Raw genomic sequence first — 54,831 nt, 5'->3', positions numbered from 1 at the left:
ACCCTGTCCGTGCACGTGTGTCCCGGGCTTCGCGCGGACCGTCCGCCCACCGGCTCGACGACCCGCACACCCGGCTCGATGAGGAGTTGGTCCCACACCATGACCGCGCAGCTCAGCGTCCAGAAGCTCGCCGAGACCCGCAGGGCCACGCTCGACGAGGCGCTCGACGCCATCCGCACCCGCGCCTACTGGTCGCCCCACCCCGAGCACCCGAAGGCGTACGGCGAGACGGGCCCCGCCGACGGGCTCGCCGCGTTCGAGGCGCTGCGGGGCAGCCGATTCGAGCTCGGCCAGCCCGGCACGGACGGCTGGACGGGCGCCGAGACATCGCCGTACGGCCCGGCGCTCGGCGTCGAGTACCCGCACTCCGACGTGGACGAGCTGCTGCCCGCCATGCGGGCGGGCATGCGCGCGTGGCGCGAAGCCGGGCCCGAGACGCGCGCCCTGGTCTGCCTGGAGATCCTCGCGCGCATCTCCGCCCGTACGCACGAGTTCGCGCATGCGGTGATGCACACGAGCGGCCAGGCCTTCGTGATGGCGCTGCAGGCCGGCGGGGCCAACGCGCAGGACAGGGGCCTCGAAGCGGTGGCGTACGCGTACGCGGAGCAGACGCGCACGCCGGCGGCGGCGCCCTGGTCGAAGCCGCAGGGCAAGCGCGACCCGCTGGAGATGCGCAAGACGTTCACGGCGGTGCCGCGCGGCATCGCGCTGCTCGTCGGCTGCAACACGTTCCCGACGTGGAACGGCTACCCGGGCCTGTTCGCCTCCCTGGCCACGGGCAACCCCGTGCTGGTCAAGCCGCACCCCCGCGCGGTGCTGCCGCTGGCGATGACGGTGCGCGTGGCGCGCGAGGTGCTCGCGGAGGCCGGTTTCGACGCGAACCTGGTCGCGCTCGCCGTGGACCGCCCGGGCGAGGGCCTGGCCAAGGTGCTGGCGCTGCGCCCGGAGGTCCGCATCATCGACTACACGGGCTCGACGGCCTTCGGCGACTGGCTGGAGGAGCACGCGCGGCAGGCGCAGGTCTACACGGAGAAGGCCGGCGTGAACACCGTCGTCGTGGACTCCACGGACGACTACCGGGGCATGCTCGGCAACCTGGCGTTCTCGCTCTCCCTCTACAGCGGCCAGATGTGCACCACCCCGCAGAACCTGCTCATCCCGCGCGACGGCATCGGGACCGACGCGGGCCACAAGACGTACGACGAGGTCGTGGCCGACATCGCGGGGGCTGTGGACAAGCTTCTCGGCGACGACGCGCGAGCGAGCGCGCTGCTCGGCGCGCTCGTCAACCCGGACGTCAAGGCGCGCCTGGAGGCGGCCGCCGAGCTCGGCGAGGTGGCGCTCGCCTCGCGCGAGGTGGTCCACCCGGAGTTCCCTGACGCCGTGGTGCGCACGCCGCTGATCGTCAAGGCCGACGGATCGCACAAGGACGGGCAGGACACGGGCGAGGTGCCCTACCTCGCGGAGTGCTTCGGTCCCGTGTCGTTCGCGGTCGCCGTCGACTCCACGGGCGACGCGGTCGAGCTGCTGCGGCGCACGGTGCGCGAGAAGGGCGCCATGACGGTCGGCGCGTACACGACGTCCGCCGACGTGGAGGCCGCCGTGGAGGACGTCTGCCTGGAGGAGTCGGCGCAGCTGTCGCTGAACCTGACGGGCGGCGTGTACGTGAACCAGACGGCGGCGTTCTCCGACTTCCACGGTTCGGGCGGCAATCCGGCGGCGAACGCGGCGCTGTGCGACGCGGCGTTCGTGGCGAACCGCTTCCGTACGGTCGAGGTGCGCCGCCCGGTCTGACGCGGCGCCCGCGGCGGTGGCCCCGGCGCTCAGCCGGCCGGGGCCACCGGGATGTGCGCGTACCGCTGGATCCAGGCGTGCATGGCGATCGCGGCAGCCGCCCCGGCGTTGATCGAGCGCGTCGAGCCGAACTGCGCGATGGAGCACACCATCGCCGCGTGGGCGCGCGCCTCCTCGGTGAGCCCCGGGCCCTCCTGGCCGAACAGGAGGACGCAGCGTCGGGGAAGTTCGGTGTGCTCAAGGGGCACGGCGCCCGGCAGGTTGTCGATGCCGATGACCGGCAGGTCCTCGGCATCGGCCCACGAGGTCAGCTCGGCCGTGCCGGCGTGGTGGCGCACATGCTGGTAGCGGTCGGTGACCATGGCGCCGCGCCGGTTCCAGCGGCGCCGCCCGACGATATGGATCTCGCGGGCCAGGAAGGCGTTGGCCGTGCGGACCACGGAGCCGATGTTGAAGTCGTGGTTCCAGTTCTCCACGGCCACGTGGAAGTCGTGCCGGCGCGTGTCCAGGTCGGCGACGATCGCCTCGCGCCGCCAGTAGCGGAACCGGTCGGCCACATTGCGCCGGTCGCCTGCCGCGAGCAGCGCGGGGTCGTAGCGGTCGTCCGCCGGCCAGGGCCCGGGGTGGGGCCCCACGCCGACCTCGGGGCCGAACCCCTCGTCGTACTGCGCCGGCTCCCCGGCCGTCGCACCGCTGGCCTGCGCGCCACCGGTCGGCGTGTCACTGCTCATCCGATGAGGGTACGGCTCTCCTCGGTGCTGTCCCGCCGCTGGCCCGGCAGGGGGGCCGCCCGCCGCAGCACCCGGGCCCGCCCCCGGGCGACCCTGCCGCCCAGCCACAGCAGGAACCCCGTCGGGAGGAACACCGCGTCCGCGGTGATCATGGCGAGGGAGAAGAACGGGAGCCCCAGCAGGACGGCGATGCCCGCGTGCTCGATCATCATGCCCACCAGCAGGACGTTCTTGACGCGCCTGTTGACCAGCGTGAACGGGAAGGCGACCTGCACCATCACCGTCCCGTAGGAGAACAGCAGCACGAACAGGCTGCTGGCGGCGAGCAGCCCGGACAGGTGCGGCCACGGCGTGAAGTAGTCGAGCTTCAGCGGGTAGTACAGCGCGGTGCCGTCCTCCCAGCGCGTGCCCTGGATCTTGTACCAGCCGGCGGTGGCATAGACGAAGCAGACCTCCGCGGCGATCACGAGGAGGGCCGCGTTGTGGAAGAGGTTCGCGAAGACGTCGAGGAGCGAGCGCTCCTGGCCACCGGGCGCGTACCGGTTCGCCGCCCACCACAGGCCGTGCGCCGCCCAGCCGCCCCAGAGCAGGACCTGCATCCACAGCTGGATGTCGACGCGGCCGGTCACCGCGCCGGCGACGAGGAACGCGCCCATGACCGCCCACAGGGCGGGTCCGACCCGGTCCGCCCGGCCGGCGCGCGCCGGCGCGGCCGCACGGCGCGCGTCCAGCGACCAGACCTGGCCGCACCGCGTGAACACCAGGTAGATCGCCATCAGGTGGATGACGTTGTCGCCGCCGTCGCCGAGGAAGACGGAGCGGTTCTGCAGGGACAGCACGCCGAACATGAAGAGGAACGACATCGTCCTGGTTCGCCAGCCGAGCATCAGCAGCAGGCTGGAGATGACCGCGACGGCGTAGACGATCTCGAACCAGACGGCGCTGTCCGACCACATCAGCCCGCTGAAGGCGCCGTTCCCGGCGATCAGCTGCTTGGCCAGACCCCAGCTCCAGGGCGCGTCGGGTCCGTACATCTCGTTCCTGTGCGGCAATTCGCGCAGCAGGAAGGCGAACCAGGTGCCGGCGAAGCCGATGCGGATGAGGGCGCTCTGGTACCGGCCGAACGAGGTGGCCGTGACGCGCTGGAGGGCGCGCGCGATCCGCTCCAGCGGGTCGCGCTCGCGGTCGGGGCGGCGCGGCGCGGCCGGGGCAGGGGCCGGGGGCGGCATGGGCGTCGGGGTGCTCACTTCGCGGCCCCCTCGGTCCCGCTCGCGGCGACGACGGACTTGTCCACACCGCCGGGCACGTCGGACGGCCCGACCGTCCACCACGGGAAGGTGCGGTAGGAGGTGCGGGTGTCGGTGCTCTCCTCGGCGTACGGCGGCGGCGCGACGTTCATGGTCGCGGACCGTACCTGGATGCCGGCCATCGCCTCCCCCGGGTGGTCCCGGCCGAGCCGCAGCACGACGAGGCGGCGCATGTACGCCTCGGAGAGCTTGCCCCTCGTGCCGATCGGCCGCTCCTTGGAGTCGTGCGTCTGCGTGAAGTAGTCCCAGGCGCGGCGGAGCTCGTTCTGCTGGGTGTGGCTGGGCAGCGGGTTGTGCCGGATCGCGGCGGCGTCCTGCGCCGACAGGTCGGTCCAGGGGCCTGTGGACATCCGTCCGGAGGCGTCCTTGATCCGGGCCCGCGCCTGGACGTGCACGTTCTGCTGCAACGGGTTGGGCGCGAACAGCTTCCAGTTCTGCTCGAACTCGGGGTTCACCCACCGGTTGATCAGCTGCGAGTGCTGCTTGGAGACCGTGTTGGCGGGGGCCACGTAGAAGAAGACCATCGCCAGGTGGACGCAGACGACGGCGAGCACGGCGACGATCCCGGCGCCGGCGACCCACCGGTAGCGGCGGGACAGGCCGGCTATCCCCGCCCCGGGCGGCCGCGGCCCCCCGGCCGCTCCGTCCTGTGCGGCCGCGCCGCCGGGACCGGAGTCCGCGCCGCCGGCGTCCGGAGCCACGGGGGCAGGGCCGCAGGCGCCGGGATGCCCAGCGCCTGGGCGGCCCGCCTCCCAAGCCGGGGCGCCGGTGCCAGGACCGCCCGAGCCGGAGGCCCCGCCTCCCGAGTCGGCGCCCGCACCGACGGGACCGGAAGACTGGCCCCCGGCGTCCGCCGCCACAGGGCCCGGGTCCCAGGCACCGGGATGCCCGATGCCAGAACCGTCCGTCTCCGGAGCGGAGGCGCCAGTGCCCAGGTCGCCAGGGCCGGTGGCCGGGTCGCCGGGGCCGGAAGCAGCATCCCCGGCGTCCGGAGGCACCGGGCCAGGGCCCCAGGCACCGGGGCGCCCGGTGCCGAGGCGGGTCGGGCCCGGCGCGGGAGCGTCCCACGGATGCGGCGCGCCGGGCCCCGTTCCCTCGGGCCCCACGGGCCCGCCCGCGCCCGTCCCCCTGTCCCCGTGCGAATCCATCCCGCCCCGATCCGTGTCGCTCCCGCGAGCCAGTTATCCACAGGGTTGACACCCTACGGGCCGTCGACCGACCATTGAAGTCCGGGAACCGAACGATCGGTCGGTAGGGAGTCGTGATGACGGCAGTGGCGGGTGGGGCGAGCGCGGCCGAGGGCGCCGGGAGCGGCGAGGACGCCTTCCTGGCGGCGTTCGACGCCGCCGTGGCGGCCGAGGAGCGCATCGAGCCGCGGGACTGGATGCCGGACGCCTACCGCGCGACGCTGGTACGGCAGATGGCTCAGCACGCGCACTCGGAGATCATCGGCATGCAGCCGGAGGCCAACTGGATCACCCGTGCCCCCTCACTGCGGCGCAAGGCGATCCTGATGGCCAAGGTGCAGGACGAGGCGGGGCACGGCCTGTACCTCTACAGCGCCACGGAGACGCTCGGCACGGGCAGGGACGAGCTGCTCGACAAGCTGCACGCGGGCCGCCAGAAGTACTCGTCGATCTTCAACTACCCGACACTGACCTGGGCGGACGTCGGCGCGATCGGCTGGCTCGTGGACGGTGCCGCGATCACGAACCAGGTCCCGCTGTGCCGCTGCTCCTACGGCCCCTACGCCCGCGCGATGATCCGCATCTGCAAGGAGGAGTCCTTCCACCAGCGCCAGGGGTTCGAGCTGCTGCTCGCGTTGAGCGAGGGCACCCCCGAGCAGCACGCGATGGCGCAGGACGCGGTGGACCGCTGGTGGTGGCCGTCGCTCATGATGTTCGGCCCGCCGGACGGCGAATCCGCCCATTCGGCCCAGTCCACCGCCTGGAAGATCAAGCGGTTCTCCAACGACGAGCTGCGGCAGCGGTTCGTGGACATCTGCGTCCCGCAGGCCGAGGCGCTCGGCCTCACGCTCCCCGACCCGGACCTCAGGTGGAACGAGGACAAGGGCGGACACGACTTCGGCGCGATCGACTGGTCGGAGTTCCAGGCGGTGCTCAAGGGCAACGGCCCGTGCAACGAGGAGCGGATAACGCAGCGCCGCCGCGCCCATGAGGACGGCGCGTGGGTGCGGGACGCGGCGGCGGCGTACGCGGCGAAGCAGGCGGCGGGTTCTGACGAGAAGGCGGTAGCGGCATGAGCGAGCAGACGGAGTGGCCCCTGTGGGAGGTGTTCGTGCGCTCGCGGCGCGGCCTGTCCCACACGCATGCGGGCAGTCTGCACGCGCCGGACGCGGAGCTGGCCCTGCGCAATGCGCGCGACCTCTACACCCGGCGCGGTGAGGGCGTGTCCCTCTGGGTCGTGCCCTCCGCCGCGATCACGGCCTCCTCGCCCGACGAGAAGGACCCGTTCTTCGCCCCGGCCGCCGACAAGCCCTACCGGCACCCGACGTTCTACGAGATCCCCGAGGGGGTGAAGCACCTGTGAGCGCCGCACTGGCCCTCGCCGACGACGCGCTGGTGCTCTCGCACCGGCTGGGGGAGTGGGCGGGCCACGCGCCCGTCCTTGAGGAGGAGGTCGCGCTCGCCAACATCGCGCTCGACCTGCTCGGCCAGGCAAGGTCGCTGTACTCCCTCGTCGGCGACGAGGACGAGCTGGCCTACCTCCGTGAGGAACGGGCCTTCCGCAACGTGCAGTTGGTGGAGCAGCCAGACGGCGACTTCGCGCACACGATCGCCCGCCAGCTCTACTTCTCCGCCTACCAGCTCCCCCTCTACCGTGCGCTGGCCGCCACGGACAGCGCCCTGGCACCGCTCGCGGCCAAGGCCGCCAAGGAGGTCGAGTACCACCTGGACCACGCCCGGTTGTGGACGCTCAGGCTGGGCGACGGCACGGACGAGAGCCATACGCGCATGCAGCGTGCCTGCACGGCGCTGTGGAAGTTCACCGGCGAGCTGTTCCAGCCCGTCGAGGGACTCGACGCCGATCCGGCGGCCCTGGAGGCCGAGTGGCTGGTGGACATAGGGGAGGTGCTGGAGCGCGCCACGCTGACGCTGCCCGACGGGCCGAGGCGGGGCGGCTGGGCGGCGGGCGCCGGGCGGCAGGGCCTGCACACCGAGCCGTTCGGCCGGATGCTCGCCGAGATGCAGCACCTGCACCGCAGCCACCCGGGTGCGACATGGTGACGGGCGCGCGCTCCGCGCCGCCGCCCACGCCGCGAACGCCGCCCGGCGCCGGCGAGACGGCGCTGGAGCGCGAGCTGCGCCGGCTGGCCGGCGCCGTGCCCGACCCCGAGCTGCCGGTCGTGACGCTCGCCGAGCTCGGCGTGCTGCGTGACGTGCGGGTGGAGTACGCGGGCGACGGGCACCGGGCGGTCCGGGTCGAGCTCACGCCGACGTACACGGGCTGCCCCGCGATAGAGACGATGGCCACCGACATAGAGCAGGTGCTGCACACGCACGGCGAGCGTGACGTCTCGGTGGTCACGGTGCTTTCGCCGCCCTGGTCGACCGACGACATCAGCGCGGAAGGGCGGCGCAAGCTCGACGAGTCGGGCATCGCGCCGCCCCGGCCGCGCGGCGCGGACGGCGCGGTGGCGCTCTCCCTCACGATCCGCTGCCCGCACTGCGGGTCCACGGCCACCGAGTTGCTGAGCAGGTTCTCCTCCACCGCGTGCAAGGCGCTGCGCCGCTGCACGGCGTGCGGAGAGCCGTTCGACCACTTCAAGGAGTTGTAGATGTTCCATCCGCTCCGGGTCAGCGAGGTCGAACGCCTCACGGACGACGCGGTCGCCCTCACCTTCGAGGTGCCGCCCGAGCTGCGCGGGTCCTTCCTGCACACGCCCGGCCAGCACATCGCGCTGCGCAGGACGGGCGAGGACGGCGAGGAGGTCAGGCGCACGTACTCGATCTGCGCGCCCGCAGGTGCGGAGCCGCTGCTGCGGGTCGGGGTGCGGCTGGTGGAGGGCGGCGCGTTCTCCCCGTACGCGTTCAAGGGCCTGGCCGTGGGCGACACGGTCGAGGTGATGGAGCCGACGGGCCGGTTCGTGCTGGAGCCCAGGCCGGGGCGGTTCGCGGCGGTCGTCGGCGGCAGCGGGATCACGCCGGTGCTCTCGATCGCCTCGACGCTCCTCGCGCGCGAGCCCAAGGCCCGGTTCTGCCTGGTGCGCAGTGACCGTACGGTCGCGTCGACGATGTTCCTGGACGACGTGGCCGACCTGAAGGACCGCTACCCCGACCGCTTCCAGCTGGTCACCGTAGTGTCGCGGGAGGAGCAGCAGGCGGGCCTGCCGGCGGGCAGGCTGGACCGCGAGCGGCTCACCAGGCTGCTGCCCTCGCTGCTGCCCGTGGCGGATGTCGACGGCTGGTTCCTGTGCGGGCCGCTCGGCCTCGTGGCGGGCGCCGACCGTGCGCTGCGCGGGCTCGGCGTCGACCGTAGCCGCATCCACCAGGAGATCTTCCACGTGGACGCGGTGAGCGAGGCGATACCCGCACCGGCGCCCCCGGCGGCGGGCTCCACGCTCACGGCCACGCTCGCGGGCCGGTCCGGCAGCTGGCCGGTCCAGGCGGGCGAGCCGCTGCTCGAGACGGTGCTCAGGGCGCGCGCGGACGCGCCGTACGCGTGCAGGGGCGGTGTCTGCGGCACGTGCAGGGCGTTCCTCGTCTCGGGCGAGGTCACCATGGACCGCAACTTCGCGCTGGAGCCGGAGGAGACGGAGGCCGGCTACGTGCTGGCATGCCAGTCACACGCGGTGACGCCGCAGGTGGAGCTCGACTTCGACAGGTGAGGCGCCGGCAGGGCGGCCGGCACCCGGCGATCGGCTCGCCGGCGGTCCGCGCAAGGGGACGACGCCCGGCGGCCGATGACCGTGCGGACTCGGTCCGCGGCGGCGCGCCCGAGCGGGCTCGCGGGCGCGGGCTACAGGACGGTGGCGGAGCCGTTGTCGCTGACCAGGGGGCGTCCGGCGCCGTCCCAGGCCATCATGCCGCCGTCGACGTTGACCGCGTCCACGCCCTGCTGCACGAGGTACTGGGTGACCTGCGCCGACCGGCCGCCCGACCTGCACACCACGTAGGCGGTGCGGCCGTCGGACACGGCCTCGGAGACCTCGCCGAAGCGGTCGACGAACGCGCTCATCGGCACGTGCAGCGCGCCTTCGGCGTGGCCGGCGGACCACTCGTCGTCCTCCCTGACGTCGATCAGGAGGGCGTCGGCGGGCAGCGAGCCGACGTCGACGGAGGGCAGCGCGGCAAAGCTCATGGTCATGCTCTCTTCTAGGTTCGGGCCTGTCCTCCCGAACCTACTGCACGAGCTCGCCGAGCTCGGCCTCACGCTCGGCGACCTGCGCGAGCAGCTGCTCGGCGACCTCTTCCAGCAGCCGGTCGGGGTCGTCGGGCGCCATTCGCAGCATGGCGCCGATGGCGGACTCCTCCAGGTCCTTCGCCAGCAGCGTGAGCAGCTCCTTGCGCTGCGAGAGCCATTCGAGCCGCGCGTAGAGCTGCTCGCTCTCGGTGAGCGGCGTGGGCTTCGGGGCCGGCCCCGCCTCCCACTCCGCGGCGAGCTCCTTCAGCAGCGCCTCGTCGCCGCGCCCGTACGCGCCGTTCACGCGCGCGATGAACTCCTCGCGGCGGGCCCGCTCGTCCTCCTCCTGCGCGAGGTCGGGGTGCGCCTTGCGGGCGAGCTCGCGGTAGAGCTTGCGCGCCTCGTCGCTCGGCCGCACGCGGCGCGGCGGTCGTACGGGCTGCTCGGTGAGCATCGCGGCGGCCTCGGGGGAGAGCCCGTCGGAGTCGAGCCAGTCGTGGAACAGCTCCTCGACGCCCGGCATCGGCTGGACCATGCCGCGCGCCTCCTGCGCCTTGCGCAGGTCCTCGGGGTCGCCGCTGCGCCGCGCCCTGGCCTCGGCGATCAGGGCGTCGAGCTCGTCGAGGCGGGCGTACATGGGGCCGAGCCGCTGGTGGTGCAGTCGCGAGAAGTTCTCGACCTCGATCCTGAACGTCTCAAGGGCGATCTCGAACTCGATGAGGGCGTGCTCGGCCGCCCGCACGGCACGCTCGAGCCGGGCGCTCTGGGGTTCGTGGGCTTCAGGGGGTACGTCCTGCGTCACCCGGCCAGCCTAGTGGCCCCGGCCGCCGCCCCGCCCCGCACCGTGTCCGCGATACGGTCCCGCCATGTCCCGTTCAGCCGAAGCCGAACCGACGCCCGCCTCCCCCGTCACGCCTGACGACCTGGACCATGCCGTCAGGCTCGCCGTCGACGTGCTTCGCACGGCGCCCGCGGAGGCGTGGGACGGCAAGGCCGGTTCGCTGGAGTGGGACTGCTGGGAGACCGTCGAGCACCTCGCCGACGACCTGTTCTTCTACGCCGCCCAACTCGGCCCGAGGCAACCGCCGCTGGACACCCACGTCCCCTTCGACATGCGGAAGAAGCGGCCTGGCGGGCCCACGAACATGGTCTTCGCGGACCGTGACGCGGGCCCGGGCGGCCTGATGCAGGTGCTGGAGGCGAGCGCCGCGCTGCTGGTCGCCATGGTGCGGACGACACCGGACGAGACCCGCGCCTACCACGTGTTCGGGGTTTCGGACCCCGAGGGCTTCGCGGCGATGGGCGTGGTGGAGACGCTGGTGCACACGCACGACCTGGCGGACGGGCTCGGGCTCTCCTGGACGCCGCCCGCCGGCCTCTGCGCCCGGACGCTCGCCCGGCTGTTCCCCGACGCCCCGGCGACGACGGACCCCTGGCCGACCCTGCTGTGGGCGACCGGGCGCGCCGAACTCCCCGGGCACCCCCGCCTCACCACATGGCGCTGGGACGGCACACCCCGGGCGTAGACCCTGGCGGGGCCGGCTCCGACAACAGACTGCTACTAGCAGCTGCCCTTCGGGATCCCCATGTGTGATTCCGCCCACCTCAGCAGCTCGTTGAGCGCGGGCTCCATCGCCGCGCCGCTCTCCGTGAGCCGGTAGGCGACCCTCAGCGGCGGGCCATCGTCCACCTCGCGCACGACCAGCCCGGCCGAGCCGAGCTCGCTCAGCCGGTCGGAGAGCATGCGCTCGCTGATGCCCGGAATGGCCCTCCTGAGCTCGGAGAAGTGCACCGGGTGCGCCAGGAGTACGGAGATGATCGGGCCCGTCCAGCGCTTTCCGAGCAGCTCGAAGACGCGAGTGATCCCCGCGTCCACCTGTTTGCACGCGTCTTCGCTGTGCTGCGCCATGCCTCACAGCCTAGTGGGAGCACTGACCTTCCTGTCGGGGATGAAAAAAAGTAAGGAACTGTGTTATCCATAGGTAGGGACGGAAGGTTCAACGCTCAACCATAACTTCCGCCGCACCGCCCTACCCCGTCATGCCCTGATCCATTGGAGAGCTCCCCATGGCCACGCTTCTGCACATCGACTCGTCCCTCTTCCCCGAGGGCTCGGCGTCGCGTGAGGTCACCGCCAAGTTCGTCGAGGCCTGGAAGGAGCAGCACCCGGCCGGCACCGTGGTCTACCGGGACCTGGCCGCACAGCCGCTCCCGCACCTCGACGCCGCCGCTGCCGCCGCGGGCAAGGACCACTCCCTGCGCGCGGAGCTCGCCGCCGAGCTGGAGGCCGCGGACGCCATCCTCATCGGCGCCCCGATGTACAACTTCACCATCCCGTCGAGCCTGAAGGCCTGGCTCGACCACGCGATCATCGCGGGCCACAACGCCACTCCCGACTCCGCCGTCGGCAAGAAGCCCTTCACGATCGTGGCCAGCCGCGGCGGCTCCTACGCGCCCGGCACCCCGCGCGAGGACTTCGAGTTCGTGCAGAACTACCTGCGCAAGGTCCTGGAGGGCATGTTCGGGGCCACCGACATCGAGTTCATCGTGCCCGAGCTGACCCTGGCCCCCGTCAAGGAGGAGATGGCCGCGCTGCGCCCGCTGGCCGCCAAGTCCCGCGAGCAGGCGCACGAGCAGGCCGCCACCAAGGCCAAGGACCTCGCCACCCGCCTGGCGGCCTGACCACCCGCCCCACGCGAGCGCAGGGGTGGCACCCGGCCGCCCCTGCCTCCCCCTGGCCACCCGGGCCCCCGGGCCCCCTGACTCCCTGACCCCCTGGCCGCCGTCATCCCCCGCCGATAGCGTGTCTGTCCATGAGACGCGTATGGGGACCGCCGGCACTGCTCCTGGTCTGCGGCCTGGTCGTATCGGCCGGGCTGTACGTCAGCGGATCCACGGCCGTGTCGCTCGCGTTCCTGCTGTTCTTCATCCTCTACGCGGGCGTCAGCTCCCCTCTCTTCTTCCCGAGGTCGACGGACGCGGCGGAAGCCGAGCGCCGCGCCGCTGCCGACGGCCGCCCGGTCGTCTTCTGGCGCCCCGGCTGCACGTACTGCATCCGCCTGCGCATGCGACTCGGCCACCGCGCCGGGCAGTTGCACTGGGTGAACATCTGGTCCGACCCGGAAGCGGCGGCGGCCGTACGGGCCGTCAACGAGGGCAACGAGACGGTGCCGACGGTCTTCGTCGCGAACAGCCCCCACACCAACCCCGACCCGGCATGGGTACGCGAACAGCTCGCCCGCCCCGCGTACGCGGCTGAGACCGAGCGGGAGGAGCGCCCGTAACCGCTGCCGTTGTCAGTGCCCCGGCCTACTGTGTGGACAACGCCAGGTCCGTGACCGTGACGACAAGCAGGACGACAAACGGGAGTTCACTTGACAACGCTGCCCGATCGGCCGAACACCGCGCTGCTCGTCATCGACGTCCAGCAGGGGGTGATGGCAGGCACTCACGACCGCGATGGCGTGGTCGCGAACATCAACACGCTGGTGGGCAAGGCCCGCGCCGAGAACGTGACCGTGGTGTGGGTGCAGCATTCCGACGACGACCTCGAGCGGGGCAGTGAGCCCTGGCAGTACGTGCGGGAGCTGGTGCGCCAGGACGCCGAGCCCCTCGTCCACAAGAACTACGGTGACTCGTTCGAGGACACCGAGTTGGAAGGGCTGCTCGCCGAGCGCGGCGTCGGCCGGCTCGTCGTGACGGGCGCCGCGACGGACGCGTGCATCCGCTCGACGCTGCACGGAGCCTTCGCCCGCGGGTACGACGTGACCCTGGTCGGCGACGCGCACACGACGGGGGACCTCACCGAGTACGGCGCGCCCACCCCGGAACAGGTGATCGCACACACCAACCTCTACTGGCAGTGGCAGGAAGCACCCGGCCGCCGGGCAGGGACCGTCGACACGGCGAAGGTGGCGTTCGCGGCGGACGCCGGCTGACCCGTGCCCTGGCCCGGCGTCCCCCGCCGGGCGCAGGGCGCCGGGCCGCGCGGCGGGCGTGTCACAGCGTGCTGATCAGCTCATCGAGCATGCCGTCGACACGGCCCACAACCACCGAGAGGTGTCCCTCGCCTTCTTCGAGGTGGGCCACGGCACCGGGGATGTTCGCCGCGAGCCACTGGCCGTAGGAGAACGGCACCATCAGGTCTTCCGTTCCCTGCCAGACGAAGGCGGGCACCGTGATTTCGTCGAGTGCGAATCCCCAGGGCTTGACGAACGCGAGGTCGTCGTCGACCCAACCGTCCACACCGGTCCGCAGCCCCTCCGAGAAGTTGGCCGCCAGGTCATCGCCGAGTTCCCGCGTCAGGACCGCCTTGTCGATCGCGGGCAGCAGGCTCTCCAGGCCGGCGATCAGTCCCGCCGTGTCGGTGTCGCGCAGTCCGGCCGCCTCGTTCTCCAGCCACGGCCGCAGGGTCGCCTCGCCCTCCAGGGACAGCTCCACCTCCTCGACGTTCTGCTCTCCCATTCCCGCCATGTAGTCCAGATCCGGCACTCCGTACGGTGCGACACCGGCGATGGCGGTCACGCCTGCCACCCTGTCCGGCAGGCGTGCCGCCGTGGCCAGGGCGTGCGGCCCACCGCCCGACCACCCGGCGACCAGACAGCGCGGGGCTCCGAGATGGTCGAGAACCGCTCGCACATCCCCGGCCGCGTCCACGATCTCCCGGCCGGCCGCGCGCGTGGACCCGCCGTACCCGGCCCGCGAGAAGGTCACGAGGCGCAGGCCCCGCTCATGGGCAGCGTGCTGCAGGAAGCGGAACGGCGTCACGGCGCCGGGTGTGCCGTGGTGGAAGACCAGCGGCACTCCCCCCTCGGGCCCGCTCACGGCCATGTCGAGCTGCCGGCCGTCGGGCATCGCGATTGTCGTCATACCTGGAACTATGCACGGCTCCGGTCGTCCGCCGCGATCCGGCCCCGGCATCAAGGAGCCTCAGGGGCCTGCGGGCGGCGCGTCCCTTCGTGTCCCTTCGTCGGGGACGGTCGCCGGCCGCCGGCCGCCTGGGAGTCTGCCCGTACCGCTTCTTGAAGCCGCGGGTGAAGTGACTGCTGTCCGAGAAGTGCCGGCGTGCAGTTGCCGCCGTGCGCGCTCCAGCCGTCCGCGGCGGACGTACGCCGTCGACTACTGCGGCCTCGAACTCGAAGCCGCCTGACCGCACCCTCAACGGGCCGCATGTACCGCGACATCGGGGCCCTCCCGAGGGACACCTGGATGCGCGCGCTGGGGACGCTGTGGCGCATCAGCTGACGCGCAGGGAAAAGCGCGGCTCAGTGCAGCGCACCCAGTACGGGGCCGACGACCGTCACGCGGGCGTGCGTCGGTCGCCCCGCTCGTGCTGACGCCGTGACACCCGGTACCGTCATGCGGCACAAGCACGCGCGAAGGGGAGGGCAGTTCGTTGCCGACAGCGGACGACCGTACGGGCGGCGCGGCCTATCGACCGCCGATCGACCTGGGTACCGACCGTGCCCACCCGGCGCGCATCTACGACGTGTTCCTCGGTGGCAAGACGAACTACGCCGCCGACCGCGCGATGGCCGACGCGGTCGCCGAGAAGATGCCCACGGTGAAGACGGCCGCCGTGGCCAACCGGCAGTTCGTGCTGCGCGCCGTGCGGCACCTCGCCGAGGAGGCCGGCATCCGCCAGTTCCTCGACATCGGCACCGGCATCCCGACCTCGCCCAACCTGCACGAGGCCGCCCAGGAGATCGCGCCTGAGGCCCGCGTCGTCTACGTCGACAACGACCCCATCGTCCTGGCGCACTCCCGCGCCCTGCACGTCAGCAACCCGGCCGGCCGTACGACCTACCTCCAGGCCGACTTCACCGACCCCGACACCATCCTCGACGCGCCAGAGCTCCACGACACGATCGACCTCACCCAGCCGGTCGCGCTGACGATGGGCCTCCTGCTGCACTGGATCGACCCGAAGGACGAGCCGCACGCGGTCGTCCGCCGCCTGGTCGCCGCCCTCCCCCTCGGCAGCTACCTGATGCTGAGCGTCTTCGCGCGCGAGCTCGCGGGCCGGTCCGCATCCCTGCACGACGACTTCGCCGCCGAAGGCACCGCCCTGCGCTCCCTCGGCCGCGACGAGACGCTCGCGTTCTTCGACGGCACCGAGCTCGTGGAGCCGGGCCTCGTCCCGCCGCACCGGTGGCGGCCCGACACCGTCGTCACCGACATCGGGACCCCGGCCGGCGGCGGCCTCGACGACACCGCCGCACCGGTCTGGGCGGGAGTCGCCGTGAAGCGCGCCGTAACCGTCCCTTCACCGCGCGCGGACGACTCCCGGCGCGACTGAACTCAGCCGAACAGACCGCCGGTCAGGGCTTCGATGCGATGGAATGGCCTGCATGGCCGATCGACCCTTCATACGTATCGGGAAGCGCTGCCTCGGATTGATACGCCGTCACCGGACCGCCTGCGGAGCGGCGGTGGGGACGGTCCTCGTCATCATGGGGATCCTGGTGGTACTCGGACCGATGTCATGGTGGGTGGCCGGCGGCACCGTTCGGGATCTTCACGGCAAGGACCGGGCAGACGCGCTGAACGCCGTGCGTCAGACGGTTCTGGCCGCCGTGGCCGGGGTGTCCGTACTGCTCGGGTTGGGATACACCGCTCGTACCTATCAGCTCTCACGGCGCGGGCAGGTCACGGAGCGGTTCAGCAGATCCGTCGGGCAGTTGTCGTCCGGCAAGCCCGAGGAACGGCTGGGCGGCATATACGGGCTCGAGCACGTCATGGCGGAGTCCGCCCAGGACCATGCCACAGTGGTAGGAGTTCTGTCGGCTTTCGTCCACACCAACGCCCGCAGGCCCGGTACGCCTCCGCTGCCGAGCGGCTCAAGGGACGCCGTGCCGCCACGAGCCGTACCGGCATGGGGCACTGAACCCCCGGCCGACATCAAAGCCGCCGTGGAGGTTCTCGCCCGGCGCCCCCAACGGGAGGAGGCCGGACGTATCGACCTGCGCTCCACCGAGCTGGCCGGCCTGCCGCTTCGCAGCTTCGACTTCCACGCCCGACCCCGCCTCTCTCGGGCGCTCCTGACCTGGGCGGACCTGAGCCGCGCCGATCTGCGCGGCGCTGACCTCAGCGGGGCCATACTCACCGGCGCCGACCTGCGCCATTCGTTTCTTGCGCGGTCATGCCTCGACAACGCGCTGATGGCCGAGGCTGATCTGCGCGGCGCCCTTCTCGGCGAGGCCACGCTCCTCGGCACCGACCTCAGTGGCGCCGATCTGCGGGACGCCGAAGGGCTCACTGCCCGGCAGCTGGCTGCAGCCGTCATCGACGAGGAGACCCGACTACCCAGCGGCTTGGCGAGTGATCCCTGGGTCACGGCCCGCCTCGTGGCGTGCCGCGCCTGGCGGACCCAAGGCCAACGGGACGCGCACACGCCACCACCGCCGACGCCTTTCGCGGGGTAGAGGGACCGCACTGCTCGGCTTGTCCGCCCGGCTTCAGCGGCCGGACGTTCGATGCTGATGGCCTGCGGCAGCGCGGTTCCGGGATGGATGCACGAGATGACGGCGATTCTTGGAATCGACCAGCGTGGATCTTGTTCCTCAGTTGATTCGGACTTCAAGCATCTGAGGACATAGCGGATCGCTCGGGCTTCATATCTTGACTGTCTCGGGCTTGCGGGCCGCTCTTCGTTGCGGCCAGGATCGACAGCATGATCAAGGGTGTGATGTTCGACTTTTCCGGGACCCTCTTCCGGATCGAATCGGCCGCTGAGTGGCTGCGCGCGGTGGTGGCGGACGCTGGTCTGGCTGTTCCTGATGACGAACTTGACGCGTGCGTCGGCGAGCTGGAGGAGTTCGGGGCCCAGCCCGGCGGAGTGTCGCCCAGCCAAATTCCGCCTCATCTGGAGGGATTGTGGCGGGAGCGCGATCTGACCGCCGAACGACACCGGGCGGCATTCACGGCCATGGCCCGGGAAGCGGGACTGCCAGCGGCTGACCTGGCCGAAGCCCTGTATGAGCGTTCTCAGGTGTCCGGGGCATGGCAGCCCTATCCCGACGCCGAGGCGACCCTCCGCGCTTTGTGTGGGCGAGGCATCCCGGTCGCTGTCGTCAGCAACATTGGCTGGGACATGCGCCCTGTCTTCCGTGACCACGGTGTCGACGACCTCGTGGAAGCCTACTTCCTCTCATTCGAGTGCGGGGTGAAGAAGCCCGACTCCCGGATCTTCCAGATGGCGTGCGACAAGCTCGGAGTGGCGCCCGGCGATGCACTCATGGTGGGAGACGAGCCCATTGCGGACACCGGTGCTGCCGCGCTGGGGTGCCAGGTTCACTTGGTTGATCCCTTGCCGGTGAACCGGCGTCCCGGGGCACTGACCGAGGTGCTTCAATTTCTTTGACGCGGCAGATCCGGGTCGATTTCGGTGATGTTGAGGGCCCGGCGGCTGTAGGCCGCCGGGCCTGTTGATCGGTGAGGGTCAGCCGGGCTCTGCCGCGAAGTAGGTGCGGAGGGCAGGGGTGATCCCGGGGTCGAGGTCGCTGATGGTGATGTTGTCGATCCAGCGGTGCGGGATCTGGCCGTAGTGGCAGATGCTGTCGGGTTGGCTGGTGCTGACCGCGAAGAGGGAGGTCGGGCGGTCGTGTCGTCGGTGTCGATGAGGCCGAGAAATCCGGTGACCTCAGCGTCCGAGTAGCCGAAGCCCTGCGCGAGGATTCGGTGCAGGCCGTCGACGACAGTCTCCCCGAGCCAGGCCAGCCCGGTCGGAAGCCTCCAAGATCGCGTCATCTCGGCTTCTAGGTTTCCGACGTGGACGGTAGAGATCTGCCGTGCCGTTCGGTCAGTGCCGCGACCGCGAGGTCGGTGATGTGGTCGCTGTGGCCGCGGGTGACCAGTTCCTGGACGTTTGGAGCATGAGCATGTCAGTCACGGGGGTCCTCCGCAGCGGGACGACGTCGGTGCGGTGGTGGGGCATCGTTGGCCGGGCGGCTTCCGGGGTGGGCAACAGAGGGACGATGGTGATCGGTTGCTGGCAGTGCGGGCAGTTCCGAGTCGCGGTCGGCTCCAACGGGTCGCGGACCGGGGCGGGCGGCCGCGAGTGCGCACGGACCGACGGTGGCTGCGGGAGCTCGATCCGGGCCGGCGGCGCGGGTAGCGGCGCCTGGCCGAGGCGGCGGGCCCGTGCCTCGTCCAGGGCCTGGTCGCGGCGGTGCTCGGACTCGCGGCGGCAGACCAGCGAGCAGCAGACGGTGCGGACGATCTTCCCGGCCTGGAACGGGTTGTCGCAGACGGGGCAGGTCCTGGTCTCCAGATGGGCATCGCTGCGGCGCGACGCGGTGCGGCACTCGGCCGAGCAGTAGATCCGCTTGCGGCTCAGGCCGGTGGTGAACTCCTCGCCGCACTGCGGGCAGAGCCGTTGCACGGGCAAGTGGAACCAACCCGAGCAGGTTTGCCCCACAAGCAGATCACCCCCGAGGAGAATCAAATATCCCCATCAGAGATGGGGTACCAGCCCCCGTGGTCTCGGCGACGCCGGCGGCACACGCTCGCGTGAGGCCCTGACGGCTTCGGCACAAGCAATCACTGGCATCGTGTCGACCATGGGTGAACTGGTTGAGCGCGTCGATGAACATGACCAGGTGTTGGGCATCGTTGATCGAGACGAAGCCATTCGTCAGGGCTGGATGCATCGGATCGCTACGATCGTGTGTCGCAACGCAGACGGACGGTTTCTTGTGCATCGCCGCCAGGACGACGACTCGCGCTTCCCTGGTCAGTACAACTGGATGCTCGGCGGCGCCGCTGACGTCGGCGAGTCGTATGAGGCGGCGGCAGCCCGGGAACTATCGGAGGAACTGGGGGTCGACGCGACCCCGCGTTTCGTGCTCAAATTCTTGTGCGCCGGAGCAATCAGTCCCTACTGGCTCGGACTTCACGAAGTTGTCATCACGGCACCCATCCGGCCAAACCCCCAGGAAGTCGCCTGGCACGCATGGGTCACCAAGTCGGAGCTCGAGTCCCTGGTACCGCAGCAGAAGTTCGTCCCAGACGCCCGCGAGGCCTTCCATCGATACCGCCCCCTGGGCCCGGCAGACGCCCCTTGAGCCGGCTTCGTCATCGAGACTGTCTACGGAGTGGTTCAGCGCATCGATGACAGCTGCCGACGGCCTCCGCTGACGGTGGCAGACGTCATCGAGTCCCTCAATCGCTCTGGTCTCGTATCCGCTGCGGCAGCGTTACGCCCTGAGCTGACCGGCCCGTCAGGCGGCACCGCGGTGGGCGGCCTCATCCGGATCTCCGATCGGGCGAGTCAAGCCGTCGTCGTCGCCCAGCGGGACCTCGTCCAGAGAACCGCGTGCGATCACAGCACCAGTGCATTGATCACACTGGTACTGGCCTCCGGGCATGAGCGTCATCGTCTCGGCGGGTCCGCTGGTGTCGCAACCGGCCGCGCACGTCACCTCGGTATTCGGATCGTCGTCCGCCATGACTCGACAGTCGGCCGACCGACGCCCGCGCTGCGAGGGGGCACGGCGGGGCGTGCGGGTGCAGCGCGGCTGCACGCCGCCCCCGCGCCCTCACGTGGCACGGCACCTGCGTTCCGTCCCCACAGGCCGATGCGGCCGATGCTTTAGGGATGGCGGCACGTATCCGCCTGGTTCAGCGGCCGGACGCGTACGCCACGAACTGCGCCCAAGCTCCGGGCCCGAAGCGCAGGTGGCCACCGACCACGTCCTTGGAGTCCCGCACGTGCACGGTCTGCGGCGCAGCCGCTATCTCGACACAGTCGGAGTTCACATCGTTGCTGCTGTAACTGCTCTTGAACCACACCAACTGACTGTCGTCCGCAAGGTTGCACGCGGCTCTCATGTCTCCTCCAGCACCTTCTCAATGAACGCGAGCGACTCCCGTGGAGTGAAAGCCTGCGACCGGATGCTTCCATACTGCATCTCAAGGAACTGGACTTCCTTCGGCTCCGAGACCAGGCGCGTGATCTGCAACCCCTCGATGTAGCCCAATGTGCTGCCGTTGCGGAGCTTGAAGATGCGAAATCCTCCTGTCAGGCCTGAGTTCTCCTCGCGGCCGGTCGGCATCACCTGGATCTCGACGTTGCGGAACTCCCCGACCTCCAGCAACCGTTCGAGCTGCTGCCGCTGCACCGAGCGCCCACCGATCGGGCGGCGCAAGGTCACCTCTTCTTGGACGAAGCTGAAAACGGGCGAGCCCGGCGAAACCGGCGTCCCGTCGATGATCGTCTGCCGCGCCATCCGGGCGGCAACTCCGCGGTCGATGACATCCTCTGCGTAGAGAGGGCGCCTGGTACCGAACAAGGCCCGCGCATACTCCGGCGTCTGTAGCAGACCGTGAATCACGGATTCGGTGTAAGCCGCCAACTGGACGGCCTCCGCCTCCAACCTGGCAAGGTCACGGACCTTCTTCGGGTAGCGCGCCTCCGCCACGTCGACCTTCATCGCCGTGATGATGCCGCCCGCGTCGAGGGCCTCGTCCGCCTTGTCCAGGAACTCCGGGCGCGGCACGCGTCGTCCGCGCTCGACGGACGACACCTGCTCCTCGCCGTACCCGATGGCCGCGCCCAACTCGGTCTGGGTGAGCCCGGCGCGTTCGCGCCAGGACTTGAGCTGGCGGCCGACCGCCTTGAGCACCGCCCCCGAGTCGTCGTCGAATTCCACGTGTTGTGCCTCCGTTCACAGCACCCGCGCACCCGGACAGAAGCGCCGCGTACCGGCGCACCGTTGTTCACCGTAAGCACACGCATGCACACCGAGTGACGCGATAGCCGGAATTCACCCACCCCGTTTCCGGTTCATCGAGCCTCGGAGCCCGAGCTCCGAGGCTCGAACGCCGACACCTCGCTGAACTGGGCAGATGCGACAACCCAGCGCCCTGTGATGCGAGCTCCGAGCTTCGAGCGCTGCCTTGAAGGATCGGTTGGGTTCTCATTCCTACCCGCCCACCCGACCTTGCCAGTTGACGTTTCGTGATGGATTTGCCACGAAGCGTTACGGCGGTTTAGCTTGCCCACAGACATGAATCAGCCCCAACCGGTGCGCCAAACACCGGCAGGGGCCTACCACCGAGATCCCAAGCAAAGGAACGATCCCCATGGATGCCGCCCAGTTTAGAGACGCGCCGAACCCCGCGCACTCCACCGCGTACCCGATGGCCAACCCGGGCTACGGCAAGCGGGCGACGACCACCGGCAGCACGGCCACTCCCACCGTCCACGACTACGCGCACCTGCCGCCCCGCGAGGCGGCCATCGCCGCGTTCATCGACCGGCTGCCCGACGGCACCGACATGTCCGTGAAGGGCCTGGCCAGGATCACGCCGTACGGGCAGTGCGCCCTGCGGACCGCGCTCAACGCCCTTCAACGCGCTGGGCATCTGCGCCGGGGCCGCGAGCACCTCCTCCTGCCGACCGGCGCCCGCTGGGTCACCCGTACGTGGTTCTCCCGCACGGCACGCGACGACGCGTGGTGGTCCGCGTTCATCTCCGGGTCCCTTCCTGAGGAAGGCGGCGCCCTGCCGGAGTGCGACGGCACGGTGACGCCCGACCCCACGCCCGACGACGCGCCACCGCCCCGGCCGCCCGCGCCCAGCCCCGCGACCGCGCGGCCCGCGCGCTCCCCCGCCTACCGCGTCCTCGCCGGCCTCGGCCGACGGAACCCCGCCGTCTCCCTCTCGGCGCGCGACTGCGACGCCCTGGAGGACCTGGCCGCCCGGTGGTTCGAGCGGGGCGCCACCGAGGAGATGCTCGTGCGGGCGCTGACCGACGGGCTGCCGTCCGACATCCACCACGCCGCCGGGCTCGTGCGTCGGCGCCTCACCGACAAGCTGCCGCCGGAACCCGAGCCGGAGGACGAACCCGTGCCCGATCCGGCGGGCCGGGGCGGCGCCGCGCACCCCGACCGCCGCCCGCTGCGCATGCTGGAGTGCTCGGAATGCCGTGCGCCCGGACGTCCCGAGGCCCTGCCCGACGGGAAGTGCGGGCCCTGCCGGGGCGAGGAACCGCCCGCCCGCAGGCCGGGCGCGCTCGCGCCCGAGCGGGTAAGCGCCCACGCGGCGCAGGCCCGGGCCGGCGCGCGCGCCGCGTCAGTCGTCGACCGTGAACCAGCAGATGTCCCCGGTGTCCGGCAGATGCCCGAGCTCGTCGACGGCTGACTTGATCCTGGAGAGCGTCTCGTCCCTGCTCGTGCCCCACGCCTTGAACGGCCGACCGGGATCGTCCGTCAGGTCGCCCGCCTCGGCGCCCTGGTCCAGCAGGTCGCCGACGATGCGCAGGAGCAGACTCGTCTGCTCAGGGAAGGGCCGGCCCTTGCCGAGCAGCGTTCCGACCGCTCCGGCGATCACCGAGAACCCCAGCCAGTCGTCGTTGACGTACTCGGCCAGGTAGTCGAGTTCTTCTGTGTACTGCGCGTCGGTGGGCATGCTCATGTCCTCAGTGTTGCGGGATGTGGAGTCGCTTCATGTTCAGGTCCTCCACACCGTTCGTGTCGATGGTGGGCCCGCCCGACTTGCTGAAGGGCCGGTACGTGACGGTGGACGGGGGGTCGTCGGACAGCCGCCAGGTCTCGATGTCTCCCTTCGGGGTGGACTTGATGGTGGGCTCACCGAGACGTTGGCGCAGTTCGATGCGTGCCTGCTGGACCTGCTCGTCCGTCACCATGCGCACGCCCTTGCTGTCCTCCTCGCCGATGAGGTTGCCGTCGTCGTCCGTCATGATGTCGCGGACCGCCGAGGACTTCTCCTCGTACGTCTTGGGCAACTCGCCGGGGGGTTCCTCGCGCGCCCCGGTCTCGGTGAGCTCGTCCGAGAGGGCGTCGTCGACCTCGGTGACCTCCGCGTCGACGGTCTCGATCTCGGGGACGGCCTCGGCTGCGGCCTCCAGTTCCGTGCTGACGTCCGCGATGACGGCGGTGTCGATCTCCGCGACCGCCGCGTCCGCCGCCACCTCGACACCGCCCAGGATCCCCGCGGCCTCCGCACCGTCCAGCGCGGCCGCACCCGCATCAGAACCGCCCCCGGTGAACGGGGTGAGGAGAATGCCGACGACCGTCGTGAGACCGATCGCGATGCCCGCCCCGGCAAGCTTGTGCTCGGTGCTGCTGTGCGCCTCGTCGATCGCATGTGCGAACTTGTCACAGGCCGAGGCGAGCTTCCCGCACGCCTCATGCGCGGCGGACAGCGGCGCCTTGCGCGCGTTCCCGCCGTCCTGCCAGATCGTGGCCCAGAACGCGGCCATGGCGTGCACGGACTCGTCCGAATTGTTGTCCGTCAGCGACTGCACCTGCGTGTGCAGCGTGTGCCCGATCCCCTGGAACGCCGTCTCCGCCGTCCGGTACGCCGACGCCGCATCCCGCAACTTGTCCTGATGCCCGTTCGGCCAGTACTTCGCGATCACCGACGGTACCGACGAATGCCCGGGACCCACCGCCGAATCCGGATCCGGATACATCACATCCGTGAACACCGGCGGCGAGGGATACAGCTTCGGGGCGCCCTTGCCCTTCTTCTTCACGTTCGAGTGGTGATCGGCCTTGAGGTAGTTGTTGGCCGTCGTCACCAGGGCCTCCGACGCCTGCCCGATCGCCCGGATCCCCGCCGACAAGGTATGGAACAGCGCCTTCGCGGCCGGATCGTACTTGCGGGCGAACTTGTGCCCGTAGTCGTCGTTCCCCGCCATCCCCGCCGCGTTCTGCAACGCCGAGTTCAGCGTCGACGCCGCCTTGTCCAGATTCGTCTGACCCGTGGCGAACTTCCCCGCCACCGAGTTCAGATCATCCGGATACAGATCGATCGGCTGATCGCCACCACCGCTGCCGGGGTGCGTCACCGCCCGTACCGCCCCGAAGCGCAGGTCGCCTCAGGCGAGACGCCGACGTCGCTGACTTGGCCTTCACCACGCTGCATGGCCACGTTCCCCCGTCGTTCGATGACGACGTAAAGCGTCACATCAACGCGCCCCGCAGGCAAGGCACTCAGCGCTCCCACAGTGCTGCCGCAGTCGCGTGGCGGCGAGCCGGCGGGTCACTCCCCGACCACGCCGTCGATCGCCTCGCGCAGCAGGTCCGCGTGGCCCACGTGGCGGGCGTACTCCTCGATCACGTGCTCAAGGACGAAGCGGACGTCGGTGCCGCCGAACATCGGGTTCGGCACGAGGCGCGCCGGGTCGGCCGTCACCCGCGCGAACACCTGCCGCGACTCCTCGCACGCCCTCAGGTAGTCCTCGTGGACGTCCGTGGCCGGCGTGGGGTCCGACTCGGCGTACCACTCGTCACCCGCCTCGGTGACGTAGGTCATATAGGGGAAGAACCGAGGGGGTGTGCCCGCAAGCACTCCCTGGAACCAGGCCCGCTCGACGCCCTGCAGGTGGCGCATGAGGCCCAGCAGGGTCAACGCCGACGAAGGCAGCGGACGTTGCCGTAGCCGTTGCTCCGACAGCCCCTCGCACTTCCACAGGAACGTGGCACGGTGGTAGTCGAGGTTCGAGGCGATCACCTCCAGCCAGGGGCCGGAAACCACCCGCTCGGGCCGAACGATCTTCCGCACCACGATGTCGTCCACGGGGGCTCTCCTCCTGCGCCGGCGGCTCTGACCCACCGGGGACCGCCGCGCACGGCGGAACTCATCGCTCGGCCGGCCGGACATGGCCCACGTCACAATGTGGCGACTTTCACGCGCGGGCGGCCAGGGGGCCAGGAGGCCCGGCAACGAGAAACGGGCCCCGCAGGACTTTCGTCACTGCCTGGGGCCCGTTTCTTCGGTACCGCTCTGGTGCGCGAGGGGGGAGTTGAACCCCCACGCCCTTTCGGGCACTGGAACCTGAATCCAGCGCGTCTGCCTATTCCGCCACCCGCGCATTGGGTGTGTCACCCGCGTTTTTGCTGCTGCGACCGCTTGCGACACCAGAAGATTAGCACGGTGAGGAGGGTGGCTTCACCCTCGTTTCCGCAGGGCCGTCCGGGCGCGGCGCGCGACGGTACAGCGGCCGGACGGGGACGGTACAGGGGTCGGACAGGGAACGAACAGGGTCCAGGACCGCTCCTCCGGACAGGGCGCCGGGTGCGGGACACTGTCCGAGGGCCACCTCTACGATCCGTGTGAGAGGTGACACCCATCGACCGGGCAGACAAGGGGAACCAGCCGATTTCCCGACGCGTGGATACGATCAGTAAGCAGTACGAGAAGCAGCACGGCAAGCAGTGCGAGCGGAACGTCCCGCCCGGCGGGGGTCCCCGGTGCCGCGGGCGCCGCCGGCGCGTCCGGTACGGGCCGCACGCGAGCGGCCGCCTCGGGTACAACCGGGACAAGGCCGACCACGTCCGGTACAACCGGTACGAGGGCGGCCGCGTCCGGTACAACCAGTACGGCAGTCAGTACGGCAGTGACGGGTACGGCACGACCGGCCGGGCGACCGGCCCGAACAGCGGCAACGACTACGGAGGAGGTGCCTCATGGGAGTCCTGAAGAAGTTCGAGCAGCGCCTCGAAGGTCTGGTCAACGGCACCTTCGCGAAGGTTTTCAAGTCCGAGGTCCAGCCCGTCGAGATCGCGGGCGCCCTGCAGCGCGAGTGCGACAACAACGCGACGATCTGGAACCGCGAGCGGACCGTCGTGCCCAACGACTTCATCGTCGAGCTCAGCACCCCCGACCACGAGCGGCTCAGCCCCTACTCCGGGCAGCTCGGCGACGAACTGGCGGGGCTCGTCAGGGACTACGCCAAGCAGCAGCGCTACACCTTCATGGGCCCGATCAGGGTGCACCTGGAGCGGGCCGACGACCTCGACACCGGCCTTTACCGGGTGCGCAGCCGCACGCTCGCGTCGAGCACGTCGCAGCAGCAGCCGGGACACCAGCCCGCGCAGCCGCAGCCCGGCCACCAGCCCCCGCCGGGGCACCAGCCCCCCTCCGGCCCGCAGGCCGGGAGCCGCGCCCCCGGCTACGGCTACCCGCCGCGTGCCGTGCCGCCCATGCCGAGCACCCCGCCCCCCGGCGGCCGCGGCGGCTACGGCTACCCGCCGGCGCCCGCGCCGAGTGCGATGTCCCACACCCAGACGCGGCGCTGGATCGAGATCAACGGCACACGCCACCAGATCTCGGGCTCCACCCTGGTACTCGGCCGCTCCACCGACGCCGACGTGCGCATCGACGACCCCGGCGTGTCCCGCAGGCACTGCGAGATCAGGACCGGAACGCCCCCGACGATCCAGGATCTCGGATCCACCAACGGCATCGTGGTGGACGGGCAGCACACGACCCGCGCTACGCTCCGCGACGGCTCGCGGATCGTCGTGGGCAGTACCACCATCGTTTACCGGCAAGCCGAAGGGTGAAGCGGGGGCAATGTCAGAGCTGACCCTGACGGTCATGCGGCTGGGTTTCCTGGCCGTTCTGTGGCTGTTCGTCATCGTGGCCGTCCAGGTCATCCGCAGCGACCTGTTCGGTACGCGCGTCACGCAGCGCGGCTCGCGCCGCGGCGGTGCGGGCGACACGCGCTCGCAGCCGGCCCGGCAGGGCGGCGCGCCGCCGCACCAGCGGCAGCAGCAACAGCAGGGGGGCGGCAGGCAGCGCCGCGGGGCGCCGACCAAGCTGGTCGTCTCCGAGGGCACCCTGACGGGCACCACCGTCGCGCTGCACGGCCAGACGATCACGCTGGGCCGCGCGCACGATTCCACGATCGTGCTGGACGACGACTACGCGTCCAGCCGGCATGCCAGGATCTACCCGGACCGTGACGGCCAGTGGATCGTCGAGGATCTCGGGTCCACCAACGGCACGTATCTCGACCGGACCCGACTGACCACCCCGATTCCGATTCCGCTGGGCGCTCCGATCCGCATCGGCAAGACCGTCATCGAGCTGCGGAAGTAGTCACGACAATGATCGAGCGGAGCGAGCGAGCCGCGGCGGCCTGGGCAGCGGGCCCGTGCGTGCTCCCGACCGGAGGGTGGGCAGTGTGGCTCGAGACCGGCTGGCCCCGGATGCAGCGGGCGGCCCGGATGCAGCGGGCGGCCCGACCGGAGGCGTGCGCATGACACTCACGCTGCGCTTCGCCGCCGGATCGCACAAGGGCATGATCCGCGAGGGCAACGAGGATTCCGGCTACGCGGGCCCCCGGCTGCTGGCCATCGCCGACGGCATGGGCGGCCAGGCCGCGGGCGAGGTCGCGTCCTCCGAGGTCATCTCCTCGCTCGTGCAGCTCGACGACGACGTGCCGGGCTCCGACATCCTCACGTCGCTCGGCGTCGCGGTCCAGCGCGCCAACGACCAGCTGCGCGTCATGGTCGAGGAGGACCCCCAGCTCGAAGGCATGGGGACGACGCTGACCGCGCTGCTGTGGACGGGCCGGCGGCTCGGCCTCGTGCACGTCGGCGACTCGCGCGCGTACCTGCTGCGAGACGGCGCCCTCACGCAGATCACGCAGGACCACACCTGGGTGCAGCGGCTCGTCGACGAGGGCCGGATCACCGAGGAAGAGGCCACGACGCACCCGCAGCGCTCGCTGCTGATGCGCGCCCTCGGCAGCGCCGAGCACGTCGAGCCCGACCTGTCGATCCGCGAGGTGCGCGCGGGTGACCGCTACCTGATCTGCTCGGACGGCCTGTCCGCCGTCGTCTCGCACCAGACGATCGAAGAGGCGCTCGCCGACTACCAGGGCCCGCAGGAGACCGTGCAGCGGCTGATCGAGCTCGCGCTGCGCGGCGGCGGCCCCGACAACATCACCTGCATCGTCGCCGACGTCTTCGACCAGGACATGGGCGACACCTTCGCCGGGCGCCTCAGCGACACGCCCGTCATCGTGGGCGCCGTGGCCGAGAACCAGCACCTGAGCCAGCACGACGCCACGGGCATGCAGACCGCCGCGGGCCGCGCCGCGGGACTCGGCAGACAGGCGCAGCCGCCCGGTGGCTCGTTCGGCCCGCCCGGAAGCGGCGGCGGGTACGGCGGCGCCGACCCGGAGGCCGGCTACGACGGATACAGCGACGAATACGGCATGGAAGCCGGCGGCAGGCGGCGCGCGGGCCGCCGCTGGCTCAAGGCCTCGCTGTACACGGCGCTCGCGGTGGTCGTCGTCGGTGGCGCCCTGTACGGCGGCTACCGCTGGACGCAGACCCAGTACTACGTGGGCGCCAACAAGCAGCATGTCGCGCTGTACCGGGGCATCAGCCAGAAGCTGGCGTGGATCTCGCTGTCGCACGTGAAGAACGACCACCCCGAGATCGAACTCAAGTACCTCCCCGACTACCAGCGCAAGCAGGTCCAGGACACGATCACGGAAGGCGGCCTGGCCACCGCGCGCACCAAGATCCAGCAGTTGTCCACGCAGGCCTCGGCGTGCAAGAAGAACGAGCAGCGCAAGCAGGCCGCCCAGCAGAAGGAGCAGCAGGCGAGCAAGCCCCCGGCGCCGGGCAAGTCCGGCAAGCCGTCGGGCAGCCCGTCGCCGAGCGCCCTCAAGGGCGTCGCGGGGGGCGCGGCCACGGGCGGGCAGACCGCCACGCAGATCGCCGCTCACTTCACCGTCAACCAGTCGAACAGCACTCCGACTCCGGGCCCCACCCTCTCGGAGGAGGAGCAGAAGCTGGTCTCCAACTGCGAGCAGCAGTAACGGGCCGCAGGGGGGCCTCTCCACCACCATGAGCATCTCCAACACCACCACCATCGGCGCCATCGACGCGCCCAGCAGGCGCAACACCGAGTTGCTGCTGCTCGTCTTCGCCGTCGCCATCGCCGTCTTCGCGTACCTGAACGTCGGGCTCGCGCTCGACGGCAAGGTGCCGTCGGGAGTGCTCGGTTACGCGCTCGGCCTGGCCGCGCTCGCCGGCGTCGCGCACCTCGTGGTGCGCAAGTTCGCCCGGTACGCGGACCCGCTGCTGCTGCCGCTCGCCACGCTGCTCAACGGCATCGGGCTCGTCTTCATCTGGCGCCTCGACCAGTCGCAGCGGCTGATCAGCCTGGCGCATCTCGCCTACGGCCACTTCACGCCGTCGGCGCCCAAGCAGATGCTGTACTCGGCGATCGGCGTGGCCCTGTTCGTCGCCGTGCTGCTGCTGCTCAAGGACCACCGCGTCCTGCAGCGGTACACCTACGTGTCCATGTTCGTGGCGCTGGTCCTGCTGATCGCCCCGGTCTTCTTCCCGGCCCAGTTCGGCGCCCGCATCTGGATCCGGATCCCGGGCTTCGGCTCGCTCCAGCCGGGGGAGTTCGCGAAGATCATCATCGCGATCTTCTTCTCCGGCTACCTCATGGTCAAGCGCGACGCGCTGGCGCTCGCGAGCCGCCGCTTCATGGGCATCTACCTGCCGCGCGGGCGCGACCTCGGCCCGATCCTGGTGATCTGGGCGCTGTCCATCCTGATCCTGGTCTTCGAGACCGACCTCGGCACGTCGCTGCTGTTCTTCGGCCTGTTCGTCGTGATGCTGTACGTCGCGACGGAACGCACCAGCTGGATCGTCTTCGGCCTGCTGATGTCGGCGGTCGGCGCGGTCGGCGTCGCGAGCTTCGAGCCGCACGTGCAGGCCCGTGTCACGGCGTGGCTCGACCCCTTCGGCTGCTACAAGACGAGCGGCTCGTGCCAGCAGATCGGCGACGCCCTGATGTCGTTCGGCTCGGGCGGCACGCTCGGCACCGGCCTCGGCCAGGGCAATTCCGACCTCATCGGCTTCGCCGCCAACGCGGACTTCATCCTCTCCACGGTCGGCGAGGAACTCGGCCTCGCGGGCACGATGGCGATCCTGCTGTGCTACGGGCTGATCGTGGAGCGCGGCATCCGCACGGCGCTCGCGGCCCGCGACCCGTTCGGCAAGCTCCTCGCGGTCGGCCTCTCCAGCGGCTTCGCGATCCAGGTCTTCGTGGTCGCGGGCGGCGTGATGGGCCTCATCCCCCTGACGGGCATGACGCTTCCGTTCATGGCCTACGGTGGCTCGTCCGTCCTCGCGAACTGGGCGCTCATCGGGATCCTGATCAGAATCAGCGACACCGCGCGCCGCCCGGCACCGGCCCCCGCACCCTCACCCGACGCCGAGATGACCCAGGTGGTCCGACCGTGAACAAGCCCCTGCGCCGCATCGCGATCTTCTGCGGCATCCTCGTCCTCGCCCTGCTGGTACGCGAGAACTGGCTCGGGTACGTCAAGGCCGACGACCTCAACACGAACGCGTTCAACAAGCGGCCGGCCATCGAGCGCTACAGCCACCCGCCGGGCAACATCGTCGTCGACGGCAAGCCGATCACCGGAGCGGTGAAGACCGACAGCCCGTACTACAAGTACAAGCAGACCTGGAAGAACGGCGCCATGTGGGCGCCGGTCACCGGGTACGGCTCGCAGGTCTACGGCTCCACACAGCTGGAGAACATCGACGACGGCATCCTCAGCGGCACCGACCCGCGCCTGTTCTTCGACCACACGGTGTCGATGTTCACCGGCAAGCAGCAGAAGGGCGGCGACGTCGTCACCACCCTGAACGCGGACGCCCAGAAGGCCGCCTACGACGGCCTCAAGGGCAAGAAGGGCGCGGCCGTCGCGATCGACCCGTCCACGGGCAAGATCCTCGCCATGGCCTCCACGCCGAGCTACGACCCGTCGACCTTCGCGGCCGGCTCCACGAGCGACGAGAAGGCGTGGAAGTCGCTGCACGGCGACAAGGACGAGCCCATGCTCAACCGGGCGCTGCGCCAGACGTACCCGCCGGGCTCCACGTTCAAGCTGGTCACGTCGGCCGCGGCGCTGGAGACGGGCAAGGTCTCGGACATCGACGCGAAGACGGACTCGCCGCTGCCGTACATCATGCCGGGCACCACCAGGCCGCTGAAGAACGAGGGCAACCTGCCCTGCAAGGACGCCACGCTGCGCCTGGCGCTCACGGTGTCCTGCAACAGCGTCTTCGGCCACCTCGGCGTCCAGATCGGCGACGACGCCATGGTCAAGGAGGCGAAGAAGTTCGGCTTCAACGCCGAGCAGTTCGTGCCGGTGCGCTCGGCCGCCTCCGAGTTCCCGACGAACATCAACAAGTCGCAGGTCGCGCTGTCCTCCATCGGCCAGTTCGACACCCGCGCCACCCCGCTGCAGATGGCCATGGTCGCGTCGGCCATCGCCAACGACGGCAAGCTGATGAAGCCGTACATGGTGGACGAGCTGCGCTCGCCCGGCCTCGACGTGATCGACAAGACGCAGCCCAAGCAGATGAGCCAGCCGCTCACCCCGGAGAACGCGCAGAAGCTGCAGTCGATGATGGAGTCCGTCGTCAACGACCCGCAGGGCACGGGCCACAACGCGAAGATCGGCGGCGCGACCGTCGGCGGCAAGACGGGTACCGCCCAGCACGGCGAGAACAACAGCGGCCTGCCGTACGCCTGGTTCGTCTCGTACGCCAAGGTCCACAACAGCTCGCCCGTCGCGGTCGCCGTCGTCGTCGAGGACGGCAACGCCAACCGCGACGACATCTCCGGTGGCGGTCTCGCGGCCCCGATCGCGAAGGACGTCATGAAGGCCGTGATCAACAGTGAGAAGTGACACGGCGCACAGTTCGCGCCCGAACGCGCACGCCACGATACGGAGGAGGCAGGGAAGCTCCGTACCGGTCGTGTATCAGGTCACACGCTCCGGCGAACCGGACGGAGTGGGCCCGGTAGCCTTTGCGCGGACAGCACACCGCCGGACCACACGCAGGTGCGGTCGGTACTGACGGAGAGGGCCGGAAGACATGGATGAGCCGCGTCGCCTCGGCGGCCGGTACGAGCTGGGCTCGGTGCTCGGCCGTGGTGGCATGGCCGAGGTGCATCTCGCGCATGACACCAGGCTCGGCCGGACCGTCGCCGTGAAGACGCTCCGCGCGGACCTCGCGCGCGACCCGTCCTTCCAGGCCCGGTTTCGCCGGGAGGCCCAGTCCGCCGCCTCGCTCAACCACCCGGCGATCGTCGCGGTCTACGACACGGGCGAGGACTACGTCGACGGCGTGTCGCTCCCGTACATCGTCATGGAGTACGTCGACGGCTCCACGCTGCGTGAGCTGCTGCACTCGGGCCGCAAGCTGCTGCCCGAGCGGACGCTGGAGATGACGATCGGCATCCTCCAGGCCCTCGAGTACTCGCACCGCAGCGGGATCGTCCACCGCGACATCAAGCCGGCGAACGTCATGCTGACGCGCACCGGCCAGGTCAAGGTCATGGACTTCGGCATCGCGCGCGCCATGGGCGACTCGGGCATGACCATGACGCAGACCGCCGCCGTCATCGGCACCGCGCAGTACCTCTCGCCCGAGCAGGCCAAGGGTGAGCAGGTCGACGCGCGCTCCGACCTGTACTCCACGGGCTGCCTGCTCTACGAGCTGCTGACCGTGCGCCCCCCGTTCGTGGGCGACTCGCCGGTGGCGGTCGCGTACCAGCACGTACGGGAGGAGCCGCAGCCGCCCAGCGTCTTCGACCCGGAGATCACGCCCGACATGGACGCGATCGTCCTCAAGGCGCTGGTCAAGGACCCGGACTACCGCTACCAGTCCGCGGACGAGATGCGCGCGGACATCGAGGCCTGCCTCGACGGCCAGCCCGTCGCCGCGACGGCCGCGCTCGGCGCGGTCGGCTACGGCGGCGGCTACGGCCCCGAGGACCAGCCCACGACGGCGCTGCGCCAGCACGACCAGGGCGGCCAGACGTCGATGCTGCCGCCGATGAACCCCGACGACGGCGGGTTCGGCGGCTACGACGAGCAGCGGGCCGGCGGCGGCAGGCGGCGCCAGCAGAAGAAGTCCAACACCGGCACGATCCTGATAGTGATCGCGGCGATCTGCGTGCTGGTCGGCGCCATCCTGATCGGCAAGTCGCTGTTCAGCGGCAATTCGAGCGACCAGCAGACCGCTGTGCCGTCGCTCGTCGGGCACACGATGGCGCAGGCGAGGACGCTCGCGTCGAACGCCGACGTCAAGGTCTCCCAGTCCGGCACCGGCCACTGCGACCAGCCGAAGGGCTCCATCTGCAGCCAGAACCCGGCGAACGGGCAGATGGACGTCGGCGGCACGGTCAGCGTCGTCGTCTCGGCGGGCGCGGCCAAGATCGACGTGCCGGACGAGACGGGCCAGGACCAGGACGCGGCCACGCAGGACCTCGAGTCCAAGGGCTTCAAGGTCGACGTGAAGACGGTCGAGTCCGACCAGACCGAGGGCACGGTCACGGGCCAGGACCCGGCGGGCGGCTCGAAGGCCCAGAAGGGCGCGACGATCACTCTGAAGGTCGCGAAGGCGGCGCAGGTGACCGTGCCGCCGGTCAACGGCCAGCAGTTCGACGCCGCCCGTGACCAGCTCCAGAAGCTCGGCTTCGTCGTCGACCGCCAGGACGTCGACTCCGACCAGCCCGCGAACACGGTCGTCGACCAGAACCCCAAGGGCAACGAGAAGGCGGCCAAGGGCAGCCACGTCAAGCTCCAGGTCTCCAAGGGCCCGGCGCAGGCGCAGGTCGCGGTGCCGAACATCGCCGCGGGAACGAAGCTGGCCGACGCGGAGAACGCCATCAAGGGCGCGGGCCTCACCCCGCAGGTGGCGGACGGCAGCCCGAACGACCCGAACAACTCGTACGTCGCAAGCATCAACCCGGGTGCCGGCACCATGGTCGACCAGGGCAGCGTCGTCACGCTGACCACGGTCGGCCCGCCGGCCGGTGGCGGCAACGGCGGGAAGAACGGCGGCAACGGCGGCCTCAGCAGCTGGTGGCCAGGGCACTGACGGCGGCACGAGCACGCGCGGGCAGAGAGAAGCTCCCGCACCCACGCAAGATCGGGTGCGGGAGCTTCGTCGTTCAGCGCAGCTCGGGCGGCGGCGTGCGGTTCTTGTCGACCTTCTGCGTGCGCACCAGCTGCGACCAGACGATGTAGCGGTAGTCCGAGGTGTACATCGGCGTGCACGTCGTCAGCGTCAGGTAGCGGCCCGGCTTGGTCTTGCCGGACTCCTTGGGGATCTGCTTGATCACGTTGACGTTGTACTTCGACGTGGACGGAAGGATCTTGTAGACCTTGTAGACGTACCAGACGTCCCGCGTCTCCACCACGATCGGGTCGCCGACCTTGACCTTGTGGATGTTGTGGAACTTGGCGCCGTGCCCGTCGCGGTGCGCGGCCAGCGTGACGTTGCCCGTCTTGTCCCACGGCAGCGCCGACTTGATCGGCTTCGTGTAGTAGCCCGCGACGCCCTGGTTGAGTACGGGGACGCCGGTGCCCTTCTTGATGAGGACCTCGCCGTTCTTCATCGACGGCACGTGCAGGAAGCCGATGCCGTCCTTCGTGTCGAACGACGGCGCCTTGCCGTCCTGGCCGGCGGGCGGGGCCTGTGCCCAGTGCTTGCGCACCTGGTCGGCCTGCTTGTGTGCCTCCCTGTCGGCTGTCACGTTCGTCCACCACAGCGAGTAGACGACGAACAGGCCCAGCACCAGGCCTGCCGTGATGAGCAGTTCACCGATGACGGCGAACGTGCCGGCGACCGGCCCGCGTTTCGGTCTCGGGCGCCGCCCGGCCGTCCGGTCGAGACCCTCCTGCTCGGTCGTGGCTGCCACCCCTGTTCCTCGCCCCGTTCCCGTCGTTCCCGCCGCGTGTGCTTCGATCCGCCGCGCGGTCAGCTTTTCTGCAGAGCCGCGGGAAGCCCCTGGCTGCGCGGCTGTTCGCTGACCATCTTGCCCCAGACGATCAGCCGGTAGGTGCTCGTGAACTCCGGTGTGCACGTCGTCAGCGTGATGTACCGGCCCGGCTTGGTGAACCCTGAGCCCTGCGGGATCGGCGAGATCACGCTCACGTTGGCGGGCGAGGTCTGCGGGAGTGTCCGCGTCATCCGGTACGTGTAGTACTCGTCCTGCGTCTCGACGACGACCTCGTCCCCGGGCTTCAGCTTGTTGATGTAGCGGAACGGCTCGCCGTGCGTGTTGCGGTGACCCGCGAGGGCGAAGTTGCCCGTCTTGTCCTCGGGCATGGCCGACTTGAGCGAGCCCTCCGAGTAGTGCCCCACCATCCCGTGGTCGAGCACCTTCGCCTTGCTGACGCCCTGCGCGATGGGCGCGACCACGTCCAGCTTCGGAATGTGGATGATCGCGAACCCCTGGCCGGGCTCGAAGGCGCCGGCCGCGGGGCCCTTGTGGTCCTTCCAGGTGTTCTGGATCTTGCTCGCCTCGTTGCTGGAGTAGTTGTCGGCGCGGACGTTGGTCCACCACAGTTGGTAGGTCACGAACAGCAGCATCAGCACGCCGAAGCTGATGAACAGCTCACCCACGGCCCGGCTGATGACGACGCCGGGGCTGTCCTTGAGCGCACGGGCGGCCTGCCGCGCCTCTATGCGCGTGAGGGGGCGTCCTGGCGGCCGCGCCGCCGCGTCGGCCGCGTTCGCCGCATTCGCCGCGCCGGGCGCGGGCTGCGGGGGACGCTTGCCGCCGCGTCCGCCGGACCTGGCCGCCGCGGCTCTGCGCCGCTCGGCCCGGCCTCCGGCGACGGGCGCGGCGGCGGAGGACGTGGCCGTCTCGTCGGCGGCCACGGCCCGCCGTACGTCGCTGGTGCGCAGCCCGACGGTCTCCTGGTCGGTAGGGAGCTGCGCCGCCGGCGGTGCCTGCCCGGTGTCCGAGGGCGCGGGCGGCGCGGGGGGCGTCTTCGGCAGGTAGGCGGTGGCCGCCTCGTCCTGCGACGCCTGAGGAGCAGGCGCACCCTCGGTCGTCCTGGGCGAGGCTGCGGTGGCCGGGTCTGCCGGCCCCGCGAGCGGGCGACTGTCGCCGGGCGCTTGCCGAGGTCCCTGGGGCCGGGGCTGAGGCGGCGACGCGGTGTCCACCGGCGGCCGCGGCGCGGGCTGCGGCGCCGGGTGGGGCGTCGTCGGCTCCGGCGGCCGGGGAGTCCTGGGCAGGAAGGCCGTCGGCGCCTCGCCCCACGGCTGGGGGCCGGGTGGCTGTACCGGCGGCTCCTGCGGGCTCTGGGGCCTGCCCGCGTGCCGTGCGGGCACGGGCCCTGCCGCGGCCACGGGAGGCGCCCCCGCGGGCCCCGCGGCCGGCGCGGGCGCCTGGCGCGCGTGCTTGCCCACCGGGCGCGTCGCGGGCCCCGCCGAGGGCGCCACATCGGGCGCCGCCCCGCCGGGCGTTCCGGGCCGGGCGGGCGGTATCGGCCCGGCCTCGCCGGCCGGCGCTCCGTGCCCCGCCGCTCGCGGACCGGGGGCCGGGCCGTCCTGGCCGGGCGCCTGGGCCGCCGGCCCGGGGGCCGGGGGCGTGCGGGCGGCGCGTGCCTCCTCCGGGAGCGGGTCCGTCAGCGGGTCGGCGAGGGCGCCCACCGCCGCCTCGAACGCGTCCTCGGCGCTCCCGGGACCCCGGGCGCCCTCGGCGCCCCCCGCGCTCTCGTGCTCGGGCCGGAGCGCGGTCACGCGACGGCTGCCTTCCCCACCACCGGCGCGAGACCGGCCGACCGCGCCACCGCGCCGGCGTCGCCGCACCGGGTGAGCCAGTTGGCCAGCATCAGGTGGCCGTGTTCCGTGAGCACCGACTCCGGGTGGAACTGCACGCCCTCGACGGGCCGTTCGCGGTGGCGCAGCCCCATGACGATGCCGTCGGGCGTGCGGGCGGTGACCTCAAGGTCCCGGGGGATCGTCGCCGGCTCGGCCGCGAGCGAGTGGTAGCGCGTCGCGGTGAACGGCGAGGGCAGCCCCGTGAAGACGCCCGCACCCTCGTGGAGCACCAGCGACGTCTTGCCGTGCAGCAGCTCGGGCGCCCTGTCGACGACTCCGCCGTACGCGACGGCGATCGACTGCATGCCGAGGCAGACGCCGAACAGCGGCAGGTCGGTGGCCGCGCAGTGCCGCACCATCTCGACGCAGACGCCCGCCTGTTCCGGCGTGCCGGGCCCGGGGGAGAGCAGGACGCCGTCGAAGCCGGCCTCCCCGCCCTCGGCGCGGCCGAGTGCGTGGGCCGTCGTGACCTCGTCGTTGCGCAGGACCTCGCACTCGGCGCCCAGTTGGTACAGGTACTGCACGAGGTTGAAGACGAAGCTGTCGTAGTTGTCGACGACGAGAACGCGCGCGCTCATCCCGCCGCACCTCCGGATCCGCCGTCGACGGTCACGTCGTTGAAGGGCAACAGCGGCTCAGCCCACGGGAAGACGTACTGGAAGAGCAGATACACGACGATCAGGGCGAGGACGATCGAAATGGCCGCACGCGCCCACGTGTTGCCGGGCAGATGCCGCCAGAACCAGCCGTACATGCCGTGCTCGCCGCCCCTTCGGTCCCTGCCGTCCCGGGCAGTTGCGCCCGTGCTCCACTCGCACCCCAGACTAATCGGCGGCGGCGGCCCGTGCGCGGTGCATGGCTGAGCTGCCGGGGGTGATCGCGTTTGTGCTTCGTCACAGTGGCCCGGACGGCTTCGCGCCCGTGTTCGGACGGCTCTGCGGGCGGCCCTACGGGCGGCTCACAGTCCGCGCACAGCCTCGTCAGTGCTTGGGCCGCGCGTAGTGCAGGCCGGTCGTGCCCGTGTAGCCGGGCAGGGTGGTGCGCCCGTCGTCGTGGACGTCCCAGCCGAGGCCGTACGCCTGTACGTACAGCAGGTAGTTCTGGATGGACGGAGTGGCGTCGATCGCCTTGCGCAGCTTCGCCGGGTCTCCCACCGCGGTGATCCGGTACGGCGGCGAGTAGACGCGCCCCTGGAGGATCAGGGTGTTGCCGACGCAGCGCACCGCGCTCGTGGCGATGAGCCGCTGGTCCATGACGCGGATGCCGCGTGCGCCGCCGTGCCACAGCGCGTTGACGACGGCTTGCAGGTCCTGCTGGTGGATCACGAGGTCGTTCGGCTGGGGCTGCGGGTAGCCGGGGGCCGCGGTCGCGTCCGGCGGGGCGTCGTCCAGGGTGACGGTGACGGCGTCACCGGACAGCGGGCGCGTGCCGGCGCGGTCCTCCAGCGCGCGCAGCCGCTTGTCCTCGGCGGCGCCGGCGCCGTCGTCGCGCTTCGCGAGCGCGTCGACGTCACGGCGTACGGCGGCGGCCGACCTGTCGAGGTCCGCGTTGTTGCCGCTGCGCTCCTGGATGAGGTCGGAGAGTTTGAGCAGGGACGCGTCCGTGCGGATGTCCGTACCCTTGGCCGCGTTGGAACTGGCCACGAAGATCAGGCCTGCCAGCGCGAACACGGCGAGCGTGAGCAGTCTCACGGGCCGCGGCCGGCGCGTGCGCGCGGGGTGCGGGCCGCGATCGCCGGGGGCGCGGGGGCCGGGTTCGTAATTGCTCAACGTACCCTTATCTCCTCGGGCGGCACGGAAGCACTACGCTAACGGAGCGCCCGGCCGGGTCGCGCGTCCCCCCGGTGTCCACGGGCGCCGGCCGTTCAGTCCCCTGCGCGGTCACGCAGCACATCGACAGGAGAGTTCCTCGTGCCGAAGTCCCGGATCCGCAAGAAGGCGGATTTCACGCCGCCTCCGACCTCCAGGAGTGCGACGGACATCAGGCTGTCCAATCGCAACTGGGTGGCGCCGGTCATGCTGGCGATGTTCCTGCTCGGTCTGGCATGGATCCTCGTCTATTACGTGACGGGCGGAGACCTGCCGGTGAAGGCCTTCGGCAACTGGAACGTCGCCGTCGGCTTCGTCTTCATCGCGGCGGGGTTCGGTTTCTCCACCCAGTGGAAGTAACGCCGGTCCAGGGAGTTATCCACAGGCATTTCCACAGCAGGGGAAAAGGTCTGAAGATCTGTGGATAACTTCGCGGGAGGTTGACGCCGGTATGACCGCGGCCACGGCCGCGGACCGGCTCCCCTCGCGTCAAACCGGGCGCCGGGGACCGTGTCACCGCAGGTCAGCGCCGTATCGTCACCCTGCCGGGCACGGTCTCGCCGCAGCGCGGGCACCGTCCCGGCACCGCAAGCACAGGATTCGGCACGTTCTGTGGACAACGCTGTGGGCAGAGCCCCACCTCAGGTGAGCATCGACGTTCTGACCAGGATCAGGACGACCGAGACGGCGAGGACTCCCACGCAGCTCGCCGTCTGCACCAGCGTCCGGTACTCGCGCGGCGCATGGACCAGGCCGATCGCCATCAGCGCGCCCGCGACCAGGCCGCCGATGTGTGCCTGCCAGGCGATGCCCGCCCAGAAGAACGTGATGAAGAGGTTGATCGCCAGGAGCGCGATCACCGGCCTCATGTCGTAGCGGAGCCTGCGCACCAGCACGACCATCGCTCCGAACAGTCCGAAGATCGCACCGGAAGCGCCCAGCGAGGGCAGGAAGGGCGACGCGATCAGATACGTGAGCGCGCTGCCCGCGATGCCCGAGATCAGATACAGCGCCGTGTAGCGCAGCCGGCCGAGCGCGGCTTCGAGAGGCGCGCCGATCCACCACAGGCTCAGCATGTTGAAGCCGATGTGCCAGAACTGGTAGTGGTCGAAGATCGACGTGAACAGCCGGTACCACTGGCCGTTCGCGACTCCGAAGCCCGACAGCTCCAGGTCATTGGCCAGGGAGACGCCGTGCAGCCGGGCGGCGATGAACACCGCGATGTTGATCCCGATGAGGATCTGCGTGACCAGCCGCGGGTTCTGGCCCTGGCGCACGGGCGCGCCGCCCACCGTCCGCGGCGTGGTGTCGCCCCGTCCGCCGCGTACCGCACCGCCGATCCTGGCCGCTGCTCCGGCGGGGACGGCCGAGGCCGCCGGGCGGCCGGCCGACGGGGCGGCGGGGGCCGCGCCGCGGACGCAGTCGGGGCACTGGAAGCCCACGGAGGCGCTGACCATGCACGCGGGGCAGATGGGGCGCTCGCACCGGGTGCACCTCACGCCCGTGCCCCGATCCGGGTGCCGGTAGCAGCCCGGCAGACCGCTGCCCGCGGCCGCCGCCCGCTCTGCCTCGTCCATCGCTCCCACGGTCCTCTTCACCTCTGCGCGGCGTTCACGTCCGGGTGGCACCGCCGTTCACGGTTCGGCCGGCGCGCGCCCCGCCCGTCCCGGCCCGCGCCGGGCAGCCACTCGTCGGGCTGTCTCCACTACACGGACGGGCGGGGCCGAAGGTTCCCGGAAGGGTCCAGGGGCCACAACGCCCCTCGGAGGGGCTCAGCGCTTCTCGACGGAGACCGACTCGATCACGACGTCCTGGAGGGGACGGTCCGTGCGCGGGTTGGTCTGCGAGCTGATGATCGAGTCGACGACCTTCTGGCCGGCCTCGGTGCTGACCTCACCGAAGATGGTGTGCCTGCGGTTGAGGTGACCCGTGGGGACGGCGGTGATGAAGAACTGTGAGCCGTTGGTGCCCGGGCCCGCGTTGGCCATCGCCAGCAGGTAGGGGCGGTCGAACGACAGGTCGGGGTGGAACTCGTCGCCGAACTCGTACCCGGGGCCGCCGGTGCCGTTGCCCAGCGGGTCTCCGCCCTGGATCATGAAGCCGCTGATCACACGGTGGAAGATGGTGCCGTTGTAGAGCGGCTCGGTCGTCTTCTGACCGGTCGCGGGGTGCGTCCACTCGCGACCGCCCGTGGCGAGGTCGACGAAGTTCTTGACCGTCTTCGGCGCGTGGTCCGGGAACAGCCGGATCTCGATGTCGCCGTGATTGGTCTTCAGAGTGGCGTAAAGCTGCTCGGCCACGATGTGCCTTCCGTAAGACTGTTTTGTCCTTCCGATCCTCGCACGGAAGGCCGCCCCGATGGGCGTGCGGGCATGCGAGAGCGCCCCGGAGCGCATTCAAGGCTTCGACGGGGGTACCGGTCAAGAGCGTCCGGAGGCCTGGCACGGCCAGGTGGACGACGCGGACGAAGGACGCAGACGACGGAATCGTGACACGGATGCCTGTAACGCATGCCGACGCGGAGCGCGAAGGGCATGATTTCGAAAAGGGTGGACAGGCGACATATCGAACGCCACCGAGGAGGATGATCCTGTGACCCGCATGGACAGCGTGCGCGCCGCTACCGATTCAGCGAGGGAGAGCGTGCAGCACGCCGCGGAAGCGGTGGCTCCGTACGCCGGCACGGCGAAGGACCAGGCCGCGCAGTACGCACGCGAGGCACGCGTACGGCTCGCGCCGACGATGTCGAAGGCCGCGCAGCAGGCGCGCGATCAGTACGACGCGCTCCTGGCACCGCACGTGCCCCCGAAGGTCGATCTCGCCGCGCAGAAGGCTGCCGCCCGTACGCGGTCGGCTGCTCGGCAGGCCGCCGAGTACACGGCACCGCGGGTGGAGCAGGCCAGGGCGGCCGCGGGGCCGATGGCCGAGGAGGCCGCCGCTCGTTCGGCCGCGGCGTTCGCCGCGCTGCGCGGGCAGGTCTCCGTCTCCGAGATCCAGAAGCTGGTGCGCAAGCACAGGCGACGGGTCGTGGCGGGCCGTGTCTTCAAGGGGCTCGCGATCGCCGGCGTGGTGGCCGGTGGCGCCTTCGCCGCGTGGAAGTGGTGGGACAAGCAGGCCAACCCCGACTGGCTGGTGGAGCCGCCTGCCCCGACCGAGGTCTCCGACCGGCCCAACCTGACGTCGGTGGACGGCTCCTCCGGCGCGGACAGCGCGGACGGTGGTGCGACCCTGGCGGACCCGGAGGCGGACCAGCAGGAAAAGAAGAGGAAGTCTTCCTGACGGCCGGACGCGCACACGGAGCTTCCCGAGGCGCCGGGCTTCCCGCGAGGGACCCGGCGCCTCACGCTGCCCCCGCGAGCGCGGCGTCGGCCAGATCAGAAGCACCACGGCCAGAAGCACCAAGGCCGGAAGCACCAGAACCAGAGGCGTCAGAGCCAGAGGCATCAGAATCGGAAGCGTCGTCCTGCAGCGGAAGCTGAGCGGGGATCCTGCGGACGGAGGGCGACGAGCCGTGGGCCTCCGCGGTGATGCGCTGCTTGATGGTGGGCGGCAGCGAGCGGTCACGCGGTGCGCGGGGTTCGAGCGCGGCGGGCGCGGGCTCCGCTGTCCTGCGCCGGTTGCCGGCGGCAGGGGCCGCCGCCGTCCCGCCCGGATCCACCCGTGGGGCGGGCACCGGCGCGGCAGGCGCGGGGACGGCGGTCTCGGCACCGCGGTCGGCGGGCTGGTCGGCCGGCTGCGCGACGGCGGCGCGGGCGGCAGCGGCGGGGGTGGTGAGGCCAAGCGTGGCGAGTACGGCGAAGAACGCGGTGATGAACGCGGTCCAGAGGTTCCTGACCTTGACGACGGCCATGACTCCTCGCTTTCGGATGAGAATCGGATCACACAACCGGTTCGTCCCGAGTTGCGCGATTTGAGTACAGTCCTCATCATGTGGACGCGCAGGCGAAAGCGGTGGAGATACGCCGTCATACGCGCAGTTCTTCGGATGAACACCACCCGTTCAGCCGATCTGGAGATGCGAAAAACGTAAAACCCTGCTGGCTGAGCCCCCTCCCCGCCCGCCTCCGGACATGCGCGGAGCCCCATCAACTCACTCTCTCCTCAGTCGATTTGATGCCCGGACGGACCGCCCGGCACCCCGGCGCACGCATCGGCGCCCCGCGCAACTCGAACGACCCCGGCGACGCACGGCGGGCGCGTCCGGCCCGTGAGCCCCGGGACGCCTCGCGCCCCGGCGCGGATGCGCCGTGCACGTCGTGGGTAGAGTCCGAATCTCCGCGGGAGATCGGAGAGTTCATGGACGAGTCCTGGTGCAGCCCCCGTCAGCAGGTCGACACGTCGCACGCCAGCTCCGCACGCCTGTACGACACGTACCAGGGCGGCAAGAGCGGGTACGGAGTGGACCGCGACGTCGCGGGCGAGGTGGCCGCGCTGCTCGGAGACACCAAGCGGATCGCGACCTCGGCCCGCGCCTTCCACACGAGGGCGGTGCGCGCGGCGGCCGGCGAGCTGGGCGTCGACCAGTTCCTCGACGTGGGCGCCGGCGTCCCCAACGAACCGCACACCCACCAGGTCGCCCAGGCCGTGCATCCCGGGGCCGCGGTCGTGTACGTCGACAACGACCTCGTCGTCCTCAGGCAGTCGGAAGCACTCCTGAGCAGCGGTACCGCGGGCCGCACCGACTACATCCAGGCCGACCTGCGCTCCCCTGACGCCATCCTCAAGGAGGCCAGGCGGACGCTGGACCTCACGCGGCCCGTCGGGCTGATCCTCTGCTCCGTCCTGCACTTCATCACGGACGAGGAGGACCCGCGCTCCCTCGTCCGCGCGCTGATGGCGCCCCTCGTCCCCGGCAGCTGCCTCATCCTCAGCCACGGCACCGACGACTTCGCCCCCGCGGCCTGGCGCGCGGTCGAGGACATATACCGGCAGCAGGGCATCGGCACGCAGATCCGCGGCCGCGCGGCCATCGAGGCGCTGCTCGACGGCCACGACCCCGTGGAGCCCGGCCTCGTCGAGGTCCACCGCTGGCGCCAGGACCCGGCCACGGCGTCCGCGGACCCGGACGACCACGTGCACTGCTACGGAGTCGTCGCCATCAAGTCCTCGGACGCGGACGCACAGCGGTAGGCGCGGCGTACGCGCACGGAGAATGCCCCCTGGACGCGCGTTCCGCGGTCCAGGGGGCATTTCGGGCGTGAAGCCCTCGTGGAGCCTAGGGGAGTCGAACCCCTGACATCTGCCATGCAAAGACAGCGCTCTACCAACTGAGCTAAGGCCCCGTGTCCGTGAACAGCGTACCGGGTGCCGGCGGCGGATCCCGCAAAAGGTCAGGGGCTCCCCGTGGCCGACCACGCTCCGTAGGATGCCCAGGAGGTTCGCGGCAGTGAAGCCGCGGCCGCCGCTTGGGGAAGCGATGGGGAGACGCGATGGACGCCACACAGCAGGAAACGACGGCCCGGGCCAGAGAGTTGCAGAGGAGCTGGTACGGCGAGCCGCTGGGGGCGCTCTTCCGCCGGCTCATCGACGACCTGGGGCTCAACCAGGCACGTCTCGCGCACGTACTCGGCCTCTCGGCCCCGATGCTCTCCCAGCTCATGAGCGGGCAGCGGGCCAAGATCGGCAACCCCGCGGTCGTGCAGCGCGTCCAGTCGCTCCAGAACCTCGCGGGCCAGGTCGCCGACGGCAGCGTGAGCGCCGCGGAGGCGACCGCCCGCATGGAGGAGATCAAGAAGGCGCAGGGCGGCTCGATGCTGACGACGAGCCAGTCCACGAACGGGACGGGAGCGCCGACCGTGCGGCGCGTGGTGCGGGAGATCCAGTCGCTGCTGCGGTCCGTCGCCGCCGCGGGCGACATCATCGACGCCGCGAACTCGCTGGCCCCGTCCCAGCCGGAACTCGCCGAGTTCCTCCGGGTGTACGGCGCGGGCCGCACCGCCGACGCCGTCGCGCACTACGAGGCGCACCAGAGCTGACGACAGGACGACGGGACCGGTCCGGCCTGGCCGGCCGAGGGGCCGAGGCGGCCTGAGGGGGCGTGCGGCATGGGCGAGGTGTTCGCGGGACGGTACGAGCTCGTCGACCCGATCGGGCGCGGCGGCATCGGAGCCGTCTGGCGGGCGTGGGACCACCGGCGGCGCCGTTACGTGGCGGCCAAGGTCCTCCAGCAGAGCGACGCGCACACGCTGCTGCGGTTCGTGCGCGAGCAGGCCGTGCGCATCGACCATCCGCACGTGCTCGCGCCCGTGTCGTGGGCGGCGGACGACGACAAGGTCCTTTTCACGATGGACCTCGTCGCGGGCGGCTCGCTCGCCCACCTCATCGGTGACTACGGGCCGCTGCCGCCGCGGTACGTGTGCGTGCTGCTCGACCAGCTGCTCGCCGGCCTGGCGGCCGTGCACGCGGAGGGCATCGTCCACCGCGACATCAAGCCGGCGAACCTGCTGCTCGAAGCGACCGGCACCGCCCGGCCCCACCTGCGGGTCTCGGACTTCGGCATCTCCATGCGCAAGGGCGAGCCGCGCCTGACGGAGGCCGACCGCGTGGTGGGGACACCGGGCTACTTCGCGCCCGAGCAGCTCCTCGGCGCCGAACCCGACTTCCCCGCCGACCTGTTCGCCGCGGGCCTCGTCGCGCTCTACCTGCTGGAGGGGCACAAGCCGGACGCGAAGGCACTCGTCGAGTACTTCGCGGAGCACGGCACGCCCGGCGCCCCGCAAGGCGTGCCGGAACCGCTGTGGGACGTGCTCGCCGCGCTGCTCCAGCCCGACCCGCACGCACGCTTCCGCACGGCGACGGGCGCGCGGAAGGCGCTCGCCGCCGCCGTCGAACTGCTGCCGGCAGCGGCGCCGGAGGGCCGCGACGGCGATTCTGCCGCGGCCGCCGAGCCGGTCGAGGTGTTCGACCAGATAGGCCCGCTGCCGGCCGGCTTCGACGCGGACGGGCCGCGAGGGCGGCGCGTGGCGCCGGGCCGGGCTTCCGGCTCGGGTCAGGCACCGGATCCAGGGCCCGCAGCGGGCCCGGGCTCGGTACCGGCACCGGCATCCGTACCGCGTCCGACCGCAGGCCCAGGCCCCGTATCGGGCTCGGATCACGGTGCGGGCCCAAGGCCCGCACCGGCGTCCGCGTTCCGGGCGCCCGCCGACCCGAGGCGGCCTACCGGGAGTCCGTCCGTCCCCGCGCCGGGACACGGTCCAGGCTCGGCAACCGAGGGCTCTGCCCGCGAACGGCCCGGCGCCGAGGCGTCCACGCCCGCGCCGCACGCACCCGGCGCGCCCCCGCCGCCTGCCGCAGCGCCCGCGTACCCGCCGGCGCAGGTGCCGCCTGCCGCAGCGCCCGCGGCGCCCGACGCGGTGGCGCCGAGCGACACCGGCGGCTTCCCGCTCGCGCCACCGCGGCCCGGCCACCGGCCGGCCGATGGTGGCCCACCCGCGCCCCCCGGGCCGCCGCCACCCGGCGACCCGCTCGGCGCGGACCCGTTCACCCCGACGCGCAGCGCGCCTGGACGCGCCCCGACGCGCGCACCCGGCCGCGTGGCCGCGGCCGCGCACGCGCACGCGGCCGCACCGCGCCCGGGGCCGACGGCGAAGGTCGCCGTGCCCGTGCTGCTGCTCGCGCTCGTCTGCTTCGCCGTGGGGTTCTGGGCGCTCAGCCGGTCCTGACCGCGCGCCGCCGCGCCGCCACCGTCCAGGCAGCGAGGCCCAGCACCAGCGCCGTGCCCGTGCCGACGCCCGCGTACCCGACCGCCCGCATCGTCCCCGCGCCACCGGCCCGCCCGGCCGCCGACCCAGCGCCGCCGGTCAGTGAGTGGTCGCCGGCGACCGTGAACGGTCCTGGCGGCCCCGCGTACGCCGGCGCGGACGCCGCCTTCCCGGTGACCGTGAGCCGCAGGGTGATCCCGTACGAGCCCTTCCCGTACACCGCGGCGAGCTTCGGGTTCAGGCTGACGCGCACGTAGTACCAGCCCGCGAAGCGCATGTCCCGTACGCCGGACCGGTAGGAGAAGCGGTTGCGGTACGCGACGGGCGGCAGCGGGTCGAACGACGTCGTCTTCTGCCGCCCGTCGTAGAGCGGCGCGTTCGCGCTCTCCACGAACCCGAGCGCCGGATTGAACAGGGACATCGCGACCGCCCCGTTCACCAGCCCGAGCGACCGGCCACCGGAGCCCTGGGACGAACCGGGGGGCGGCTCCGGCGCACTCGCCAGATCCACGCCGCCGAAGAGCTGCTGCCCCCAGTCCACCGGCACGCGGAAGAAGAGGGTCTGGCCCGGGCTGATCCGCGTCGACCACACCCCGCTGCCCCGCAGCCTGGCCGCGTCCCAGAAGCCCGCGCCCCCTTCGACCGGGCGCGGGTCGTCGGCGGGCGGCGCGGGGGAGGCGCTCGGCCAGTCCTCCGGCGCCCGCGTGGGCCCGGCTTTCGCCAGACCGGGCTCCGCCGAGCGCCGCAACTCCAGGTCCCACGGGCCTGGCGAGGACGCCGGGTCGCTCGTGCGCCGCACGACGACGTAGTACGTCCCGGCCCCCGCGCACGTCGAGCCGGCCGTGCCTGCGGTGCGGTACGCGTAGGCCGCGAGCGGCCTGGCGAAGTCCGTCGACACCCCGAACTCGGAGTCGTTGGAGCTGCACTCCCGGCCGTTGGCGTCCTGAAGAGCGACCTCGATCTTGTCGCCGTACGCGACCTTCGCCCCGCGGGCCGGCACGGCGACCGCCGAGACATATGCGCTGGTCCGCACATCCAGGTCGACCCGGTAGACGAGCTTGGCGCCGGGGCCGATCGCGTCGCGGTAGGTGGTGCCGACGGACAGTGCGGGCGCGGATGCGGTGGTCGCGGCACCCTTGACGCGTACGGCCTCGGGATCGAAGGCGTACCCGGCGGACGCGCTGTCCCGCCCGGCCGCGGCGGCGTCCTGCGGCGGCAGTACCGCTGTCGCCGCTGTCGCCGCCGTCGCCGCCATCGTCACCGCGCCGAGCGATGCGAGGGCGCCCAGCCCCGTGGCGGCGCGCCGCCTCGGACGGGCCGAACGGACCTGCTGACGCGCCACACGCTCCCCCTGCCGCCGCCTTGCGCCCTGTCTCAGCCGGCGGGCCCGCCCGGGCCCGCCGGTTCATCCTGCCCCGCAGTCCCCCGGTCTGTCAGCGGCTTGGGACAGCACGAAGCCCCGGTCGCGTTCTGGCGGCCGGGGCTCGCTTCTTCAGGACTGTCTGCGGAGCTGCGCGCCTCAGGCGTCGGATCCGGACGACGGAACGGGGTCGGTCGCCTCCGTCCACAGATCCTGCTCGGCGCGATCCGCCTGGATCTGGCGGTACACGAGGAACCCGCCGATGGCGGCCAGTGCGACCAGGAGAAGCTTCTTCACCGCGCGACCTCGTCTTTCGTTGACGTAGGGGACCTTCTGTTCGCCGACTATACACACCGGCCGATACCGATCGGTGACCTGCCGGGGAGCCTCGCACGACCCCCATCCGGCACCCGCCACGGCCTCTCTCGGCAGGCGAGGAAGGGGAAGCAAAAAACTGCTAAATGCGATCAATATTCCTATAAGCGCATAGATGGACGAAGCCGTGGCACCCGGCACGGACAACGACTAGGCCGCCGGAAGTTCCGCGGGAGACCGGAAGGACAGGCAGGAGGACAAAGGGACCGATGGGACTCATCACTCAGATCCGCATCCTTCCGACCCGGGTGCCAGGATTCACCTGGGTGTTCGCCCATGTGGTAATCGCAGCGGCGGCCGCGCGGCACGGTGGGCGCCGGCGGCCCGGGAGGCGGTGGCCATGACAGGCTCCGAGACCCGGGCTTCTCCCTGCGCGCCGCCCCGCCCCGGGAGGACTTCGCCGAACGCCGGCGCGCGCTTCCGGTCGGCGACAGCCTCACCGATCCTCGGCCGCCCCGCGCATGACGTACGTGCCCCCGGCGGCCGGCCAGACGTAGCAGATCGCGGGGGTCTCCTGCCCGTCGCCGTAGCGGTGCGTCGCCTCGCCGATGTTCGTCCAGCCAAGACGCTCGTACAGGCGGATGGCGGCGGTGTCCTTGGTCATCACGTCGAGGACGAGGCGCAGTGAGCGGTCTTGCGCGTAGGCCATGGCCGTCCACATCAGCGTTTCGCCCGTGGCATGCCTCCGCGCCTCCCGCACGACGAACAGGCGGGCCAGCACGCCCATGCGCTCGCCGCTCCCGCCCGCCACGCCGTTCTGCTCCCGCCAGAGAGCCACGGCGTCCTCCCCGCGCGGCCGCATGATCGCTATGTGCCCGACGACGCGTTCGTCCTCCACGGCGACCCAGGCCGTCAGGACGGCCGGCGAACTGATCCACGCCTCGGGATCCGCCACCCCCTCGACGGGGTATCCGTCGGTGGCGTGGACCTCCACCAGTGCCTTCGCCGCGCCGGGCAGGTCGGCCTCCGTGAGGGGGCGGACGTGCGGTCCGCCGGTCACGCGAACGCCTGGGCGACGGCGAGGCTGCCCTCGTGGACGTGGTGCAGGGCGACCGCCACGCGTGTGGTGGGCACGGCCGCAGGCCAGGACATACCCGATCCCCCCGATCGGCACCGGTTTTGGATGTGCGAAACCCCCCAACCGCTGCCGGTTGGGGGGTTTTCCGCGCTGGTGGGGCTAACAGGATTTGAACCTGTGGCCTCATCCTTATCAGGTCGATCATACGACCGATCCGGCGCCGGTCGGTACTCGCGCTGCCCAGGTAGGGCGTACCTCTGCGTTCACTGCCGACCGGCGGTGATCGTGGCTGTTGGTGTCAGGCGCTGGTGTCACAGAACCACAGGCCCCTTGACACGTCGGTTAGTAGTGTCCCAAGCCCGCTCTGCTCGGCGCTGCTGCCGATTGCGGAGGGATCAGCGCTGCTCCCTGCGTTGCGGTGCTCTGAATCAGGCTCCGCAGTTCGGCAGGTGTGGGCCACGGTGCCCGGCGGTGAATCATCCGGTGGCAGTTGGCACAGATTAGAGCGAGATCACTGAGCTTGGTCCGTCCTTCGCCAGCCTCGTGCAAGGGCACAACGTGATGGCACTCGATGTAGCCGGCGCCCCGCGGGCCGTACGTTGTCTCGAAGTCGAAGCCGCACGCCTCACATGCGAGCCGGCGCCCTTGACGCAATACAGCAGCGATCTTTCTTTTGCGCAGGCCCTTGTCACGTTCGCGCGTTCTATGGCGGCGGATCAGCAATCTTCCCTCGGGGGCGCTGAAATCTTGGTCATCCTCCTCAGCCTCCGGCAGCAGGGCCTGAAACTCGCCTGAGGTAAGACCGTTCCGAATCTGCCGGGCCACCTCTGCCATCTCGGCTGGCCGGGAGAGGAAGGCGTTCATCACTTCGACATCAAGCGCGTTGCCGTTGGTCGGCTTGCCTGGGTAGTCCGGGTGGCGACACGTGATGTCAACCGTTTTGCGAGCTACGCCGTTAGGATTCCTAAAAAGTTCGTTACGCTGCTCTTCCGGGTGGATTGGCATCGTTTGCAGAAGATCGGATAGCTCAACCACACGCGGGTCGTCAAACTCCAATCGCTTCCAGCCGTTAGCCATGGCCAAGTCACACGCGAGGATGATCTCGTCACGCGTCCAGTCGGGACTCCGTGATGAGCGGATCAGGAAACCGACCTTGGCGAGCCATCTGGCGGCGTGGGATCTGCCACCACTCAACTCGTCCGGTCTCAGCGCTCGACCATGACGGAACTTGTGGGCCACACCGGCAATGGCCTTCGAGTCGTACGTACGGTCCTCGTGCAGAAGCAGATACCCAGTCGCAGGCTTGTAGCCGTACTTGGACAGAAACCTGTCCCGGCCCAAGTGGTCGTACTCGTCTATGGCTTTGAGGACGTCGTCTCGCGTGATCGCACCTTTACGCATGGCCGAAGGCTAAGGGCTGCCACTGACAACCCGTTAGGTTTTCGCGCTCCTCAGCCCTCCCTGCTCCCATCCCGTCCGCCTTCGACCCACACACCGTGGAGCGGGCGTGGTTCAGGGCGTCAAGGTGGAGCGCGCCACTGTACGAACGACCTTGACGCCCTGGGCCTCGTCTGCTCGGCTCTGCCTGGGTCGAAGGTGGTCGGGATGGGAGCCACCCACGCACGCCCCGACGATGCCGGCACCCGCACGACGGGCCATCCCACCCCGGACGCATGAGCGCCCCCGCCGGAGGCATGTCGGTAGCCTGCCGTGGCGTCTCGCGGTTCTCGCCCTCATGGCCTCGGCCCCGTCCCCATCGTGGGCGCGCGTCGGCGCAGCGCGGGCGGAGCGGGCCGGAGGCAGGAGCGGCGCCCGGCGCGGAGCCGGGAGCGCGCCCGGCGGAGCGGAGCGCAGCCGGGGGCCTTGATGAAGTAGAGAAACCTGTAACAACCCTGGTCGTGGGTCGGTCGGACTACACGCCTGCCGAATCGATCAGGCGACTGGTGAAGCCCTCGCGGCACAGCCGGTCGTAGGCCTGCGTCACGTTGTCCGGCACTGTCTGGCTGATCATGAAGCCCTGCTCCGGGTAGATCAGTAGCCGCTGTAGCGCGCCCACGAGCATGTCAATGACCAGGCGGGCGTCTCCGATGGAATCGACGTACTCGCCGAACGTCATCGGGGTGGACGCGCTGATGATCTCGACTTCGGGCCACAGCTTCCGGGCGGTGGCGTACGCGCGCCTCTCTTCGTACGGCTTGCTGATCAGAAGCACGGAGGAGACGGCCACGCCGGCGTCTTCCAGCACGGCCTTGGAGAACCGGATGTTCTCGCCGGTGTTCCTCGCCCTGGACTCGACGAGTACGGCGGAGCTGGGTACGCCAAGTTCCAGCGCCCGTTCCCGGTAGTGGACTGCCTCGCCGCGGGGCATGCGCTCACGCGTCGTCGGGCTGGTTGCTCCGGTGAACACAAGCAATGGGGCCAACCCGCGCTTGTAGAGGTCCACCGCCGCGTCCGCCACGCCCAGGTCATGGCTGCCCAAGCCGAGCGCGACTGAGCAGGGCCTCAGGGTGTGGCCCATCTGGTGGTAGTCCCACAGGCGTCGTGCGTCGTCCCATGCCTGCGTCGAGATCATTACTGCCCCTTCTCGCGCTTCGCGGAGTCCGGGACCTCGAAGTCGTACTCCCAGGCAAAGCGCGAAGCAGCGTGCACACCAATGGCGAACTCCACCACTGTGTCAGAGGCGGTGTACGTCGTCCGGTGCAGCTCTACGACAGGCTCACCCGGAGGGAGCTGCAAGAGCTTCACCTCGTCGGAGGACGCCGGACGAGCGAAGATCTGTTCCTTCATGTGGTCGATCTCGTACCCGGCGTCGTACAGCACCTTGAATCCACCGCCACGGCCGGCGGGCCCCGGGGTCGGGTCCACGATCCGTGTGCCCTCGACGTGCTCCGGCCGGTAGTAACTCGTGAGCGTGTGGGTCGGCTGGTCGCCTTCCTTCACGACGCGAGCGCGCGCGTAGACCTCTGCGCCGTCAGGTAGACCGTGTGCGGCCGCGACGAGCGGCGGGGCTTCGATGCGACTCACCGTTTGGGTCTGTTCGTTCCGGCGGTAGCTGCGTCCTGACGCCACCCGGTCCGCGATGAACGCCACCTCGTCGCCGTCACGCCACTTGGCCTTGTCGTATCGGGCAACACCGAGCCGCTTGAGCGGCACTCGCTGCCGTACGACCGTGCCGTGACCTCGTGACGACGTGACCAAGCCTTCTGCCTCAAGGGCCTTGTATGCCTGGTGGACGGTGGACTTAGAGCCTTCGCCGTCCTCGACCAGTTCCCTGATCTGCGGAAGCTGTGCACCAGGCGGGTATTTGCCCTGCTCACCCAGCCTGATCTCCTCAGCCAGCTTGTCCGCCAGCACCCGCCACTTTGGCGCCATTGGGCGTCTCCTCTCGATGGGTCCAGTCAAACACAGTCCCAGGACTGTTGACAGTCCCAGGACTGCGAGCCATAGTCTTCCTAACGCACTCGCAGTCCTAGGACAGCGAATCGCGCGGTCCCATTTTGGGCTGCGTCAACGCATCGACTCAGGGAGTACTACATGCCGTCCTTCAAGATCGACGTTTCGACCGCTGTGGTGTTCGTGGCGACTGCGCCGGCGCCGAAGCTGGTCAGCAAGCAGACCGGGGAGCGGGCCGTGGACCGGGAGACCGGTGCGGGTCTGTCGACGGTGGGTCTGCTGATCTCGGATGAGGGAGAGGGCAACCTCTACCAGGTCACCGTTCCGGAGACCGGCATCCCCGAGGGGCTCGCCCCGGGCACTCCGGTCTCGGTGATCGGCCTCAAGGCGCGGGACTGGGAGAACGAGTTCAACGGGCAGAAGCGGCACGGGATCTCCTTCCGCGCCGTCTCGATCGTGGCGGGGGCCTGATTCCCGTGACGGACGTGACCACGCTGCTCGAACTGTCCGGCGTCGCCGCCGGTGCGGGTGGGATCGGCTACGCGAAGGTCCGCGCCCCGCGCGCGTACTGGACGCTGGTGGGTCTGCCGGTGACGTGGGGCCGCTTCACCTTCACCTACGGCTCGACCATGGACGCCTGCGGGCTCACGGTGGCGCCCTCGCGGCTGCGGTCGTTCCTGGTGCGCAACGTGGCCCGGCGCGCTGAGGTGCAGCCGGTCCCGCCGAAGGTCCGCCGCGTGACGGGCACGTCAACCGGGCTTCGGGTCACGCTGCGTCTGCCCGCCGGCCTGGAACCTGCGGACGTCACGGCGGCCTCGGAGCGGCTTCGGCACGCCTGGGGTGTCCACTCCGTGCACGTCACCTCGCCTCGCCCGGGCTTCGTGGAACTGCGCATGACGGGCTATGACGTGCTGCGCCGGGTACGGATGCCGCACGCTCGCCGCTCGGTGTCGGGTCCGATGGTGGTCCCGGTCGCTCTGCGGGAGGACGGCACGCCGTTCGTGCGTGACTACCGGCAGGTGCCGCACGCGCTGACGCTGGGGGCGAACCAGTCGGGCAAGTCCATGTATCAGCGCAACCTCGTGGCCGGGCTGGCGAAGCTGCCGGTGGGCCTGGTCGGCATCGACTGCAAACGCGGTGTCGAACAGCGCACCTACGCACCCCGCCTGTCCGCCCTCGCCACCACCCCCGACCAGGCCAGCACCCTCCTGGACGCCCTCGTGGCTGAGATGGAGCGCCGCTTCGACCTGCTGAGCGCGCACGGGGTCTCGGACCTGTGGGACCTGCCGGACGAGGTGCGGCCGGTGCCGTTGGTGGTGCTGGTGGATGAGGTCGCGGAACTGTTCCTGACCACCGTCAAGAAGGAGGAGGAACGCCGGGACCGGATGGTGCAGCACATGGTCCGCCTCGCGCAGATGGCCCGCGCGGTCGGGATCTTCTTGGAGGTGTGCGGGCAGCGCTTCGGCTCCGAGTTGGGCCGTGGCGCAACCGCTCTGCGGGCTCAGCTCACGGGCCGTGTGGTGCACCGGGTCAACGACAAGCAGACCGCCGAAATGGGTCTCGGTGACGTCGCCCCGGATGCGGTGTTCGCCGCGACCTCGATCCCGGCGGACCGTCCGGGTGTGGCGGTGGCCGGTGACTCATCCGGCGGCTGGTCCCGCATCCGCACCCCGGAAACCTCGCCGGCCGACGCCGCCGCCGTCTGCCGCGCTCACACGCACCTCGTGCCCGAGCTGCCGTTCCTGGACCCCTTCCGGCCCGCCATCACGCCGGAGCCTGCCACAGGTGAGGGTCCCTCGCTGGTCAAGCCGCGTCCCGTGACCGACTGACCCACTCTCCCGCTCCACGGTCGGCGCGACCGCTTCGCGCCAGGTCCCTACCCCGCCCATGCCTCAAACCCGAAGGGAGCACACCCCATGCCGCGCAAAACCACCCGCCGCGCCCCGGCCAAGACCGTGGCGCCGGTCGAGCCCGCACCGTGCCCGACCTGCACCGGTGCCGGGACCGTCGCTCGAACCGTGCGCGTCGGTCGCCGTCACCGCACGGTCGGCCGACAGGAGGGCCTGTGCCTGACCTGCCTCGGCTCGGGCCTCGACCCGAACGCGGACGCCTGACCTGCCCAGAAAGGGGCCTGATGATGACGAAGCAGGATGCCGAGCGGATCGCGATTCTCACGGCTGGGGTCGTCATCCTCGCGTTGACCGCCGCCGCGTTCTGGCTCTCGTACGCGCACCTTGCGGACGTGGCCAAGACCAACGGCCTGGCCACCTCGACCGCGCGCATGTGGGCATGGCCGGCCACCCTGGATCTGTTCATCGTGGCCGGTGAAGTCCTCATGTTCCGCGCCGCGCTGCGCAAGGTCACGGACTGGTGGGCTGTCGCGCTGACGGTCGCGGGCTCCACGGGCTCGATCGGCCTCAACGTCGCAGGTGTCGGTGCGGGCCAACCGCCCCTGCATTACGTCGTCGCCGCCGTGCCGCCGGCTGCCGCCCTGCTCGCCTTCGGCGCCCTGATGCGGCAGGTCCACCACCTCGTCGGCGACCAGCCGACCGA

59 protein-coding genes and 2 tRNA genes (1 of these 61 only partly in view) are annotated in these 54,831 nt (G+C 70.9%); 31 read left to right on the top strand and 30 right to left on the bottom strand.

Going from position 1 to position 54,831, the window contains the following annotated elements:
- Positions 1-99: 99 nt before the first annotated feature.
- Entirely contained in the window at positions 100-1,794 is a 1,695-nt protein-coding gene (gene paaN / locus IH48_RS0119060) for a phenylacetic acid degradation protein PaaN (RefSeq protein ID WP_030905611.1), read from the top strand.
- 29 nt (positions 1,795-1,823) lie between these two features.
- Here paaN and IH48_RS0119055 read toward each other — a convergent pair whose 3' ends face one another.
- The 3 genes from IH48_RS0119055 to IH48_RS0119045 are packed head-to-tail and all read right to left on the bottom strand — an operon-like array spanning position 1,824 to position 4,533.
- On the bottom strand, positions 1,824-2,525 hold the full coding sequence (locus tag IH48_RS0119055; RefSeq protein ID WP_030905608.1) for a TrmH family RNA methyltransferase: 702 nt from the start codon (positions 2,523-2,525) through the stop codon (positions 1,824-1,826).
- Positions 2,522-3,754: an HTTM domain-containing protein gene (locus IH48_RS0119050; protein WP_051840132.1), complete on the bottom strand. Its 1,233-nt coding sequence runs from the start codon at positions 3,752-3,754 to the stop codon at positions 2,522-2,524. Before IH48_RS0119050 ends, IH48_RS0119055 begins: the two co-directional genes overlap by 4 nt.
- A 14-nt stretch (positions 3,755-3,768) precedes the next feature.
- Complete coding sequence (locus IH48_RS0119045; RefSeq protein WP_051840129.1) at positions 3,769-4,533, bottom strand: DUF5819 family protein; 765 nt, start codon at positions 4,531-4,533, stop codon at positions 3,769-3,771.
- Positions 4,534-5,096: 563 nt separating this feature from the next.
- Between IH48_RS0119045 and paaA the strand changes: the two genes are divergently transcribed.
- Genes paaA through IH48_RS0119020 form a run of 5 tightly spaced genes read left to right on the top strand, consistent with a single transcriptional unit; the run spans position 5,097 to position 8,681 of the window.
- Positions 5,097-6,095 (top strand): 1,2-phenylacetyl-CoA epoxidase subunit PaaA, encoded by a 999-nt coding sequence (gene paaA, locus IH48_RS0119040; RefSeq protein WP_030905599.1) that lies wholly within the window; start codon positions 5,097-5,099, stop codon positions 6,093-6,095.
- On the top strand, positions 6,092-6,382 hold the full coding sequence (gene paaB, locus IH48_RS0119035) for a 1,2-phenylacetyl-CoA epoxidase subunit PaaB (RefSeq protein ID WP_030905597.1): 291 nt from the start codon (positions 6,092-6,094) through the stop codon (positions 6,380-6,382). The genes paaA and paaB overlap by 4 nt, the downstream gene beginning before the upstream one ends.
- Positions 6,379-7,080, top strand: coding sequence for a 1,2-phenylacetyl-CoA epoxidase subunit PaaC (gene paaC, locus IH48_RS0119030; RefSeq protein WP_030905594.1), 702 nt, complete (start codon positions 6,379-6,381; stop codon positions 7,078-7,080). Before paaB ends, paaC begins: the two co-directional genes overlap by 4 nt.
- Positions 7,074-7,631 carry a 1,2-phenylacetyl-CoA epoxidase subunit PaaD gene (paaD, locus tag IH48_RS0119025; RefSeq protein WP_051840127.1) on the top strand — a complete coding sequence of 186 codons (558 nt, stop codon included), beginning with the start codon at positions 7,074-7,076 and terminating at the stop codon, positions 7,629-7,631. The genes paaC and paaD overlap by 7 nt, the downstream gene beginning before the upstream one ends.
- Positions 7,632-8,681 carry a 2Fe-2S iron-sulfur cluster-binding protein gene (locus IH48_RS0119020; RefSeq protein WP_030905588.1) on the top strand — a complete coding sequence of 350 codons (1,050 nt, stop codon included), beginning with the start codon at positions 7,632-7,634 and terminating at the stop codon, positions 8,679-8,681.
- Positions 8,682-8,812: 131 nt separating this feature from the next.
- Here IH48_RS0119020 and IH48_RS0119015 read toward each other — a convergent pair whose 3' ends face one another.
- Positions 8,813-9,154, bottom strand: coding sequence for a rhodanese-like domain-containing protein (locus IH48_RS0119015; protein ID WP_030905585.1), 342 nt, complete (start codon positions 9,152-9,154; stop codon positions 8,813-8,815).
- A 40-nt stretch (positions 9,155-9,194) separates the two neighbouring features.
- Positions 9,195-9,998 (bottom strand): hypothetical protein, encoded by an 804-nt coding sequence (locus tag IH48_RS0119010; protein WP_078849851.1) that lies wholly within the window; start codon positions 9,996-9,998, stop codon positions 9,195-9,197.
- A 64-nt stretch (positions 9,999-10,062) separates the two neighbouring features.
- Here IH48_RS0119010 and IH48_RS0119005 point away from each other — a divergent pair, with 64 nt between their 5' ends.
- Positions 10,063-10,722: a maleylpyruvate isomerase N-terminal domain-containing protein gene (locus IH48_RS0119005; RefSeq protein ID WP_030905579.1), complete on the top strand. Its 660-nt coding sequence runs from the start codon at positions 10,063-10,065 to the stop codon at positions 10,720-10,722.
- 35 nt (positions 10,723-10,757) lie between these two features.
- On the opposite strand, the gene IH48_RS0119000 is transcribed toward IH48_RS0119005, so the two are convergent.
- Positions 10,758-11,105 (bottom strand): winged helix-turn-helix transcriptional regulator, encoded by a 348-nt coding sequence (locus IH48_RS0119000; RefSeq protein ID WP_030905576.1) that lies wholly within the window; start codon positions 11,103-11,105, stop codon positions 10,758-10,760.
- 158 nt (positions 11,106-11,263) lie between these two features.
- Here IH48_RS0119000 and IH48_RS0118995 point away from each other — a divergent pair, with 158 nt between their 5' ends.
- The 3 genes from IH48_RS0118995 (at position 11,264) to IH48_RS0118985 (ending at position 13,134) form a co-directional block, all read left to right on the top strand.
- Positions 11,264-11,878, top strand: a complete 615-nt coding sequence (locus IH48_RS0118995; RefSeq protein ID WP_030905573.1) for an FMN-dependent NADH-azoreductase — start codon at positions 11,264-11,266, stop codon at positions 11,876-11,878.
- Positions 11,879-12,009: 131 nt separating this feature from the next.
- The gene (locus IH48_RS0118990) at positions 12,010-12,480 is read left to right on the top strand and encodes a glutaredoxin domain-containing protein (RefSeq protein WP_051840124.1); all 471 of its coding nucleotides are present in this window, start codon (positions 12,010-12,012) and stop codon (positions 12,478-12,480) included.
- A gap of 90 nt (positions 12,481-12,570) precedes the next feature.
- Positions 12,571-13,134 (top strand): isochorismatase family protein, encoded by a 564-nt coding sequence (locus IH48_RS0118985; RefSeq protein WP_030905567.1) that lies wholly within the window; start codon positions 12,571-12,573, stop codon positions 13,132-13,134.
- Between the two features lie 61 nt (positions 13,135-13,195).
- Here IH48_RS0118985 and IH48_RS0118980 read toward each other — a convergent pair whose 3' ends face one another.
- Positions 13,196-14,065 (bottom strand): alpha/beta fold hydrolase, encoded by an 870-nt coding sequence (locus IH48_RS0118980; RefSeq protein ID WP_037842515.1) that lies wholly within the window; start codon positions 14,063-14,065, stop codon positions 13,196-13,198.
- 526 nt (positions 14,066-14,591) lie between these two features.
- Between IH48_RS0118980 and IH48_RS0118975 the strand changes: the two genes are divergently transcribed.
- From IH48_RS0118975 to IH48_RS0118965, 3 genes are all read left to right on the top strand, one after another.
- Entirely contained in the window at positions 14,592-15,494 is a 903-nt protein-coding gene (locus tag IH48_RS0118975) for an SAM-dependent methyltransferase (protein ID WP_051840121.1), read from the top strand.
- Between the two features lie 52 nt (positions 15,495-15,546).
- On the top strand, positions 15,547-16,620 hold the full coding sequence (locus IH48_RS34470; protein ID WP_158710324.1) for a pentapeptide repeat-containing protein: 1,074 nt from the start codon (positions 15,547-15,549) through the stop codon (positions 16,618-16,620).
- A 248-nt stretch (positions 16,621-16,868) separates the two neighbouring features.
- On the top strand, positions 16,869-17,558 hold the full coding sequence (locus IH48_RS0118965) for an HAD family hydrolase (protein WP_030905556.1): 690 nt from the start codon (positions 16,869-16,871) through the stop codon (positions 17,556-17,558).
- Between the two features lie 438 nt (positions 17,559-17,996).
- Here IH48_RS0118965 and IH48_RS36305 read toward each other — a convergent pair whose 3' ends face one another.
- Positions 17,997-18,584, bottom strand: coding sequence for a hypothetical protein (locus IH48_RS36305; RefSeq protein WP_158710323.1), 588 nt, complete (start codon positions 18,582-18,584; stop codon positions 17,997-17,999).
- Between the two features lie 172 nt (positions 18,585-18,756).
- Here IH48_RS36305 and IH48_RS0118955 point away from each other — a divergent pair, with 172 nt between their 5' ends.
- A complete protein-coding gene (locus IH48_RS0118955) occupies positions 18,757-19,260 on the top strand; it encodes an NUDIX hydrolase (protein ID WP_030905550.1) in 504 nt (167 codons plus the stop codon).
- 156 nt (positions 19,261-19,416) lie between these two features.
- Here IH48_RS0118955 and IH48_RS0118950 read toward each other — a convergent pair whose 3' ends face one another.
- The 3 genes from IH48_RS0118950 to IH48_RS0118940 form a co-directional block, all read right to left on the bottom strand.
- On the bottom strand, positions 19,417-19,644 hold the full coding sequence (locus IH48_RS0118950) for a hypothetical protein (RefSeq protein WP_030905547.1): 228 nt from the start codon (positions 19,642-19,644) through the stop codon (positions 19,417-19,419).
- Between the two features lie 172 nt (positions 19,645-19,816).
- The gene (locus tag IH48_RS0118945; RefSeq protein WP_030905544.1) at positions 19,817-20,026 is read right to left on the bottom strand and encodes a DUF397 domain-containing protein; all 210 of its coding nucleotides are present in this window, start codon (positions 20,024-20,026) and stop codon (positions 19,817-19,819) included.
- Positions 20,023-20,847 (bottom strand): helix-turn-helix domain-containing protein, encoded by an 825-nt coding sequence (locus tag IH48_RS0118940; RefSeq protein WP_030905541.1) that lies wholly within the window; start codon positions 20,845-20,847, stop codon positions 20,023-20,025. The genes IH48_RS0118945 and IH48_RS0118940 overlap by 4 nt, the downstream gene beginning before the upstream one ends.
- A gap of 433 nt (positions 20,848-21,280) precedes the next feature.
- On the opposite strand from IH48_RS0118940, the gene IH48_RS0118935 reads away from it, so the two are divergent.
- Positions 21,281-22,339: a hypothetical protein gene (locus IH48_RS0118935; RefSeq protein ID WP_199809971.1), complete on the top strand. Its 1,059-nt coding sequence runs from the start codon at positions 21,281-21,283 to the stop codon at positions 22,337-22,339.
- Here IH48_RS0118935 and IH48_RS0118930 read toward each other — a convergent pair.
- The 4 genes from IH48_RS0118930 to IH48_RS0118915 form a co-directional block, all read right to left on the bottom strand.
- Complete coding sequence (locus IH48_RS0118930) at positions 22,271-22,612, bottom strand: hypothetical protein (protein ID WP_051840115.1); 342 nt, start codon at positions 22,610-22,612, stop codon at positions 22,271-22,273. The two genes, IH48_RS0118935 and IH48_RS0118930, sit on opposite strands and share 69 nt — an antisense overlap.
- Before the next feature lie 4 nt (positions 22,613-22,616).
- On the bottom strand, positions 22,617-24,011 hold the full coding sequence (locus IH48_RS0118925) for a hypothetical protein (protein ID WP_030905532.1): 1,395 nt from the start codon (positions 24,009-24,011) through the stop codon (positions 22,617-22,619).
- 194 nt (positions 24,012-24,205) lie between these two features.
- A complete protein-coding gene (locus IH48_RS0118920; RefSeq protein WP_030905529.1) occupies positions 24,206-24,742 on the bottom strand; it encodes a DinB family protein in 537 nt (178 codons plus the stop codon).
- 208 nt (positions 24,743-24,950) lie between these two features.
- A tRNA-Leu gene (locus IH48_RS0118915) sits at positions 24,951-25,037 on the bottom strand.
- A 299-nt stretch (positions 25,038-25,336) separates the two neighbouring features.
- Here IH48_RS0118915 and IH48_RS0118910 point away from each other — a divergent pair.
- The 7 genes from IH48_RS0118910 (at position 25,337) to pknB (ending at position 33,888) form a co-directional block, all read left to right on the top strand.
- Positions 25,337-25,645 carry a hypothetical protein gene (locus tag IH48_RS0118910; protein WP_030905526.1) on the top strand — a complete coding sequence of 103 codons (309 nt, stop codon included), beginning with the start codon at positions 25,337-25,339 and terminating at the stop codon, positions 25,643-25,645.
- Positions 25,633-26,511, top strand: coding sequence for an FhaA domain-containing protein (locus IH48_RS0118905; RefSeq protein ID WP_030905522.1), 879 nt, complete (start codon positions 25,633-25,635; stop codon positions 26,509-26,511). The genes IH48_RS0118910 and IH48_RS0118905 overlap by 13 nt, the downstream gene beginning before the upstream one ends.
- A 10-nt stretch (positions 26,512-26,521) precedes the next feature.
- A complete protein-coding gene (locus IH48_RS0118900; protein ID WP_030905520.1) occupies positions 26,522-27,049 on the top strand; it encodes an FHA domain-containing protein FhaB/FipA in 528 nt (175 codons plus the stop codon).
- Between the two features lie 160 nt (positions 27,050-27,209).
- Positions 27,210-28,784 (top strand): Stp1/IreP family PP2C-type Ser/Thr phosphatase, encoded by a 1,575-nt coding sequence (locus tag IH48_RS0118895; RefSeq protein WP_030905517.1) that lies wholly within the window; start codon positions 27,210-27,212, stop codon positions 28,782-28,784.
- Between the two features lie 28 nt (positions 28,785-28,812).
- Positions 28,813-30,225: an FtsW/RodA/SpoVE family cell cycle protein gene (locus tag IH48_RS0118890; RefSeq protein ID WP_030905514.1), complete on the top strand. Its 1,413-nt coding sequence runs from the start codon at positions 28,813-28,815 to the stop codon at positions 30,223-30,225.
- Positions 30,222-31,688: a peptidoglycan D,D-transpeptidase FtsI family protein gene (locus IH48_RS0118885; protein WP_030905511.1), complete on the top strand. Its 1,467-nt coding sequence runs from the start codon at positions 30,222-30,224 to the stop codon at positions 31,686-31,688. Before IH48_RS0118890 ends, IH48_RS0118885 begins: the two co-directional genes overlap by 4 nt.
- Positions 31,689-31,878: 190 nt before the next feature.
- Entirely contained in the window at positions 31,879-33,888 is a 2,010-nt protein-coding gene (gene pknB / locus IH48_RS0118880; RefSeq protein ID WP_030905507.1) for a Stk1 family PASTA domain-containing Ser/Thr kinase, read from the top strand.
- A gap of 73 nt (positions 33,889-33,961) precedes the next feature.
- Here pknB and IH48_RS0118875 read toward each other — a convergent pair whose 3' ends face one another.
- From IH48_RS0118875 to IH48_RS0118855, 5 genes are all read right to left on the bottom strand, one after another.
- Positions 33,962-34,711, bottom strand: a complete 750-nt coding sequence (locus tag IH48_RS0118875) for a class E sortase (RefSeq protein WP_030905504.1) — start codon at positions 34,709-34,711, stop codon at positions 33,962-33,964.
- Between the two features lie 59 nt (positions 34,712-34,770).
- Positions 34,771-36,288 (bottom strand): class E sortase, encoded by a 1,518-nt coding sequence (locus IH48_RS0118870; protein WP_420705512.1) that lies wholly within the window; start codon positions 36,286-36,288, stop codon positions 34,771-34,773.
- Positions 36,289-36,539: 251 nt separating this feature from the next.
- Positions 36,540-37,202: an aminodeoxychorismate/anthranilate synthase component II gene (locus tag IH48_RS0118865; protein WP_030905498.1), complete on the bottom strand. Its 663-nt coding sequence runs from the start codon at positions 37,200-37,202 to the stop codon at positions 36,540-36,542.
- Positions 37,199-37,378: a hypothetical protein gene (locus IH48_RS0118860; protein WP_030905495.1), complete on the bottom strand. Its 180-nt coding sequence runs from the start codon at positions 37,376-37,378 to the stop codon at positions 37,199-37,201. The genes IH48_RS0118865 and IH48_RS0118860 overlap by 4 nt, the downstream gene beginning before the upstream one ends.
- A gap of 226 nt (positions 37,379-37,604) precedes the next feature.
- Positions 37,605-38,393: a DUF881 domain-containing protein gene (locus tag IH48_RS0118855; protein WP_420705506.1), complete on the bottom strand. Its 789-nt coding sequence runs from the start codon at positions 38,391-38,393 to the stop codon at positions 37,605-37,607.
- Positions 38,394-38,534: 141 nt separating this feature from the next.
- Here IH48_RS0118855 and crgA point away from each other — a divergent pair, with 141 nt between their 5' ends.
- The gene (crgA, locus tag IH48_RS0118850; RefSeq protein WP_030905490.1) at positions 38,535-38,792 is read left to right on the top strand and encodes a cell division protein CrgA; all 258 of its coding nucleotides are present in this window, start codon (positions 38,535-38,537) and stop codon (positions 38,790-38,792) included.
- 281 nt (positions 38,793-39,073) lie between these two features.
- Here crgA and IH48_RS0118845 read toward each other — a convergent pair whose 3' ends face one another.
- A complete protein-coding gene (locus IH48_RS0118845; RefSeq protein WP_030905487.1) occupies positions 39,074-40,009 on the bottom strand; it encodes a rhomboid family intramembrane serine protease in 936 nt (311 codons plus the stop codon).
- Positions 40,010-40,204: 195 nt separating this feature from the next.
- Entirely contained in the window at positions 40,205-40,732 is a 528-nt protein-coding gene (locus IH48_RS0118840; RefSeq protein ID WP_030905483.1) for a peptidylprolyl isomerase, read from the bottom strand.
- 292 nt (positions 40,733-41,024) lie between these two features.
- On the opposite strand from IH48_RS0118840, the gene IH48_RS0118835 reads away from it, so the two are divergent.
- Positions 41,025-41,711, top strand: a complete 687-nt coding sequence (locus IH48_RS0118835) for a DUF5324 family protein (RefSeq protein WP_030905480.1) — start codon at positions 41,025-41,027, stop codon at positions 41,709-41,711.
- 61 nt (positions 41,712-41,772) lie between these two features.
- On the opposite strand, the gene IH48_RS0118825 is transcribed toward IH48_RS0118835, so the two are convergent.
- The gene (locus IH48_RS0118825; RefSeq protein WP_051840112.1) at positions 41,773-42,282 is read right to left on the bottom strand and encodes a DUF6344 domain-containing protein; all 510 of its coding nucleotides are present in this window, start codon (positions 42,280-42,282) and stop codon (positions 41,773-41,775) included.
- Between the two features lie 446 nt (positions 42,283-42,728).
- On the opposite strand from IH48_RS0118825, the gene IH48_RS0118820 reads away from it, so the two are divergent.
- Positions 42,729-43,562 carry an SAM-dependent methyltransferase gene (locus IH48_RS0118820; protein WP_030905474.1) on the top strand — a complete coding sequence of 278 codons (834 nt, stop codon included), beginning with the start codon at positions 42,729-42,731 and terminating at the stop codon, positions 43,560-43,562.
- Positions 43,563-43,641: 79 nt separating this feature from the next.
- Here IH48_RS0118820 and IH48_RS0118815 read toward each other — a convergent pair.
- Positions 43,642-43,714, bottom strand: a tRNA-Ala gene (locus tag IH48_RS0118815).
- A gap of 147 nt (positions 43,715-43,861) precedes the next feature.
- Here IH48_RS0118815 and IH48_RS0118810 point away from each other — a divergent pair.
- Together IH48_RS0118810 and IH48_RS0118805 are read left to right on the top strand one after the other, a co-directional pair.
- Positions 43,862-44,407, top strand: coding sequence for a helix-turn-helix domain-containing protein (locus tag IH48_RS0118810; protein ID WP_030905469.1), 546 nt, complete (start codon positions 43,862-43,864; stop codon positions 44,405-44,407).
- A gap of 69 nt (positions 44,408-44,476) precedes the next feature.
- Positions 44,477-46,093, top strand: coding sequence for a serine/threonine-protein kinase (locus IH48_RS0118805; RefSeq protein ID WP_030905466.1), 1,617 nt, complete (start codon positions 44,477-44,479; stop codon positions 46,091-46,093).
- Here IH48_RS0118805 and IH48_RS0118800 read toward each other — a convergent pair.
- The 6 genes from IH48_RS0118800 to IH48_RS0118770 form a co-directional block, all read right to left on the bottom strand.
- The gene (locus IH48_RS0118800) at positions 46,080-47,474 is read right to left on the bottom strand and encodes a hypothetical protein (protein WP_107059324.1); all 1,395 of its coding nucleotides are present in this window, start codon (positions 47,472-47,474) and stop codon (positions 46,080-46,082) included. The genes IH48_RS0118805 and IH48_RS0118800 overlap by 14 nt on opposite strands.
- A 177-nt stretch (positions 47,475-47,651) precedes the next feature.
- Complete coding sequence (locus tag IH48_RS37070; RefSeq protein ID WP_209344620.1) at positions 47,652-47,789, bottom strand: DLW-39 family protein; 138 nt, start codon at positions 47,787-47,789, stop codon at positions 47,652-47,654.
- Between the two features lie 514 nt (positions 47,790-48,303).
- Positions 48,304-48,867 carry a GNAT family N-acetyltransferase gene (locus IH48_RS0118790; RefSeq protein WP_051840107.1) on the bottom strand — a complete coding sequence of 188 codons (564 nt, stop codon included), beginning with the start codon at positions 48,865-48,867 and terminating at the stop codon, positions 48,304-48,306.
- A gap of 360 nt (positions 48,868-49,227) precedes the next feature.
- On the bottom strand, positions 49,228-50,286 hold the full coding sequence (locus IH48_RS35125) for an HNH endonuclease (RefSeq protein WP_078849848.1): 1,059 nt from the start codon (positions 50,284-50,286) through the stop codon (positions 49,228-49,230).
- 511 nt (positions 50,287-50,797) lie between these two features.
- Positions 50,798-51,457 (bottom strand): YdcF family protein, encoded by a 660-nt coding sequence (locus tag IH48_RS0118775; RefSeq protein WP_030905457.1) that lies wholly within the window; start codon positions 51,455-51,457, stop codon positions 50,798-50,800.
- Positions 51,457-52,257 (bottom strand): GntR family transcriptional regulator, encoded by an 801-nt coding sequence (locus IH48_RS0118770; protein WP_030905454.1) that lies wholly within the window; start codon positions 52,255-52,257, stop codon positions 51,457-51,459. The genes IH48_RS0118775 and IH48_RS0118770 overlap by 1 nt, the downstream gene beginning before the upstream one ends.
- Before the next feature lie 162 nt (positions 52,258-52,419).
- Here IH48_RS0118770 and IH48_RS0118765 point away from each other — a divergent pair, with 162 nt between their 5' ends.
- From IH48_RS0118765 to IH48_RS34465, 4 genes are all read left to right on the top strand, one after another.
- Positions 52,420-52,749 (top strand): hypothetical protein, encoded by a 330-nt coding sequence (locus IH48_RS0118765; RefSeq protein ID WP_030905451.1) that lies wholly within the window; start codon positions 52,420-52,422, stop codon positions 52,747-52,749.
- Positions 52,750-52,754: 5 nt separating this feature from the next.
- The gene (locus IH48_RS0118760) at positions 52,755-54,107 is read left to right on the top strand and encodes an FtsK/SpoIIIE domain-containing protein (RefSeq protein WP_030905448.1); all 1,353 of its coding nucleotides are present in this window, start codon (positions 52,755-52,757) and stop codon (positions 54,105-54,107) included.
- 87 nt (positions 54,108-54,194) lie between these two features.
- Entirely contained in the window at positions 54,195-54,392 is a 198-nt protein-coding gene (locus IH48_RS0118755) for a hypothetical protein (RefSeq protein WP_030905445.1), read from the top strand.
- Between the two features lie 23 nt (positions 54,393-54,415).
- Positions 54,416-54,831: the 5' portion of a DUF2637 domain-containing protein gene (locus IH48_RS34465; protein WP_420705505.1), read on the top strand. Its footprint extends 286 nt past the window's final position; the window shows 416 of its 702 coding nt (coding positions 1-416); the start codon lies at positions 54,416-54,418; the stop codon falls past the right edge of the window.

Source organism: Streptomyces sp. NRRL F-5126 (assembly GCF_000721265.1).
GTDB lineage: Bacteria > Actinomycetota > Actinomycetes > Streptomycetales > Streptomycetaceae > Streptomyces.
Note: the sequence above shows the minus strand (reverse complement) of the source record. Positions and strands in the feature narration are given on the sequence as shown.

Bases quoted from the DNA above. Each gene is read 5' to 3' on its own strand.
- paaN (WP_030905611.1), top strand. From the start codon at position 100: ATGACCGCGCAGCTCAGCGTCCAGAAGCTCGCCGAGACCCGCAGGGCC.
- IH48_RS0118935 (WP_199809971.1), top strand. From the start codon at position 21,281: ATGGATGCCGCCCAGTTTAGAGACGCGCCGAACCCCGCGCACTCCACC.
- IH48_RS0118845 (WP_030905487.1), bottom strand. From the start codon at position 40,009: ATGGACGAGGCAGAGCGGGCGGCGGCCGCGGGCAGCGGTCTGCCGGGC.
- IH48_RS0119005 (WP_030905579.1), top strand. From the start codon at position 10,063: ATGTCCCGTTCAGCCGAAGCCGAACCGACGCCCGCCTCCCCCGTCACG.
- IH48_RS35125 (WP_078849848.1), bottom strand. From the start codon at position 50,286: ATGCGTAAAGGTGCGATCACGCGAGACGACGTCCTCAAAGCCATAGAC.
- IH48_RS0118965 (WP_030905556.1), top strand. From the start codon at position 16,869: ATGATCAAGGGTGTGATGTTCGACTTTTCCGGGACCCTCTTCCGGATC.
- IH48_RS0118950 (WP_030905547.1), bottom strand. From the start codon at position 19,644: ATGGCGGACGACGATCCGAATACCGAGGTGACGTGCGCGGCCGGTTGC.
- IH48_RS0118980 (WP_037842515.1), bottom strand. From the start codon at position 14,065: ATGACGACAATCGCGATGCCCGACGGCCGGCAGCTCGACATGGCCGTG.
- IH48_RS0118770 (WP_030905454.1), bottom strand. From the start codon at position 52,257: ATGGCGCCAAAGTGGCGGGTGCTGGCGGACAAGCTGGCTGAGGAGATC.
- paaB (WP_030905597.1), top strand. From the start codon at position 6,092: ATGAGCGAGCAGACGGAGTGGCCCCTGTGGGAGGTGTTCGTGCGCTCG.
- IH48_RS0118825 (WP_051840112.1), bottom strand. From the start codon at position 42,282: ATGGCCGTCGTCAAGGTCAGGAACCTCTGGACCGCGTTCATCACCGCG.
- IH48_RS0119050 (WP_051840132.1), bottom strand. From the start codon at position 3,754: ATGCCGCCCCCGGCCCCTGCCCCGGCCGCGCCGCGCCGCCCCGACCGC.
- IH48_RS0118860 (WP_030905495.1), bottom strand. From the start codon at position 37,378: ATGTACGGCTGGTTCTGGCGGCATCTGCCCGGCAACACGTGGGCGCGT.
- IH48_RS0118895 (WP_030905517.1), top strand. From the start codon at position 27,210: ATGACACTCACGCTGCGCTTCGCCGCCGGATCGCACAAGGGCATGATC.
- IH48_RS0118900 (WP_030905520.1), top strand. From the start codon at position 26,522: ATGTCAGAGCTGACCCTGACGGTCATGCGGCTGGGTTTCCTGGCCGTT.
- IH48_RS0118810 (WP_030905469.1), top strand. From the start codon at position 43,862: ATGGACGCCACACAGCAGGAAACGACGGCCCGGGCCAGAGAGTTGCAG.
- IH48_RS0118945 (WP_030905544.1), bottom strand. From the start codon at position 20,026: ATGAGAGCCGCGTGCAACCTTGCGGACGACAGTCAGTTGGTGTGGTTC.
- paaD (WP_051840127.1), top strand. From the start codon at position 7,074: ATGGTGACGGGCGCGCGCTCCGCGCCGCCGCCCACGCCGCGAACGCCG.
- IH48_RS0118765 (WP_030905451.1), top strand. From the start codon at position 52,420: ATGCCGTCCTTCAAGATCGACGTTTCGACCGCTGTGGTGTTCGTGGCG.
- IH48_RS0119055 (WP_030905608.1), bottom strand. From the start codon at position 2,525: ATGAGCAGTGACACGCCGACCGGTGGCGCGCAGGCCAGCGGTGCGACG.
- IH48_RS0118865 (WP_030905498.1), bottom strand. From the start codon at position 37,202: ATGAGCGCGCGCGTTCTCGTCGTCGACAACTACGACAGCTTCGTCTTC.
- paaA (WP_030905599.1), top strand. From the start codon at position 5,097: ATGACGGCAGTGGCGGGTGGGGCGAGCGCGGCCGAGGGCGCCGGGAGC.
- IH48_RS0119020 (WP_030905588.1), top strand. From the start codon at position 7,632: ATGTTCCATCCGCTCCGGGTCAGCGAGGTCGAACGCCTCACGGACGAC.
- IH48_RS0118890 (WP_030905514.1), top strand. From the start codon at position 28,813: ATGAGCATCTCCAACACCACCACCATCGGCGCCATCGACGCGCCCAGC.
- IH48_RS0118805 (WP_030905466.1), top strand. From the start codon at position 44,477: ATGGGCGAGGTGTTCGCGGGACGGTACGAGCTCGTCGACCCGATCGGG.
- IH48_RS0118955 (WP_030905550.1), top strand. From the start codon at position 18,757: ATGGGTGAACTGGTTGAGCGCGTCGATGAACATGACCAGGTGTTGGGC.
- IH48_RS0118755 (WP_030905445.1), top strand. From the start codon at position 54,195: ATGCCGCGCAAAACCACCCGCCGCGCCCCGGCCAAGACCGTGGCGCCG.
- IH48_RS0118775 (WP_030905457.1), bottom strand. From the start codon at position 51,457: ATGATCTCGACGCAGGCATGGGACGACGCACGACGCCTGTGGGACTAC.
- IH48_RS0118990 (WP_051840124.1), top strand. From the start codon at position 12,010: ATGAGACGCGTATGGGGACCGCCGGCACTGCTCCTGGTCTGCGGCCTG.
- IH48_RS0119000 (WP_030905576.1), bottom strand. From the start codon at position 11,105: ATGGCGCAGCACAGCGAAGACGCGTGCAAACAGGTGGACGCGGGGATC.
- IH48_RS34470 (WP_158710324.1), top strand. From the start codon at position 15,547: ATGGCCGATCGACCCTTCATACGTATCGGGAAGCGCTGCCTCGGATTG.
- IH48_RS0118930 (WP_051840115.1), bottom strand. From the start codon at position 22,612: ATGAGCATGCCCACCGACGCGCAGTACACAGAAGAACTCGACTACCTG.
- IH48_RS0118995 (WP_030905573.1), top strand. From the start codon at position 11,264: ATGGCCACGCTTCTGCACATCGACTCGTCCCTCTTCCCCGAGGGCTCG.
- IH48_RS0118820 (WP_030905474.1), top strand. From the start codon at position 42,729: ATGGACGAGTCCTGGTGCAGCCCCCGTCAGCAGGTCGACACGTCGCAC.
- IH48_RS0119015 (WP_030905585.1), bottom strand. From the start codon at position 9,154: ATGAGCTTTGCCGCGCTGCCCTCCGTCGACGTCGGCTCGCTGCCCGCC.
- pknB (WP_030905507.1), top strand. From the start codon at position 31,879: ATGGATGAGCCGCGTCGCCTCGGCGGCCGGTACGAGCTGGGCTCGGTG.
- IH48_RS0118905 (WP_030905522.1), top strand. From the start codon at position 25,633: ATGGGAGTCCTGAAGAAGTTCGAGCAGCGCCTCGAAGGTCTGGTCAAC.